At 47.2% G+C, this 57,671-nt stretch carries 47 protein-coding genes (1 of these 47 cut by a window edge); 16 read left to right on the top strand and 31 right to left on the bottom strand.

Annotated elements, in window-relative coordinates:
* The 4 genes from galE to mglB all read right to left on the bottom strand — a co-directional run.
* Positions 1-772, bottom strand: partial view of a UDP-glucose 4-epimerase GalE gene (galE, locus tag C4S60_RS04655; RefSeq protein WP_103879166.1) — the 5' portion only. 248 nt of this gene lie to the left of the window's left edge; the window shows 772 of its 1,020 coding nt (coding positions 1-772); it begins with the start codon at positions 770-772; the stop codon falls past the left edge of the window.
* Positions 773-1,066: 294 nt separating this feature from the next.
* Positions 1,067-2,074, bottom strand: a complete 1,008-nt coding sequence (gene mglC, locus C4S60_RS04650; RefSeq protein ID WP_006071930.1) for a galactose/methyl galactoside ABC transporter permease MglC — start codon at positions 2,072-2,074, stop codon at positions 1,067-1,069.
* Between the two features lie 10 nt (positions 2,075-2,084).
* Positions 2,085-3,593, bottom strand: coding sequence for a galactose/methyl galactoside ABC transporter ATP-binding protein MglA (mglA, locus tag C4S60_RS04645; protein ID WP_103879165.1), 1,509 nt, complete (start codon positions 3,591-3,593; stop codon positions 2,085-2,087).
* A 134-nt stretch (positions 3,594-3,727) separates the two neighbouring features.
* Positions 3,728-4,702 carry a galactose/glucose ABC transporter substrate-binding protein MglB gene (gene mglB / locus C4S60_RS04640; protein ID WP_103879164.1) on the bottom strand — a complete coding sequence of 325 codons (975 nt, stop codon included), beginning with the start codon at positions 4,700-4,702 and terminating at the stop codon, positions 3,728-3,730.
* Between the two features lie 443 nt (positions 4,703-5,145).
* Between mglB and C4S60_RS04635 the strand changes: the two genes are divergently transcribed.
* Positions 5,146-6,489: an MATE family efflux transporter gene (locus C4S60_RS04635; protein WP_103879163.1), complete on the top strand. Its 1,344-nt coding sequence runs from the start codon at positions 5,146-5,148 to the stop codon at positions 6,487-6,489.
* Between the two features lie 54 nt (positions 6,490-6,543).
* Here C4S60_RS04635 and C4S60_RS04630 read toward each other — a convergent pair whose 3' ends face one another.
* The 6 genes from C4S60_RS04630 to C4S60_RS04605 all read right to left on the bottom strand — a co-directional run bounded on the left by C4S60_RS04630 (position 6,544) and on the right by C4S60_RS04605 (position 15,101).
* Positions 6,544-7,629 (bottom strand): ABC transporter ATP-binding protein, encoded by a 1,086-nt coding sequence (locus tag C4S60_RS04630; protein WP_103879162.1) that lies wholly within the window; start codon positions 7,627-7,629, stop codon positions 6,544-6,546.
* Positions 7,630-7,726: 97 nt separating this feature from the next.
* Complete coding sequence (locus tag C4S60_RS04625; protein WP_103879161.1) at positions 7,727-10,825, bottom strand: beta-galactosidase; 3,099 nt, start codon at positions 10,823-10,825, stop codon at positions 7,727-7,729.
* A 13-nt stretch (positions 10,826-10,838) separates the two neighbouring features.
* Complete coding sequence (locus C4S60_RS04620) at positions 10,839-11,654, bottom strand: carbohydrate ABC transporter permease (protein ID WP_103879160.1); 816 nt, start codon at positions 11,652-11,654, stop codon at positions 10,839-10,841.
* Positions 11,654-12,571 carry a carbohydrate ABC transporter permease gene (locus tag C4S60_RS04615; RefSeq protein WP_103879159.1) on the bottom strand — a complete coding sequence of 306 codons (918 nt, stop codon included), beginning with the start codon at positions 12,569-12,571 and terminating at the stop codon, positions 11,654-11,656. The genes C4S60_RS04620 and C4S60_RS04615 overlap by 1 nt, the downstream gene beginning before the upstream one ends.
* Positions 12,572-12,643: 72 nt before the next feature.
* Positions 12,644-13,903, bottom strand: coding sequence for an ABC transporter substrate-binding protein (locus C4S60_RS04610; RefSeq protein WP_103879158.1), 1,260 nt, complete (start codon positions 13,901-13,903; stop codon positions 12,644-12,646).
* Positions 13,904-14,156: 253 nt separating this feature from the next.
* On the bottom strand, positions 14,157-15,101 hold the full coding sequence (locus C4S60_RS04605) for a LysR family transcriptional regulator (RefSeq protein WP_103879157.1): 945 nt from the start codon (positions 15,099-15,101) through the stop codon (positions 14,157-14,159).
* Positions 15,102-15,249: 148 nt separating this feature from the next.
* On the opposite strand from C4S60_RS04605, the gene chrA reads away from it, so the two are divergent.
* The 3 genes from chrA to C4S60_RS04590 all read left to right on the top strand — a co-directional run bounded on the left by chrA (position 15,250) and on the right by C4S60_RS04590 (position 19,603).
* Positions 15,250-16,407, top strand: coding sequence for a chromate efflux transporter (gene chrA, locus C4S60_RS04600; RefSeq protein ID WP_103879279.1), 1,158 nt, complete (start codon positions 15,250-15,252; stop codon positions 16,405-16,407).
* A 160-nt stretch (positions 16,408-16,567) separates the two neighbouring features.
* Positions 16,568-17,701, top strand: a complete 1,134-nt coding sequence (locus C4S60_RS04595; RefSeq protein WP_103879156.1) for an HD domain-containing phosphohydrolase — start codon at positions 16,568-16,570, stop codon at positions 17,699-17,701.
* Between the two features lie 216 nt (positions 17,702-17,917).
* Positions 17,918-19,603 (top strand): AMP-binding protein, encoded by a 1,686-nt coding sequence (locus C4S60_RS04590; RefSeq protein ID WP_103879155.1) that lies wholly within the window; start codon positions 17,918-17,920, stop codon positions 19,601-19,603.
* Positions 19,604-19,647: 44 nt separating this feature from the next.
* On the opposite strand, the gene C4S60_RS04585 is transcribed toward C4S60_RS04590, so the two are convergent.
* Complete coding sequence (locus C4S60_RS04585; protein WP_103879154.1) at positions 19,648-19,863, bottom strand: DUF1127 domain-containing protein; 216 nt, start codon at positions 19,861-19,863, stop codon at positions 19,648-19,650.
* Positions 19,864-19,954: 91 nt separating this feature from the next.
* Between C4S60_RS04585 and C4S60_RS04580 the strand changes: the two genes are divergently transcribed.
* The gene (locus C4S60_RS04580) at positions 19,955-20,902 is read left to right on the top strand and encodes a LysR substrate-binding domain-containing protein (protein WP_103879153.1); all 948 of its coding nucleotides are present in this window, start codon (positions 19,955-19,957) and stop codon (positions 20,900-20,902) included.
* A gap of 55 nt (positions 20,903-20,957) precedes the next feature.
* Here the strand turns inward: C4S60_RS04580 and fusA are convergent, their stop codons facing one another.
* Positions 20,958-23,039: an elongation factor G gene (gene fusA / locus C4S60_RS04575; protein WP_103879152.1), complete on the bottom strand. Its 2,082-nt coding sequence runs from the start codon at positions 23,037-23,039 to the stop codon at positions 20,958-20,960.
* 292 nt (positions 23,040-23,331) lie between these two features.
* Entirely contained in the window at positions 23,332-24,711 is a 1,380-nt protein-coding gene (gene radA, locus C4S60_RS04570; protein WP_103879151.1) for a DNA repair protein RadA, read from the bottom strand.
* 262 nt (positions 24,712-24,973) lie between these two features.
* Here radA and C4S60_RS04565 point away from each other — a divergent pair, with 262 nt between their 5' ends.
* Complete coding sequence (locus C4S60_RS04565; protein ID WP_103879150.1) at positions 24,974-27,319, top strand: PilZ domain-containing protein; 2,346 nt, start codon at positions 24,974-24,976, stop codon at positions 27,317-27,319.
* 61 nt (positions 27,320-27,380) lie between these two features.
* On the opposite strand, the gene serB is transcribed toward C4S60_RS04565, so the two are convergent.
* Positions 27,381-28,349 (bottom strand): phosphoserine phosphatase, encoded by a 969-nt coding sequence (gene serB, locus C4S60_RS04560; RefSeq protein ID WP_103879149.1) that lies wholly within the window; start codon positions 28,347-28,349, stop codon positions 27,381-27,383.
* Positions 28,350-28,457: 108 nt separating this feature from the next.
* Here serB and C4S60_RS04555 point away from each other — a divergent pair, with 108 nt between their 5' ends.
* On the top strand, positions 28,458-29,057 hold the full coding sequence (locus C4S60_RS04555) for a YtjB family periplasmic protein (RefSeq protein ID WP_103879148.1): 600 nt from the start codon (positions 28,458-28,460) through the stop codon (positions 29,055-29,057).
* A gap of 85 nt (positions 29,058-29,142) precedes the next feature.
* On the opposite strand, the gene deoD is transcribed toward C4S60_RS04555, so the two are convergent.
* The 7 genes from deoD to C4S60_RS23850 form a co-directional block, all read right to left on the bottom strand.
* Positions 29,143-29,862 carry a purine-nucleoside phosphorylase gene (gene deoD, locus C4S60_RS04550; RefSeq protein ID WP_103879147.1) on the bottom strand — a complete coding sequence of 240 codons (720 nt, stop codon included), beginning with the start codon at positions 29,860-29,862 and terminating at the stop codon, positions 29,143-29,145.
* Positions 29,863-29,966: 104 nt separating this feature from the next.
* Positions 29,967-31,187 carry a phosphopentomutase gene (locus tag C4S60_RS04545; protein WP_103879146.1) on the bottom strand — a complete coding sequence of 407 codons (1,221 nt, stop codon included), beginning with the start codon at positions 31,185-31,187 and terminating at the stop codon, positions 29,967-29,969.
* 15 nt (positions 31,188-31,202) lie between these two features.
* On the bottom strand, positions 31,203-32,537 hold the full coding sequence (gene deoA, locus C4S60_RS04540) for a thymidine phosphorylase (protein ID WP_103879145.1): 1,335 nt from the start codon (positions 32,535-32,537) through the stop codon (positions 31,203-31,205).
* A gap of 84 nt (positions 32,538-32,621) precedes the next feature.
* Complete coding sequence (gene deoC, locus C4S60_RS04535) at positions 32,622-33,398, bottom strand: deoxyribose-phosphate aldolase (protein WP_103879144.1); 777 nt, start codon at positions 33,396-33,398, stop codon at positions 32,622-32,624.
* Between the two features lie 448 nt (positions 33,399-33,846).
* On the bottom strand, positions 33,847-35,112 hold the full coding sequence (locus C4S60_RS04530; protein WP_103879143.1) for a NupC/NupG family nucleoside CNT transporter: 1,266 nt from the start codon (positions 35,110-35,112) through the stop codon (positions 33,847-33,849).
* Positions 35,113-35,310: 198 nt separating this feature from the next.
* On the bottom strand, positions 35,311-36,096 hold the full coding sequence (locus C4S60_RS04525; RefSeq protein ID WP_103879142.1) for a TatD family hydrolase: 786 nt from the start codon (positions 36,094-36,096) through the stop codon (positions 35,311-35,313).
* Positions 36,086-36,208 carry a DUF5363 family protein gene (locus tag C4S60_RS23850; RefSeq protein WP_160111331.1) on the bottom strand — a complete coding sequence of 41 codons (123 nt, stop codon included), beginning with the start codon at positions 36,206-36,208 and terminating at the stop codon, positions 36,086-36,088. Before C4S60_RS23850 ends, C4S60_RS04525 begins: the two co-directional genes overlap by 11 nt.
* 317 nt (positions 36,209-36,525) lie before the next feature.
* Between C4S60_RS23850 and C4S60_RS04520 the strand changes: the two genes are divergently transcribed.
* From C4S60_RS04520 to C4S60_RS04505, 4 genes are all read left to right on the top strand, one after another.
* Positions 36,526-37,521 carry a BMP family lipoprotein gene (locus C4S60_RS04520; protein ID WP_208623245.1) on the top strand — a complete coding sequence of 332 codons (996 nt, stop codon included), beginning with the start codon at positions 36,526-36,528 and terminating at the stop codon, positions 37,519-37,521.
* A gap of 114 nt (positions 37,522-37,635) precedes the next feature.
* Positions 37,636-39,216, top strand: coding sequence for an ABC transporter ATP-binding protein (locus C4S60_RS04515; protein ID WP_103879141.1), 1,581 nt, complete (start codon positions 37,636-37,638; stop codon positions 39,214-39,216).
* On the top strand, positions 39,213-40,343 hold the full coding sequence (locus C4S60_RS04510; protein ID WP_103879140.1) for an ABC transporter permease: 1,131 nt from the start codon (positions 39,213-39,215) through the stop codon (positions 40,341-40,343). The genes C4S60_RS04515 and C4S60_RS04510 overlap by 4 nt, the downstream gene beginning before the upstream one ends.
* Before the next feature lie 2 nt (positions 40,344-40,345).
* Complete coding sequence (locus C4S60_RS04505; RefSeq protein WP_103879139.1) at positions 40,346-41,311, top strand: ABC transporter permease; 966 nt, start codon at positions 40,346-40,348, stop codon at positions 41,309-41,311.
* A gap of 91 nt (positions 41,312-41,402) precedes the next feature.
* Here the strand turns inward: C4S60_RS04505 and prfC are convergent, their stop codons facing one another.
* Positions 41,403-42,992, bottom strand: a complete 1,590-nt coding sequence (gene prfC, locus C4S60_RS04500) for a peptide chain release factor 3 (protein WP_103879138.1) — start codon at positions 42,990-42,992, stop codon at positions 41,403-41,405.
* A 298-nt stretch (positions 42,993-43,290) separates the two neighbouring features.
* Between prfC and C4S60_RS04495 the strand changes: the two genes are divergently transcribed.
* A complete protein-coding gene (locus tag C4S60_RS04495; protein ID WP_103879137.1) occupies positions 43,291-44,472 on the top strand; it encodes an MFS transporter in 1,182 nt (393 codons plus the stop codon).
* Between the two features lie 54 nt (positions 44,473-44,526).
* Here C4S60_RS04495 and C4S60_RS04490 read toward each other — a convergent pair whose 3' ends face one another.
* The gene (locus C4S60_RS04490) at positions 44,527-45,651 is read right to left on the bottom strand and encodes a BamA/TamA family outer membrane protein (protein WP_103879136.1); all 1,125 of its coding nucleotides are present in this window, start codon (positions 45,649-45,651) and stop codon (positions 44,527-44,529) included.
* A gap of 316 nt (positions 45,652-45,967) precedes the next feature.
* Between C4S60_RS04490 and C4S60_RS04485 the strand changes: the two genes are divergently transcribed.
* Positions 45,968-47,581, top strand: a complete 1,614-nt coding sequence (locus C4S60_RS04485; protein WP_103879135.1) for a transmembrane adenylate cyclase — start codon at positions 45,968-45,970, stop codon at positions 47,579-47,581.
* Positions 47,582-47,665: 84 nt separating this feature from the next.
* On the opposite strand, the gene C4S60_RS04480 is transcribed toward C4S60_RS04485, so the two are convergent.
* The 7 genes from C4S60_RS04480 to ubiT form a co-directional block, all read right to left on the bottom strand.
* On the bottom strand, positions 47,666-48,058 hold the full coding sequence (locus C4S60_RS04480; RefSeq protein WP_103879134.1) for a hypothetical protein: 393 nt from the start codon (positions 48,056-48,058) through the stop codon (positions 47,666-47,668).
* A 12-nt stretch (positions 48,059-48,070) separates the two neighbouring features.
* Entirely contained in the window at positions 48,071-48,838 is a 768-nt protein-coding gene (locus C4S60_RS04475; RefSeq protein ID WP_103879133.1) for an SDR family NAD(P)-dependent oxidoreductase, read from the bottom strand.
* Between the two features lie 177 nt (positions 48,839-49,015).
* Positions 49,016-49,807, bottom strand: a complete 792-nt coding sequence (locus C4S60_RS04470; protein WP_103879132.1) for a hypothetical protein — start codon at positions 49,805-49,807, stop codon at positions 49,016-49,018.
* A gap of 170 nt (positions 49,808-49,977) precedes the next feature.
* On the bottom strand, positions 49,978-50,442 hold the full coding sequence (gene rimI / locus C4S60_RS04465) for a ribosomal protein S18-alanine N-acetyltransferase (protein WP_103879131.1): 465 nt from the start codon (positions 50,440-50,442) through the stop codon (positions 49,978-49,980).
* Entirely contained in the window at positions 50,435-50,869 is a 435-nt protein-coding gene (locus C4S60_RS04460; RefSeq protein ID WP_103879130.1) for a DNA polymerase III subunit psi, read from the bottom strand. The genes rimI and C4S60_RS04460 overlap by 8 nt, the downstream gene beginning before the upstream one ends.
* Before the next feature lie 138 nt (positions 50,870-51,007).
* Complete coding sequence (locus tag C4S60_RS04455) at positions 51,008-51,523, bottom strand: GNAT family N-acetyltransferase (RefSeq protein ID WP_103879129.1); 516 nt, start codon at positions 51,521-51,523, stop codon at positions 51,008-51,010.
* Positions 51,513-52,034 (bottom strand): ubiquinone anaerobic biosynthesis accessory factor UbiT, encoded by a 522-nt coding sequence (gene ubiT, locus C4S60_RS04450; protein ID WP_103879128.1) that lies wholly within the window; start codon positions 52,032-52,034, stop codon positions 51,513-51,515. Before ubiT ends, C4S60_RS04455 begins: the two co-directional genes overlap by 11 nt.
* A gap of 179 nt (positions 52,035-52,213) precedes the next feature.
* Here ubiT and C4S60_RS04445 point away from each other — a divergent pair, with 179 nt between their 5' ends.
* From C4S60_RS04445 to C4S60_RS04435, 3 genes are all read left to right on the top strand, one after another.
* Positions 52,214-54,250 carry a sensor domain-containing protein gene (locus tag C4S60_RS04445; protein ID WP_103879127.1) on the top strand — a complete coding sequence of 679 codons (2,037 nt, stop codon included), beginning with the start codon at positions 52,214-52,216 and terminating at the stop codon, positions 54,248-54,250.
* A gap of 125 nt (positions 54,251-54,375) precedes the next feature.
* Positions 54,376-55,389, top strand: coding sequence for a ubiquinone anaerobic biosynthesis protein UbiU (ubiU, locus tag C4S60_RS04440; RefSeq protein ID WP_103879126.1), 1,014 nt, complete (start codon positions 54,376-54,378; stop codon positions 55,387-55,389).
* A 13-nt stretch (positions 55,390-55,402) separates the two neighbouring features.
* The gene (locus tag C4S60_RS04435; protein ID WP_103879125.1) at positions 55,403-56,281 is read left to right on the top strand and encodes a U32 family peptidase; all 879 of its coding nucleotides are present in this window, start codon (positions 55,403-55,405) and stop codon (positions 56,279-56,281) included.
* Positions 56,282-56,326: 45 nt separating this feature from the next.
* Here the strand turns inward: C4S60_RS04435 and C4S60_RS04430 are convergent, their stop codons facing one another.
* Complete coding sequence (locus C4S60_RS04430) at positions 56,327-57,664, bottom strand: MATE family efflux transporter (protein WP_103879277.1); 1,338 nt, start codon at positions 57,662-57,664, stop codon at positions 56,327-56,329.
* Positions 57,665-57,671 lie beyond the last annotated feature (7 nt).

Raw genomic sequence — 57,671 nt, 5'->3', positions numbered from 1 at the left:
TATGCAAACCAGCTTTCGCCCCCACCGCTTGCAGCGCGGCAATATGACCATCGGCTAAGTCCATCACATGGATATAATCACGAACGCCCGTCCCATCAGCCGTTGGGTAATCATTACCAAACACCGCTAGCTTTTCACGACGTCCGACCGCCACCTGGGCAATGAATGGCATCAAATTATTCGGGATGCCCTGCGGGTCTTCACCCATGGTACCGGAAGGATGGGCACCGACCGGGTTGAAATAGCGCAGCAACGTAATGCTCCATTCGTCATCAGAGGTAAACAGGTCGCTGAGGCAACGTTCCACCATAAACTTACTGGTACCATAAGGATTAGTAGTGTTGCCTACTGGAGACGTTTCGGTAATTGGTACCACTTCAGGATCACCGTAGACGGTCGCCGATGAACTAAAGATAAGGCTCTTCACTCCGGCTTTTCGCATCGCTCTTGCCAGTACCAGAGTACCGTTCACGTTGTTGTCATAGTACTCGATAGGTTTCGCCACCGACTCACCCACGGCTTTTAGTCCCGCAAAGTGGATAACCGATTGAATGTCGTTCTCGCTAAAGATTCGGTCAAGCAAACCTTCATCACGAATATCACCTTGATAGAACACAGGCGCTTTGCCAGTCAGAGCTTCAATGCGCTCGATGACCGCTTGCTTTGCATTGCACAGATTATCGATGATGATTGGTTCGATACCACTTTCTAGCATCTGAACACAGGTATGGCTGCCTATGTAGCCCATTCCACCTGTCACTAGTACTTTCACATTCCACTCCTACGTTTAACTCAGGTTGTTGAACGAGTTATTACGCGAATACGCGCTTGATCTTCAAACTAAAGAAATTGTAGCAACAGTACGCAAGATCGTTCTGTGATCGAGTGCAAAAAGTGTAAACGTTTACACTGGTTTCAATAAAAATACAGCTATTGATAGCGTCACCCAGGATATGAACATCTCCAGTTAAGGACCCTAAACCCATAAACTAAAGTTAAACGGTTACACTTATTTAGCCAATAGCTGCGAAACGAAAAAAAGGCGCCCTTAGGACGCCTTTTCGATTTACTTCTTGTTTGCGTACTTCATAGAGTCTAGCGCAACCGCAAAGATAATGATGGAACCTTTAATGATGTACTGCCAGTATGGGCTGACGCCAATATAGGTCATGCCGTAGTTGATAACGGTGAATATAAGCACACCGGTCACCACCCCGGCAATGCTACCAACACCACCAGCAAAGGAGACGCCACCTACCACACAGGCCGCAATGGCATCAAGCTCGTAAAGGAAACCAAGGTTGTTGGTGGCACTACCAATACGACCCGCTTCTAACATACCGCCGAAGGCATAGAAAACACCGGATAGCGCGTACACTTTCAATAGTGTCATTGGCACGTTAACACCGGATACTTTGGCCGCTTCCGGGTTACCACCTACTGCGAAGATGTTTTTACCAAATACTGTCTTATTCCAAAGAATCCACATAAAGATGATGGCGATGATGGCGTAGAAGGTTATATAGGAGAACCTGAAGTCACCCATCCTTATAAAGCCCTGCGTGAACACAGAGAAGCGCTCATCGAAGCCTGCAATCGGTGATGCCCCCACAGAGTCGTAATAAAGAGAGTTGATACCATAAACGATGATCATCGTACCCAGTGTCGCGATAAATGGCGTTACTTTTAGGTAAGCAACGATGATACCGTTCACCAGACCGATGATTGCACCGATCGCACAAACTACAAGGATGACCGCTACAATTGGCACCTCACCGATGCTGGGGAAAACCTTATTGACGTTGTCGACGGATTGCAGCAAGGTTGCCGAGACCACTGCAGCTAAACCAACCTGACGACCAGCGGAAAGGTCAGTACCCTGAGTAACAATCAAACCCGCGACACCCAGTGCGATGATGACACGTACCGAAGACTGAGTCAGAATATTACTGAAGTTACGTAAACTTAAGAAAGACGGCTCTTGAATGACGATGACCGCCAATAAGATAAATAGTACCGCATAAATGGCACCCTCTTTGAGGTGCTTTAGCGCAAATGTTTTTACTGAGTCCATAATAATTTTCCTAGAGGTAACGAGAGGCCAGCTCTAAAATTTCGTTCTGCGTTGTATTTTTCGTCTCAACGACACCCGCCGCGCGACCATTACTCATCACTAGAATTCGGTCGGTGATACCGAGCAGTTCTGGCATTTCGGAAGAGATAATGATGATGCCCTTGTTCTTCTTCGCCAGCTCCAGAATAAGCTGATAGATTTCGAACTTGGCACCGACATCAATACCCCGGGTTGGTTCATCCAGCATGAGAATTTCCGGTTGGGTCAGCAGCCAGCGCCCGATGATGACCTTTTGCTGGTTGCCTCCAGAAAGGGAGCCAATCGCTGTCTCATGGGTAGGCGTTTTCACACTCATGGAATCGATAACCCACTGAGTGTCGCTCTTCATTTTCTTGTTGCTGAGTAAACCCGATGCGGTCTTGTACTGCTCTACATTGGCCACCAGCGAGTTGAATGTGATGTCCAGATTGCCGTAAATACCGGTTGAACGTCGCTCCTCAGTCACCAGAGCAAAACCGTTATTGATGGCTTCATGAGCATCCCGATTGCGCATCTCTTTTCCGTTGAGAATGATGCTGCCTTCACTTCGCTCTCGAACGCCAAAAATGGTTTCAACGATATCGGTCCGTTTGGAGCCCACCAGACCGGCCACTCCAAGGATTTCGCCAGCTTTGAGTTCAAACGACACATCCTGAATCGAGGGTTGGTTAAGTGCGGTGAGATTTTTGACCTCAAGAATCGTTTCTTTCGGTACATTGCTTTTTTCTGGGAAACGCTGCGTCAGTTCACGACCAACCATCATGGCAATGATGGAGTCCATCGTCAGACCTTCCAACGGTCTGGTATCAACCCACTGGCCATCACGCAAAATGGTAATATCATCACAAATGGCGAAGATCTCTTCCATCTTGTGCGAGATATACACTACGCCACAGCCCTTATCTTTCAGCTTCTTGATGATGGTGAATAGGTGGTTGACTTCTTTTTCAGTAAGAGAGGATGTGGGCTCATCCATAATGACGATCTTGGCATCGTAAGAGAAAGCTTTGGCGATCTCGAGCATCTGCATTTGTGAAACCGATAGAGTATTCACTTTGACACGCGGATCAATGTTGATATCGAGCTCTTTGAAGATCTCTTTGGTATCACGATACATTTTATCGTGATCGACGAATAGACCTTTTTTGGGATAACGACCAAGCCAGATGTTGTCCATAACCGTGCATTGCAGCACCTGGTTGAGCTCTTGGTGAACCATTGAAACCCCGGACTCCAAGGCTTCTTTTGATGATTGAAAGTCGACATGCTTTCCTAAAAAAACAATGTCGCCCTCATCTTTCTCATATATTCCGAATAGGCATTTCAGTAACGTCGACTTACCCGCCCCATTCTCACCCATTAATGCATGAATAGAGTGCGGTCGAACTTTAAGATTTACCTTGTCTAATGCCTTAACCCCTGGGAAAGACTTACTCACCCCTGTCATTTCTAACAGAAATTCATGCTGTTGATTTTCCATGGCATCACTTATTAATTATCTGGTAGTAGGTAAAAAACAGACAAAACAATCCCTTACCAATTGTTATGATTGGTAGCGAGGTGTTTGATAAGGGAGTTGAGGGAGAAGCGCTTGCTCCTCCCCGGATTGCTAGATTACTCTAGAGTTGACTTATCCACGCCAACGTAAGGAACACGTACAACTTTGTTGTTCAGTTCCCACTGAGTGCCTTCAGTTGCCTCTTTACCATTTGCTAGGTTACGCGCAAGTTCGAAGGTCGCTTTCGCTTGAGAGTCGGCGTCATTCAGTACCGTACCCGCCATTTCACCAGACTTGATAAGCGCTAGTGCTTCCGCTAGAGCATCAACACCGAATACTGGGATATCAGCCCCTGCTCCTTTCAGAGCTTCTACTGCACCCATTGCCATGCCGTCGTTGTTAGCAATAACCACTTCAATCTTGCTGCCGTTAGGGCCAGACAACCATGCGTCCATCTTATCTTTCGCCATCGCTGTATCCCACATGCCTGTATCCATGTGTAGCTCTTCAGTTTTGATGCCGTTCTCATTGATGGTTTTCACAGAGTAAGTCGTACGTGCTTCTGCATCTGGGTGGCCTGGTTCACCTTTCAGAAGAACATAAGACAGCACGCCGTCACCGTTCTTGTCCCAAGTTGGGTTCGCTTTCCATTGCTGAGCAATTAAGTCACCCTGGATGATGCCAGACTCTTTCGAGTCGGTACCTACGTAATATGCTTTGTCGTAACTGGCCAGCGCTTTGGCACTTGGTTCTTTGTTATAGAAAACAATTGGCACATCATCCATTTTTGCTTTCTGGATGATAGTTGGTGCCGCAGCAGGGTCAACCAGGTTAATGGCCAGTGCTTGTACACCACGTGCAAGCATAACGTCCACCTGGTCGTTCTGCATAGATTGGCTGTTCTGAGAATCGTTCATCAGGATACGAGTATCACTGTCTTGACCTGCTTCTTTTTCAATCGCCTGACGTACGACAGACATGAAGTTATCGTCATACTTGTAGATAGTGAAACCTACGGTTGTGCCCGCAACTGCTTGAGTTCCGAAGCCCATGCCAGCACATAGCGCAGCTAGAAGAGTTAACTTTTTCATTGAACAAGTCCTATTTGTTTATTTTATTGTGTTGTTTGTGTAGGGAGTAAAAACGTTATTGTTTGGCTAAATTGCACTCAAAGTGAAAACGTTTAACCGGAAGTATAGTGATAAAACGAACAATTAATGTGAGGAAGTTAAAATTTTTTACAAATGTAACGATTAATGTAACTAACTGTTTAATTTGTTTGAATCACTTAACACATCATATAAAAAAAGCCGTTCCAAACGTTTCGTAGTGTAACAGCGAGATCGCTATCTCTTTTTTCTTCTGGCATTTACGACGAAAATACCTGCTACACCAACTATAAAATGAAAACGTTTACAACAAGTTTCATTGTGTCAAAATAGCCTTACTCCAACTATTGTTATTGCGTTTACTCTGTTTAGGAGTAAACTTGCCGCCCTTTTAACCTGCTCATTTAATAACTAGGCGTAATCAAATGTCTGAGAATGCTTCAGCGCTCAACAAACGAATGAACATCGTAGCGTTGACTTGGCCAATCTTTGTCGAAGTTTTGCTAAGAACCGCCCTCAATACCACGGATGTGTTCATGCTCAGTGGCTACTCCGACCTTGCGGTCTCTGCGGTGGGTGTCATCACGCAAATTTCTTTTTTCCTGATTGTTGTTTCCATGATGGTCAGCAGTGGTACAGGTATTCTTATTGCTCAATATAATGGCGCGTCAAAGTTCGAAGAATCCGCACAAACCGGCGTCGCGAGCATTTTACTGGCCATCGCCGTCGGTAGTGCGCTCAGCTTGTCTCTATTTTTGGGTGCCGAGCACTTTATTGCGCTATTTGGCTTAGAAGATCAGGTCGCTGCTTTTGGCTATGAATATCTGATTATCAGCGGTTCGATGACCTTTAACGTCACTATCGGTATCGTACTGACCACCATTTTGCGTAGCCATGGTTACTCTCGCTCCCCTATGGTGATCAATTTAATCGCTGGCGTGATTAATATTGCCGGAAACTATGTCGCGCTCTATCAGCCTTTCGGCCTGCCGGTATTTGGTGTCAGCGGTGTAGCCACAGCGACCGTTGTCAGCCAGGTGATTGGCACTCTGATGATGATTCGGGTAGTGCGTTCAAAGCGTATCGAGCTGCCATTCCAACAATGGCGGAACATTCCTGGGGCGCTGTATAAGAAAATCATGAAGATAGGTGCTATGAACGCCGGAGAGATTCTCTCTTACAACATGGCACAAATGACAATCGTATATTTCGTGGTGCAGATGGGAACATCCTCGCTTGCCGCTTATACTTACGCACAAAATATCACTCGCGTGTCGTTTGCATTTGCATTAGCTCTGGGGCAAGCAGGACAAATTCAAGCCAGCTACTTTATCGGTAAAGGCTGGATCGACGACATCTTAAGCCGAGTTCAGAAATACTATTTAGTGGGCCTAATCGCATCGACCGGTATTGTTGTACTGCTGTTCCTGTTCCGTTTCCCATTGATTGACCTGTTCACGCAAGATAGCGAAATTGTTGTTTTAGTAGCACTGCTTATTGGTGGCTCTATTTTTGTTGAGTCAGGGCGGGTATCTAACCTGATCTTCATTGCAGCACTGAAAGGCGCTGGTGATATTAAGTTCCCGGTAAAAATGGGCATTCTCAGCATGTGGGGAGTGGCAGTACTGTTTGCCTATTTACTTGGCATCCATTGGGGCTACGGCGTAATAGGCGCATGGATTGCTATTGGCATGGATGAGTGGGTTCGCGGTATCGTAATGATTCGACGCTGGCGCTCTAAAGTGTGGACACGCTTCGCCTTGACATAGCGGATGGAAAGTAGCGGATAGAAAAATGGGCTAGCGATTGCTAGCCCATTTTTATTAGATGTTAGAAATGCAAAGTGAATCTAAGAAGATATGGCAATCTTCTACATTGAAACTCAGATCCAACTCATCACCGCGGGTCACTTCAAAGTCACCAGACACATGCACTCGGTAGTTATCAAATCCCCCCACCACGCCAAATAAATAGGTGCTGTTCCCCAAGCGCTCTACCGCTCGGGTTGAAAAATGCAGTTTCTGCTCGCCACTACCATCGAGGGCAATGTGCTCAGGGCGCAAACCAAATGTAACCTTGTCCCCCTCTCTCACTTTGCTGGTGTCCACATTCACTGTGATCGACTGATCATCAGGAAGCCTCATTGTGATGTTACCCTCTCCGACCTGTGTGACATGAGCTGGCAACATGTTCATCTTTGGAGAACCAATAAACCCGGCGACAAACTCGTTCGCTGGCTTGTTGTAGAGCTCTAATGGCGAGCCCACTTGCTCAACACGACCGTCACGCAACACAACAATTTTGTCCGCCAATGTCATCGCTTCAACCTGATCGTGAGTCACGTAAATCATGGTCGTATCAAGTTCACGGTGCAGGCTGGCGATTTGCAAGCGCATATCAACACGCAATTCCGCATCCAGATTGGATAGTGGTTCATCAAACAGGAATACTTTCGGGTCACGAACAATCGCACGACCAATAGCCACACGCTGACGTTGACCACCAGACATGTCTTTCGGTTTGCGATCCATTAGATGATCAAGCTGTAGTGCTTTCGCGGCGCGGTCGACACGTTGCTTAATTTCCTCTTTTGGGAAACCGTTCATCTTCATCCCAAAACCCATGTTCTCTTCCACTGTCAAGTGGGGGTACAGCGCGTAGGACTGGAATACCATCGCAATACCACGTTCAGCCGGGTCAACGTGATTGACCACCTTATTGTCTATCTCCAGAACACCGTCGGTAATTTCTTCCAGACCGGCGACAAGACGCAGTAAGGTAGACTTACCGCAGCCCGAAGGGCCAACAAAAACCACAAACTCACCTTTCTTGATGTCCAGATCGACACCGTGAATAACGGTCGCATCACCGTATCGTTTTACCACATTGGAAAGTTTAATATCTGCCATGTTCTATCCTTAATTCTTGTGTCACTCGCCCAATGACCGGCACCGGGCGAATGCTATAATTCGTTCTCTGGTAGGGTTCATCTGTCGCTTATCGCAATTATGCCGACATGCGAAGCGTCACTTGATAACGGTATTGCTCAGCCAGCAGCTTGAACTCCTCATGAACACTCGGTGTCCATGAATCATCTCCGCCGACCCCCATATGAAATCCATCTACGCGCACAAAGAGCTGACCACTGTCCACCAGTTCATTAGTGTGACGCGCCGTCTTCAGGGTTTCTGTGGTATAACGGCTAACCGACAAGTGATAGTGACCGTCGATGCTCAACGCACCTATCTGACTTTGTGTAACATCGCTGCGCAGTCCGCTGTCGGATGGGAAAATATAAGGCGTATGCATCTCATCGATGGTAGCTTCATAGCGGCCAATGTGAGCAGCCAGTTTTCTGTCACTGTAGTTTTCAAATGGACCCCGGCCATACCAACTCACAGTGTCGATATCGTTAGCAAGCGCTAACTCCATACCCACACGGGGCAGTGACGGCAAGCCTTTCGCCGCATCAACCATAACATCCACTTTCACTTCCCCATCTTTGTAGATGTGGTATGTCCATAGTGTTTCAAACACCAACTGACCTTCAAAGGTGTGTGCGTAACGGGATTCAACCTGATAGTGGTGACGGCGGGCGAAATGGTCAAAACCAATGCATTCTGCATTCAGAGATGGCAGACCTGCCGCATCCCAGCGAGCCAGCCACGTGCTAGGGTCAACTCGGTCTGCCTCACTGGTGCCTATGTCATTATCCAGTGGTGCTCGATAGAAGTTGTCCTTTGGTGGCTGCAGTAAGGTTTCTTTTTCTGCGACCAACCAAGAGCTCATGTAACCAGTCGCGCTATCGAATCTCAGAGTTTGTGACCCTGCGGTAAGGATAAGTGCGTCGCCTTTAATTCTGACTTCTGGCACACCAGAGTCATTGCTCACTACTGGTGCCAGACCGAACTTCGCGGGCAAAGTCATTTGTTCTGCTGACACGATATGTCCAGCTTCAGACCATGTGGTTGCTGAGGTTTTTACTATCTCGACATTAAGATGGTAATCGCAGCCCAACTTGGTTTCTGGTAATGCTTCGGCTAACTGAATGTCAAGATGACCTTCAGGAGAGATCATTAACTCCGTCGAACCTTGTGCAATAGCAAATCCATCCTCTGTAATGGTCCAGTTCAATACTTCATCGCTTGGGGAGGTGAATAGGTACTCACTTTCCACTCGAATCACGACAGGCCCAGTAGAGCGAAGGGTTATTTGATGGAATTGCTGCGCCTTTTTCGCTTCAAACAAAGTAGGATGCACAGTGCGGTCAGGGAAAATGAGACCGTTGATACAGAATTGTCTGTCATTGATATCATCACCAAAATCACCGCCATATGCCCAATATTGGGTACCGTTTTCATCGGTCTTAGTCAAACCTTGGTCTACCCAGTCCCAAATGAAGCCACCTTGTAAGCGTGGATACTCACGGAATACATCCCAGTATTTGTCGAAACTACCTAAACTGTTCCCCATCGCGTGTGCGTATTCGCAAAGGATAAGCGGACGCTCTTCGCCCGGCATTCCAAGCCATTTTTTGATGGCAAGTTTAGGCGTTACCGTTGGGTCGATATGGTGACGCTGATCGCTATCTACACGGGCATACATTGGCACGATAATATCGGTTGCAGCTGTATCGGAACCGCCACCTTCATATTGCACCGGACGTGATGGGTCACGAAGTTTAGTCCATTGGTACATCGCATGGTGGTTGTTACCAATGCCTGACTCATTACCTAAAGACCAAATGATAATGGATGGATGGTTTTTATCGCGCTCAACCAAACGAGTCATACGACGCATATACGCGTTCATCCATGTGACATCATCTGACAGACGACACATTGGGAACTGACCGTGCGTTTCGATGTTTGCCTCATCAACGAGGTACAAACCGTATTCATCACATAACTCATACCAAAGTGGGTCATTCGGATAATGTGCGGTACGCACCGCATTGAAGTTGTATTGTTTCAGCAGTTTGATGTCTTCAATCATGCCTTCACGAGTCATGGTGTGACCCATTTCTGGATGATGCTCGTGACGGTTAACCCCGCGTACCAAAAGTGCCTTACCGTTCACTTTCAATTGACCATCAGTGATCTCAACGCTGCGGAAGCCAACATTGTACGCTTCACAATCCACCAACTGACCGTCTTCGTCATTGAGAGAAACCACTAGACGATAGAGATTCGGCTCTTCAGCACTCCATTTTTTCGGGTTTTCAATAACAACCTGGTGCTCGGCGATTTCTTGCCAAGGGCCTTTCTCATCGATGATGCGTTGGCCACACAGTGCAGACTTGCGTCCAAAGATGCTATTACCTAACTCATCAAACAATTCGATATTGACGCTAAATGGCGACTGCTTCTCAGTAAGCTTGGTGGTAACTTTTAGTACTGCATCGCGGTAGCACGCATCCAGTTCAGTGTTGATTTGTACATCAGCAATGGCCGTTGCTGGCTTAGTGCGTAGAGTGACATTACGGAAAATCCCACTCAACCACCACATATCTTGATCTTCAAGATAAGAGCCGTCAGACCAACGCAGAACCATCACTGACAGTTGGTTTTCGCCTTCAACAACAACGTCAGTTAAGTCAAATTCAGCCGCTAGCCGGCTGTCTTGGGAGTAACCAATCCACACTCCGTTACACCAGATATGAAACGCCGAGTTAACGCCATCAAAAGTCACGGTATGACGCTCATCGGCTTTGATGCTGTCGAGTGAGAAGGACACGCGATATAAACCCGTAGGGTTATCTTGCGGCACGATTGGTGGCGTGTCAGCAAACGGATACTTAACATTGGTATAGATAGGTTTGTCGAAACCTTGCAATTGCCAGTTGCTTGGCACTTGGATCGCGTCCCACTGACTATCGTCAAACGCTTTTTCTACACACGATGCTTCAACCTGCTCCGGTTGAGAGAACAACTTAAATTTCCATTCACCGTTTAGCGAGCGCATATTCTCAGACGGTAGGTTCTCTTTTGCTGCAACTTCACTGTGAAACGCATTCAGCGGCGCATGCGCGTCCAGAACGTTATGATGCGTTACATGCTGGTTTTCCCACTCTCGTGCGGAAAGGACTTGGTCGAAAGATCTCATTCTAAACATCTCACTATTTCACAGAGCCAGTCATACCGGCGACAAATTGTTTCTGCATCAAAAAGAACACGGCCAGGGTTGGTATAGTCGCGACCACAGTCCCCACCATGATGATGCCAAAATCAGGGAAGTAGGCTGACGACAATGATGACAGCACTAAGTTTATTGTTTTTAATTCAGCCGATTGCAGCACAATCAAAGGCCACAAAAACGCATTCCATGATGTCATAAATACAATGATGAAGGCCGCCGCATAGGTCGTTTTCATTACGGGCATATAGACGAATAAATAGATTTTCCAATCCCTAACCCCATCAACACGTGCCGCATCAATCAACTCAGATGGAAACGCTTTTGTGCATTGACGGAAATAGAACACAATAAACACCGATGCAATGGTCGGCAGCATCACAGCCAGGTGTGTATCTAGCAGACCTGCTTTCGCCATTAAGGTGAACAATGGGATCATCAATGCAGCAAACGGAATCATCATGGTTAACAGCATAGCACTGTATACTCGGTCACGAACTTTGCTTTTATAGACTTCAAACCCATAACCCGCCATGGATGAAATAAGCAAGGTAAATAGTGTACTGATGATGGCTATCTTAGATGTGTTATAAAAGATCAACCATAGGTCAATTTGTTCATTTAATTTCGCCAGGTTAATCAATAATTGATCACCAAACGTGAATTTACCCGTGTTCACTTGTGTCGTCGTATTGGTACTGGACACAATCATCCAATAAAAAGGAAACAGTGAAACAAGTGAAAACATAGATAGGAATGCGTACATTAAGCTGCGCATTGCTTTATTTTTATTATTCATTATTTATCCCTCGCAATTCTAAATTGAAGCATAGCCAGAATAGCTGCAAAGAATACGATGACGTACGATACCGTCGCGGCATAACCAAAGTTTGGAACAAACTTAAACGACAAATCATAAATATACATTGATAGAGTCAGTGTTTCGTTCGCCGGACCACCCGCGGTAATGTTGACCACTTCATCGAATAACTGCAAGGTACCAATCGTTGACATCACAGTGGTAAATAGAATAACGGGTTTAAGCAGTGGTACCGTAATGAAGAAGAACTGTTTGATAGGACTCACACCTTCAATACGAGCGGCTTCATAGATCGACTTGTCGATGTTCTGCATTGCTGACAAGAAAAAGATCATATTGTAACCCGTCCAGCGCCAGGTAATCGCGATGATGATGGTCACCTTGGCCCAAAATGGGTCGGCCATCCAAGGGATTGGATCGCTTACAATGCCTGTCCACATCAGGAAAGAGTTCACAATGCCTTCATACGCAAACATACTCTTAAACAGAATAGAGTAAGCCACCAAGGAAGTAACACATGGTAGGAAGATCGCCAGTCGGAATAAGCTTCTGAACTTAAGATTTGGTGAGTTTAAACAAGACGATAATGCCAGAGACAGCAAAATCATAATCGGCACTTGAATAATAAGGAATATGAAAGTGTTAGACAGTGCTTTTAAAAATACCGGATCGTTAAATAAACGCGTTACGTTACCAAACCCAACGAACTCCATAATAACGCCACGCCCGGAGTGCATGGCCATCCAAAGGGAGTTAACAATGGGATAAATCATAAACAGAGAGACTAATATTACCGCCGGTAATACAAATCCCCAGCCATTAATATCATAAAAACGCTGAAAGCTGTTTTTATTATTTTTGGAAGTTGACTTAATCGTCTTGACTAATTCACTCATAATGACACCGACAAAGAGAAGAAAAGGCCCCCACCCTGACTCGCAGCAGAAATGGGGGCAAAAGAAAAACTATTATTGAATCTGATACTTCAGCTGTTGTTCAACACTTTCCAGCACTTTGTTGATCGGTGCACCTTGCATAATCGACGGCATTTGCGCTGCAATGGCCGCATCAACTTCATAGGTGTACATACCATAGTTTACGGCTGGAATTTCTGCTGCCCATTTGTTGAAGTCAGAGTAGATCTTCTGCTTATTGAAATAGCTGTCTTCATATTGATAAGCCTCGGTGTTACCAGCTGGTAAGTACGAGCCTACAGCACCCTGCTGTTGAAGAATTTGGTTATAGAAATCTTTATCCTTACCAAATGTCTCGTTCAGGAAGTCGATAGCCGTTGCTTTCTCTTTAGACGCATTCAGTACATACCAGCTTGAACCGCCTAGGTTAGAACTGTTAACCGACCCTTCCAGATCCAGGCGAGGTGTCGGCGCAATGGCCCATTTACCTTCCTGACCTTCACCCGCTTTTACAGACGCTGTAATCCAAACACCTGTGGTAATAGAAGCCACAGCGCCGCTGTTGACCGCACCAACCCACTCAGACCAGCCGATAGTTGGACGGGCAATCTCGGTACGATGCAAATCACGGAAAATCTTGATGCCTTCTTCCAGTGCTTTGTTATTCGCAATATTGAGGCTGCCATCTTCATTAAAGTACCAGCTACCTGCGCCTTGAATCATCACACGTAACAGACCCAAATCAGATGGGTTGTTACCCAACATAGAGACGCCCGTTTTCTCTTTTACCTGTTTACCAATTTCTATGAAACGATCCCAGGTGATGTTTTCCATGTCCTTAGCGCTGAAACCTGCTTTTTCGAGAATATCAGTACGGTAGTAAAGGCCTGATACACCCGTATCAAATGGTAGGCCGTATACTTCGTCGCCGACGGTCATTACATTCACTTTATAAGGTGCGAACTGCTGATAATCTACAGCATTAGTCATTGGAGCAAATGAGCCAGGATACGACTGCAAATACTTCTGAGCGTTATAGTCTTCAATCAATACTACGTCAGGCAGTGCAGAAGTGATGCCGGATGCCAGCATAGTGTGTAGCTTCTGTTCAATATCCGCTTTCGCAAAGTCCACTACCTTCACGTTAACATCTTCATGCTTGGCTTCATATTTAGCCGCTGCTTCTTGCATGATGGCAACGTTGAAGTTCGGATCCCATGCCCATACCGTAATGTCTTTGGCGAACGCGGTTTGACTGAAACAAGCTAAGCCTACTGCTGAGGCCACTAATCCTTTAACCATTTGCTTCTTCATAACTATTATTCTCATTTTGTGTAGGGGTTTTTGCTTCCATTTGGAAACGTTTACACGAGAAACTTAGCATTAATTTTTGGGAAATAAAGAGGGGAAAGCGTTGTTTTTGATCAAATATTGCTAGAAATTACTGACGTTGTGGGGTCGATCACTTTATTAACAGCCTTATTATCCGTACATATGAATATGCAACAAAACTGACTAACCGGATACGTTATCATGCGAAATGGCCACTTTAGTGTAATCCTTACCACTAAAGTATACTTTTGCCTAATGAGATTGAAATCGCGTCATAAATGGTATCCTTTAGCCAGTGAATCTTGTCACTCACACTGGCCTGCTGCTTCCAAATCATCGCAATATCAAAATCTGCGACGGGTACAGGCGGAGGCACCGATCTCAGGGTACTTTGCATCAGACTAATGTGTGCCATTTTCTCCGGCACAATGGCAAACATTGCCCGACCGGAAACCAACCGACCAATAGTCAGGAAGTTTCTCGAAACCGCTTTGACCTGTCGGCTTAGCCCAATCGCTTCCAGATGCTTGTCCACATTGCTGACAAACACGCCTTCCGGACTGACTAAACAGTGTGGCAATGAGGTAAAAGTCCCTACATCCAGTGAATCAAGTTGTACGACCGAATGATCGTATATACAGACGTGTTTCTCTGTGTACAGTGTCTGCGCCGCAAACTGAGGAGCCAGATCGGGAATGCTACCAATAAGGATATCGAGGTTATCTTGTTCACTAACGGATTGATAGTTATGGCGATTCACATTAATGAAATTCACTCTTGTGTTTGGCGCCTGTGCCAGAATGGCATCATAAATGGTTGGAGCAAAAATAAACTCCGCATAATCCGTCAAACCAATATTGCAGGTACCTGCATAATCACAGGCCTGAAACTGATCGCTGGGCAATACTTTAAACTCAACCAAGTTCAATATTTGTTCTATGGTTGGGAACAGTTCAGAGGCACGGTCCGTCGGCACCATCCGATGTCCCTTGCGTTCAAACAAACGATCGCCACACAGAACTCTGAGCTTTGACAGACTGTGACTCATGGCAGACTGGCTAACAAAGCATTTTTGCGCCGCTATAGAAACACTGCGAGTTTGGTACAGCTGGTAGAATATCACCAGCAGGTTGAGGTCAACTCGCTTCCAGTCCAGCCCACCTTGTCCCATTTGATTCATACTAACTATCTAATCTATTAATTTGAATCATTGTAATACACATCTTACTATCTGCGCTAATCCAAAAAGTCATTTCAATCTCATAGGTATCGTGGTGTCTACATTAAGTAAAGAACCTACTTTCAGGGCTTCTCCTGAGTCCGCCTCCCTGCTCACAATCTTTAAGATCTTTTTTGCCCTTGGCTGGGTGAGTTTCGGAGGACCGGCAGCCCACATTGGCTATTTCCGCAGCGCGTTTGTTCAAAAAAGGCAATGGCTAACGGACGAACAATACGCTCAGATCGTGGCTCTGAGTCAGTTTCTTCCTGGGCCGGGGTCCAGTCAGGTTGGTTTTGCTGTCGGCTATCAGCGTGCAGGGATACGCGGGGGCATTATGGCCTTTTTGGGATTCACTCTTCCTTCTGTCTTACTAATGCTATTGTTGGCCATGGTCAGCAGTCAACTGACGGACACGAGCTACTTTCAAAATGTGGTCCATGGACTGAAATTGCTGGCTGTGCTGGTCGTTGCCGATGCGACCTGGGGGATGTATAAAAACTTCTGCAATAGTAAGCTAACAGCGTCGTTATGCATTTTCACCGCCGTTACCTTGCTGATAATACAAACCATCTCCGCACAGATACTGGTGCTACTGCTCGCTGCGTTTGTAGGTGCTCGCTGGTTAGCACCTGAATCACACCCAACCTCACCAACAAAGCCCTCTTTCTCAACGCGCCCCCTGATTGTTTTCTTGTTGTTGCTTATCGCGCTGCCTTTATTGTCGCCACTGTCTGAGTCGGTGGCTCTATTTGCCGATTTCTATCAGGCTGGTAGTCTGGTCTTTGGGGGCGGTCACGTTGTACTGCCTTTACTACAGAATATTGTTGGTGAGCAGATCTCTCAAGATGCATTCTTAACCGGCTATGCAGCTGCACAGGCTGTACCAGGCCCTATGTTCACCTTCGCCACCTATATTGGCTATGAACTTTTGCCTTCCGCTCCCGTGGCAGGCGCAATGATCGCAACGCTGGGGGTATTTGCGCCCGGATTCCTGTTGCTTGTCGGGGTGTTAAATAACTGGCAACAGCTCGCCAGTATCCCTTTAGTATCTGGTGCCCTAACAGGTGTCAATGCTGCGGTGGTTGGTCTACTGCTTGCCGCGCTTTATCAACCAGTATTTCTAAGCGCTGTGTTTACTGGCTTGGATCTGGCCTGGGTGCTGTTTGGCGCCCTACTCATGAAGTATTTCAAGCTGCCTATTGTCTGGATGGTGATTTTCTTTATGACCGCGGGCTTGCTTAACCCACTGATACTAAATTTAATCTAAATCAAAACACGTTTGGATTCTGAGCTGTTTTACTCGTCAGTTTTCAATCTTAGTCATACACTGATTATTAGGGGGAATTGCCCCCTTTAGTGTGAACATCAAAAACCGAAAGGGCTTTTTATAGATATTGCAGTGAATCAGTAGACATAGGGGGTGATATATGACAACGGAAAACTCTGGCATCAGGCACCAGCAGAATACACATGAAGGCTCTATGAACGACGAGCTCCAACGAGCACATCATGCCATCAACCTTTATGCCCCCGAAATTGTCCGAGTTTCACTGGCACTGTTTGATAGCCAGCACTGCCGCCTGACCACTTATGCCCATAGTACTCTTGAAGGGCAACCCCTCCTGCACTATAGCGCCCCAATTGCCGCTAACTCGAAACTTGGTCAACACATCTGCAGGAGAAAGCCTAGGGTTATCAATGATATTCCTTCGACGGTCACAGACTCATCAACTCACTCTCATTGGCTACTGGAACAGGGATATCTGGCTTCACTCACCATTCCGGTTCTTGATCATGAACAATTCACCGGCTTGTTATTCCTCGATGCTAACCAACCGCAGTACTTTGACTCCGCTACCGTAGCGGAACTCTCTGCCTGCACTCATCAATTGGGCCAGGTCATTAACGAACAGCAAGCAGGCATTCAAGCCATGTCTCAGATGGGATACTCGGTACGCAGTACCCATTTTGAACATCCTGAGGAGAGTCTGGACCACGCATATCGCGTCGGCCAGTATGCTCGCTTAATCGCCCTGGAAGTGTCCGAGCTTTATCAGTTGAATGACGAGACCATTAGCCATATCGTTCACTTTGCAGAGCTGCACGACATTGGCAAATACTCTTCTCTTAGCACCCGGACGAACTCTCCCTGGTTACAGGATTGGAGCAATAATCTGGTACTGATTGGCCAGATCCAACAAGGATTGAACTTGGTAAATCAATTGGCCAGTCAGGTACATCACCAGCAATACGCCTACATGGATTTGCTCAAAGACATCATTCAATACCATCATGAGTATCTCGACGGTTCCGGGGCACCTAATGGCCTCAGCCATGGTGATATCCCGGTCGCCGCGCGTATTGTTACTGTTGCTAACATTTTTGATGCACTTACCAGTAACCGTCATTACAGTGAAGCCTGGTCTCTCACTCATGCACTTTTGGAGCTCGAAAAGATGGTTGCTCTGGGTAAGCTTGATGGTAATTGCGTGCACGCATTACGCTGCCAGCAAGACGCCGTTGGGATTATTATGCAATCTCATCACATTCCCTGGCATTGAGTGGTCTGACATAAGCCTCGAAAATTGAAGGCAAAATCAAACGTGCACTTGGAGTTTTTGCTCCAATTATGTGCTTGAGCCCACACTTATCAGCCATTAGCATCTTGCAGTACCTCTTTTATATGACTACCATTGTAGTGTTAACAACGCATTAACATAACAACAACTATAACTATAACTATAACTTATCGTTCTACACGAAAACGGAGTTCAGGAATGATACTGCCTAACGAAAGCACTCTCTCTAGCTGTACCCTACCGCCGCCCAATGAGATGATCCTAAAATGGGCGCAAGAAAAACCGAATGAAGTTTATCTGAAACAGATAATTAACCGTGAATTTGTCGAATTCACCTACGCAGAAGTCGCAGACAAAGCTCTGCGACTCGTCACTGCTCTACGTGGTTTAGGCGTAGCACCTGGTGATAAAGTCGCCTTGATCTCAAAAAACTGTGCTGAGTGGTTTATCTGTGATCTGGCCATGATGATGGGTGATTATGTGAGCGTGCCTATTTTCCCGACTGCTGGCGCAGATACTATTGAGTACTGCATTACTCACAGCGAGAGTAAAGTGCTCATTGCTGGCAAGCTGGATGATGCGAAAGCGACCACCGAAGTGATGACGGGGCTAAGCGATCTGATCACTATCTCTTTGCCATATGACTCAGCACCAGAATGCCAACACAGCTTCACCGATCTGGTCGCCTCCAACGCACCAAGTGAAGAGCGTCCTTTGCACTACGACGACAAACTCATGTCTTTGGTCTATACCTCAGGCACATCGGGATTGCCTAAAGGCGCTATGCTGACTTATGGCGCGTTTACCTGGTCTGTTCAACGCCTCATTGACCATATCGGCATTGAAGCAAATGACCGCCTGTTCTCGTACCTGCCTCTGGCACACATTACTGAGCGTGTCTATATCTTTGGCTCATCGGTGCTTGGTGGCGTTCAGACCGCCTTCCCAGAATCTCTGGATACGTTCATAGAAGACGTCAAAATGCAGCGACCAACACTGTTTATCTCAGTGCCACGGTTATGGACACTGTTCCAGCAAAGAATTCAGGATAAGCTGCCGCAGAAAAAACTCAATATTCTGCTTAAAATCCCGTTTATCAATACGTTAATTAAAAAGAAACTGGCTGACGGATTGGGACTTGATCAGGCACGCGTACTCGGTTGTGGCTCTGCTCCTGTATCACCAGCATTACTCGACTGGTATCACAGTGTGGGTCTGAACATTACCGAAGCTTGGGGGATGACGGAGTCCTTTGCATACAGTACTCTCAATTACCCATTCAAAGCAGACAAAATAGGCTCTGTAGGTAATGCCGGCCCGGGTATTGAGCTCAAGATTGCGGAAGACGATGAGATCATGGTTCGTAGCCAAGGGCTATTCTCAGGCTACTACAAAAACGACATTGCAACCCAAGAGTCCTTCGACAGTGAAGGTTGGCTCCACACCGGAGATATCGGTTTTATTGATGACGACGGTTACCTGACCATTCAGGGTCGCAAAAAAGACACCTTCAAAACGGCGAAAGGTAAGTTTGTTGCCCCTGTGCCGATCGAGAAAAAACTGGCTGAATATAGTCGTGTTGAGATGATGTGCTTGATTGGATTAGGACTTCCAGCCCCTATCCTGCTCGTTGTACCACAAGACTTCCCTAACTTTGATCCGAAGCGTTATGCGCGCACAGCAGAGCGTGTGGTTAAGCGTATGAATCAAGAGTTGGAGTCGCATGAGCAAATCAAGGGCGTTCTAATGGTCAAAGAGCCATGGAGCATCGAAAACGGTTTGTTAACACCAACGCTGAAAATCAAACGGCATCTACTGGAACAAAAATACCATGAAGTGGGCCAAAACTGGCCGAAAGACCAACTGGTAGTTTGGGAACAATAATCGAACTCAGGCTCGAATAATAAAGGCGACGAAGGTCGCCTTTTTTATTGCCGGTTCCAAAAATTGCGTTGGCTCTCCTCGCGCGCTTCTGCCCTCGTAACACCAATATCGTCCAAAAGGTGATCTGATAGCTCAGCCAGCGCTTTTCGACTACGATAGTTTTGATGCCATTGCCGAACAACGATTAAGAACTTCTTACCTATAGATTGATGTTCGCAGCTTAACTTTTTGCATTCTGATAGTTTGAGTATTGTATCCATTTGCCTTCCTCCGTTCTTTTCGTATAATTTTTGTTCACAACCTTAAAAACGACAAACGATCTATTTTGGCTATGGGTTAAGGAAAACTTAAGTGAAGGAAAGACTACCTCCGTTACAGGGACTGTATTACTTCTATCAGGCGGCAAAGCAAGGAAGTTTCAAAAGTGCAGCGAACTTGTTATTTGTGTCTGCGGCAGCGGTCAGCCAGCAGATTCGCCAACTGGAGGAACACCTTGGCTGCGAGCTGTTTTATCGGCAGCACCGAAGAGTCGAACTGACGCCAGAAGGACGGGCACTCTACAAAGAGCTCAGTCAGGGATTTGAACACATTTCCCGCGGTGTACAGAGCATCAACAATGATGCGAACCCAAATCGACTCTCCATTTCGACCCTGCCTTCTTTTGCTCAACACTGGCTTGTCCCCAGAATTCAGAGCTTTCGAGATCAACATCCAGAGATCGCTCTGTTGCTCGAACCAAACAACAAGCTGGTGAGATTTAAAGATGAAGCGGTCGATATCTGCATTCGGTATGGCGAAGGACAGTACGAAGACGTCAAAAGCGAACTGTTGATGGAAGACATTATCTATCCGGTTTGCCATCCTTTGTATCAACAACAACATGGTATCTATAGCGTTCATGACCTGCATAAAGCCGATTTGATCGAAGATACCTGGCCCGACATGGATTGGAGTATATGGTTAAAACATGTTGGCGCACCTATTGGCAACCGAACCCTGCAGTACAACGGCTCACACTTTGTTGTTGAAGGTGCTTTATCCGTTCAAGGGGTTGGGCTTATCAAGCACAGTCTTGCGTATCGGTATATTAAAGAAGGAACCTTGGTACGTATTGGGAACTATGCGCTGAAACCTCAGTTTGCTTACTACCTATGTGCCCCATCCCACTATTTTAGCCGCCCCAAGATTCAGACTTTTTCGACCTGGTTAAAAAGTGAAGTACAGGAATTTCAATCCTGCGATATGTCCCACCTCAACATCATTGAGACGGACTATGTCCTGCACCCTGTCCAAACGTAATCTATAAAAAAACCCGCCGAATGGCGGGTTTTTACTATCTGAAGTCAAAGACCAATTACTTGTTGTCTTCTTTCGCTTTAGCGATAACTTCTTCAGCAACGTTTGCTGGACATGGTGCGTAGTGTTCGAACTCCATAGAGAACTGACCACGACCTGAAGTGATAGTACGTAGGTGACCGATGTAGCCAAACATTTCTGATAGAGGAACGTTAGCTTTAATACGAACACCAGTAGTACCAGCTTGCTGGTCTTTGATCATACCACGACGACGGTTAAGGTCACCGATTACATCACCAACGTGATCTTCTGGAGTAAACACGTCAACGTGCATGATTGGCTCAAGAAGCTGTGCACCAGCTTTTGGCATAGACTGACGGAATGCACCTTTCGCTGCGATTTCGTAAGCGATTGCCGAAGAGTCAACTGCGTGGAATGAACCGTCGAATAGCTCAACTTCTACGTCTAGCGTAGGGAAGCCAGCTAGAACACCGTTGTCCATCATGCTCGCGAAGCCTTTCTCAACTGCTGGCCAGAATTCCTTAGGAACGTTACCACCAACAACTGAAGAAGAGAACGTGAAGCCAGAGTTCGCTTCGCCTGGTTTGATACGGTAGTCGATTTTCGCGAACTGACCAGAACCACCAGATTGCTTCTTGTGCGTGTAGCTATCTTCAACTGGTTGAGTGATAGTTTCACGGTAAGCTACCTGTGGAGCACCTACTTCTAGCTCAACACCGTAAGTACGCTTAAGGATGTCTACCTTGATGTCTAGGTGAAGTTCACCCATACCTTTCAGGATAGTTTCACCTGAATCTTCATCAGTCTCAACTTGGAAAGATGGATCTTCTGCAACCATCTTACCGATAGCGATACCCATCTTCTCAGTAGAACCTTTGTCCTTCGGAGAAACAGCAATAGAGATTACTGGTTCTGGGAAGATCATAGCTTCTAGAGTAACTTCGTGCTTAGGATCACATAGAGTGTGACCTGTTTGAACGTTCTTCATACCTACTACAGCGATGATGTCACCAGCTTGTGCTTCAGTAAGTTCGTTACGCTCGTCAGCCTGCATCTCACACATACGACCGATACGCTCAGTCTTACCAGTTGCAGAGTTAAGGATAGTGTCACCCTTCTTCATGCGGCCTGAGTAGATACGGATGAACGTTAGTGCACCGAAACGGTCGTCCATGATTTTGAACGCAAGTGCTTTTAGTGGCGCGTCAGCGTCAACTGTAGCAACTTCACCAGTTGGCTCACCAGTTTCTGGATCTGTTAGAGGCTGAGGATCAACTTCAGTTGGAGCTGGTAGGTAATCTACAACAGCGTCAAGAACTAGTTGAACACCCTTGTTCTTAAATGCAGAACCACAGAATGTTGGGAAGAACGCTAGGTCGCGAGTACCTTTACGGATACAACGCTTAAGGTCTTCGATAGAAGGCTCTTCACCTTCCATGTACGCTTCCATTAGGTCGTCGTCTTGCTCTACAGCAGTCTCAACTAGCTCTTCACGGTAAGCTTCTAGATCGTCAACCATGTCAGCTGGAACGTCTTGGATTTCGTAGTTTTCTGGAAGACCAGAATCATCCCAAACGTAAGCTTTACGGCTTAGTACGTCTACAACACCAACGAAATCGTCTTCACGACCGATAGGCAGAGTCATTACTAGTGGGTTAGCGCCAAGAACGTTCTTAACTTGGTCAACAACGTTGAAGAAGTCTGCACCCATACGGTCTAGTTTGTTAACGAAGATCAGACGAGATACTTCTGATTCGTTCGCGTAACGCCAGTTTGTTTCTGACTGAGGCTCAACACCACCAGAACCACAGAATACACCGATACCGCCGTCTAGTACTTTAAGTGAACGATATACTTCAACTGTGAAGTCAACGTGTCCCGGAGTATCGATAACGTTTAGGCGGTGGCCGTTCCACTCACAAGTTACCGCAGCAGACTGGATTGTGATACCACGCTCAGCTTCCTGCTCCATGAAGTCAGTTGTAGACTCACCGTCGTGTACTTCACCAGTTTTGTGGATTTTACCAGTAAGCTTAAGGATACGCTCAGTGGTGGTAGTTTTACCCGCATCAACGTGCGCGAAAATACCAATGTTTCTGTACTTTGATAAATCTGCCATTGTCTTACTCTGTTTATAAGGTATAAATTGCGCGCAGAGTATATCACAATCTGTAAAGACCGATACCTCTGCGTGCATGTGTATTAAAAAAAAGTTATCCGAACCCGACTCGATAACACGCCACCTTGGGAGAAATAGTCTCTCAAGGCTTATGTCATCAAGCTTCAACGGATTTGGGTGTTGTTACCAGATCGCAGTTAATTTTAGCTGCTCTTGGTGATTTTTCGATGTCATTTCGCAAAATCATACTTTTGTTGGCGGTATTCTACCTGAATTCAGGCAAAAACCACCATTAAAGTTCATCAAATGCTGAAATCGCTTCTGAAAGCTTCTTCACGCCATGGATTTGCATGCCTTCAATGCCGCCTTTTGGCATGTTCGCAGCCGGCACAATCGCTTTTTTGAAGCCGTGCTTAAATGCTTCCATTAAACGCTCTTGGCCACTCGGTACCGGACGAATCTCGCCAGCAAGACCCACTTCACCAAATACCACGACATCTTTTGGCAATGGGCGGTCACGGAAACTGGACAGCAGTGCCATAACCAAAGCAAGGTCAGCGCTGGTTTCAGTCACCTTCACGCCCCCCACCACATTGACGAACACATCTTGATCCGCCATTTGTAGACCGCCATGCTTATGTAGCACAGCCAAAAGGAGTGACAGACGATTTTGCTCCAGACCAACAGCCACTCGGCGCGGATTCGCTAATTGGCTGTAATCCACCAGCGCTTGGATCTCAACAAGCAACGGACGAGTCCCCTCCCAAACCACCATAACGGAGCTGCCTGATGTTTCTTCTTCCCCTCGCGACAAGAAAATGGCCGACGGGTTGCTGACTTCTTTTAAGCCCTGCCCTGTCATGGCAAACACACCCAGTTCATTTACTGCACCAAATCGGTTCTTGTGGCTGCGAAGCGTTCTAAAGCGGCTATCAGTACCACCATCGAGCAGCACGGAGCAGTCAATAATGTGCTCTAGCACTTTTGGACCGGCCAACGTACCGTCTTTCGTTACGTGCCCAACAATAAAGATCGCGACGTTATTTTGCTTGGCATAACGGGTCAATGCGGTTGCCGACTCCCTGACCTGAGCGACACTACCCGGTGAAGACTGAACATCAGCAACATGCATTACCTGAATCGAGTCAATAACCATAAGCTTCGGCTGCTCTTTTTCAGCAATCTGACAGATACGATCGACATTGGTCTCGGACAGCATTTTCAGATGGTGCTTAGGCAGCCCTAAGCGAGAGGCACGCATCGCCACCTGCTGAAGTGATTCTTCTCCAGTCACATACAGGGTCGGCATCTGAGACGACAACCAACACATTGCCTGAAGTAATAGCGTCGACTTACCCGCTCCCGGGTTACCACCGATAAGAATGGCGGCTCCGGGTACCACCCCACCGCCCAATACGCGATCGAGTTCCTTAAAACCACTGGTGAATCGAGGCACTTCCTGAAGGTCGATCTCTGACAAAGTTTGAATTATCGATTCGGTGGCACTGCCAGCGTACCCTGACAGTCGTTCGTTTCTCGCTACCTGAGGCGAAGCCGCCAAGCGCACTTCACTGATGGTATTCCAGCTCCCACATGCATTACACTGACCTTGCCAGCGGGGAAAGTCTGCACCACAGTCGTTGCAAACATACGCTCTTTTTGCTTTTGCCATAATTTAAGTCAACCTATCAGCATAATCTCGACACACTGCAATCCATTGCATTTTAAGTTGAGTAATGCGTTATTTTTTACTTCCGTTCAGAGATATATATTGTCAAGAGACGACAATAATCTAAAAATAGATCCTGCTACTACCTTAAATGTATCCGTTGATAACGCTAAGGTTTTCGGCAAGGTTGCCGATAAAATAGCATCACGCTGTAATATTTTTTTGATGACATTCATCATCTTCAAGGGACACTTTAACAAAACTCATGCAGCAACCTGAAATACTTTCCATTGCAGAACGATTAATTTCGGCGTATCACGCGGAAGATTTTGACCTTGTACTAAATCAGGTGACTGAGGGCGAATCCCCATCCACCAAATTGTTGGTCAAAATGGAACTGAATCGCCTTATGGCTCCCTGCCATAAGCGCATAGACCTGCGCGGCCGAGTTACCACAGACTGTCACGAATATCAACTAAACGGTTTGGCACACTGGCTGGATGATCGGGCGTTCGATGTCTACCACAAACTGACTAAAAAGTTTGGCGGTTACACTGAAGGCGTCTGGGAGTCTCTGGTTAATAGACGCACCATCAGTAGCCTTGGTAATGAGCAGCGCCATGCTCATCAGGACGATCTTTCCGATCCAAAAAGTCCTTATGCCGCAGACGCAATCAATCTTGGCTACGATCTGAAACGCAAGGAAAACCGACTCAAACTGGAATCTCAGGTTTCGATTGAACTGGAAAATGGCGACACCATTACTGGCATGAGCGTTGATTTGTCTAGTTCTGGAGGTAAATTCAAGGTTCCTGGTACCTTTGACTATGATCTTGGCCAAATTATCAGCGTTCATTTTGATGAACTGGCACAATCCACTCAGATAAAAGAGATCACTGAGCCCATTGAATATCGCGTCCTCGGTGTCGACGGGATCCATGGCGTTTCTCCCGTTAAGTATTTGCGTACCCTCAGGCTTACTCGCACCAATGCAGTAGAACTTGTGGTAGAAAAGCTCCTCAATACTGAGTCAAAAAAACTCCGCCACGACAATCAGGATCGCATAACACGTGCTCGCACTCGGGGCTTTGAGCATACCTACCTTAAACACGCCTGCAACCTGCCGCTGTTTTTTAGTGGCAACGAACTCAAAGTGGCGTTGTTAACCGAGAATAATCAGGACATCTGGCACTACTGGCACGATGAACGCAATCAGCAGTCATTAGGAGCCCTGTTCTCCGAGCAAAGAATGGAACTGTTGGTTAAAGCCGGAATTAAAGGCTGTAGCAACGTGCTCTATACCTTCACTCACGATCATCAGGGAATGAAGCTGTTTTATTCGATGATGATGCCCGAGGCCGACCGACAGGAGCGTCAACTTTTCTGGCACATTGGTGCAAGGCGCAAATCGTGGAAAGCATTTCGCCTGTCCGTATTCGAATTGTCGGATGAAGATGTTGATTCCATCTCCAGTAACTACAGTGATCTCGTGGCGTCGAGTGAAAAACTCACACATTTTGGTATCCTTCAGGAAATCAGTGATGCCTCGTCAGCCTGTGATTACCTGTTCACAGAAAAGCCACGATTACCAACCAGTGAACTCCATCGATTTCGACATCCAAGGAGAATCACCAGCCAACCGCGCGGTCTTTACTTCGATGCCCAGTCGCGCAGAAAAGAGCCCCGTTACCAGTTCAGTTCTCCGCTGTTTGTACAATGCGATGAAAGCACCATTATCCGTGGTAAGACAATCGATTTATCCAAGCGTGGCGCCAGTGTTGAGTTGAGCGAGCCATTGCCGCTCCATTCCGGCGCCACTGTGCATGTAGACTATCTTGAGTTGAAGCGCTACAACGATCGGTTACCTCTCAACCGGGTCCCTTACGAGGTGGTGAGACTGTCGCAAGATAGAAAAACCGTCCATTTGTCGATCCTTGAGTCAGGCAAAACAATTAAAACTATCGCCTTCTTTAACGGCATCATTGACAACAATCAGGACAAGTTGATTGTCAAACAGGAACTGCTGCCCAGCCCAGCTCTGCTAGAGTCTCTGCACAACGTATTGTTGGCTAAAATGGTCTCGACACCAATTTACATCGACAAACGCGGCACCTCCGTCAAGAGCCGGAATATCGGCGTTAATTTTCCCCTGGCAGGATACCTGCAGTTCTTTGAACGTATCGGGCATAATCAGAAGATTGCTCTTGAGCCTATATTTAAAGGACGCAGTAATACCCTGATAGCCGAGCCTATGAAGAAAAAACCGGGGGCGAAGCCGGTGTATCACGAATTGTACATTGGTGTACTGAAGTTGGGAGAGCGAATCCAGTCTATCCACAGCAAGCTGCGCGAAGACTTTGAATCAACCCAAAGTCGGATAAAATTCATCAAAGATGCGCTGAGTATGGGAGAACTCTATGTCCTGCGAGTCTCATCCGGGCCCGTTTATGATGCGCTGACCACCTTGATGAAAAAAGACATCAATGAACTGCTGTCACTCAGCCTCAGTCACGCGCGCAATCTGGAAAATGAGATGACCTCCATTTGTGGCTACTGTGAGTTAATCGACATTACTGAAGAAGTGTTAATCCGCTTAGAACTCAACCACTAATATCAGAAAGGGACGCCAATGCGCCCCTTTCTGTATGTTACCTGTCAATCATTGGTGAAGCTCACCAACTGATCCGTTTCTGTTTGGCAAGCAGTCCTGAAAGCACACAGACAACACCACCCAATCCGGCATGATTAATGGCAACCTGAGCTTGTGCTTCTACTTTTGGTTTGGCATGGTACGCAATCCCGAGGCCAGCCGCTGACATCATCACCAAATCATTGGCTCCGTCGCCGACGGCAATCGTATTGTGAGGTTCAACGTCATAGTCTTCCGCCAATTCCAGCAGGATGTCAGCCTTGGTCTGCGCGCACACCACATCCCCAATGACTTTACCAACCAGTTTGCCATCTTTGATGTCCAGTACGTTGGAACGTGCATAATCCAGATTCAGCTTTTGCTTCAGGTGGTCAGAAAAATAGGTAAAACCACCAGAAGCAATGGCCGTTTTCCATCCAAAGGACTGAAATGTTTTAATCAGCTCTTGCAATTCTGGCATCAACGGCAGGTCTTTTCTGACTTCGCTGAGGATAGATTCATCCGCACCTTTTAGTGTGGCTACACGTTGGCGCAGACTCTGTTCGAAATCCAGCTCCCCTTGCATCGCACGTTCGGTTACCTCGGCCACTTGCTCACCAACACCTGCCAGTTTGGCAATCTCGTCAATACATTCAATCTGAATCGCCGTTGAGTCCATATCCAGAACAATAACACCCGGTTTATTCAAATCTGGTACATCGCATAGCGCGGCACAGTCAACTCTAAGCTCATTGAGAATCTGTTTATGGTCCGCAGTCAAGCGTCCTTCCATCAACGCGACTTCATAGGGTCCCACTTGCCAGACATCAAGGATCCGGCTCGTTTCACCCACGTAGAAATCCATATCATTGAACAGATCGGGTGAGAGGTAAGGGGCATATAAAATCCAACTGGCCTTACTTTTCTCCAGTTGATGAGACTGTAACGTCTCTGGGAAACGTTCCTTTAACGGGATACGTTTGGTAATCGCTAACGGCTTAACAGCGTCCATGGCTTTTCCTTCCTTATAAATCGCTACCAAGACGTTAACCTATTGCAATTTGGTTGTGCAAGTATCAATATGAACCAATCAGTCATTTCTTAGTACTTTTATACTTATATGGACGGTTCGCTGTTTTCATTTCGAAACTTTTTACGATTTGTCGCCCTCTGCCTGATTGGCGCTATGGTGTTCTTTATTACCACCAACAGCGTTGTGATCAGTAAGGGGAACGAGCGAATTCAAGCCAATCAGCTCGAAGTATTGACCAAAGTCCTCATTTCTCAGGCCTCTCTGTCTGCGAGACAGATGTTGATAGACCAGGATCAGGAGCGCCTTGGTGCGCTGACGAATCAACTGGCCACTGAACGCCTGGTGCTGGATGCGACCGTTTACGACTCAGAAGGGGTCAAAGTCGCGGCCAGTAATGATGCGAAGTCAGTGCGTGAGGTACTGGGTTTAGATACCCCGCTGTCTACGGCCAGTATTGGGCGACAGCAGTTGGTTGAGCCGATCATTAACGACAACACCATTATTGGTTTTGTTCGTATTACTTTCGAAACGGGGAAAGTCACGGCCATCTCGGACCATCACTACCGCAAGAGTGATCGTTTCATGTATATGATGATCCTGATGAGCTTTATTTCCGGAGTACTACTCATGGTGGTCATCAGACGGCACACCAAGAGCAAAGGTGAAAATCTGCTACTCAAGCAGTAACTTGCTCGGCAGCGCAGAAAGATCATAAAAAAGCCTCGCGAATGCGAGGCTTTTACGTCCTTATGACTGGCGGAAAGTGTAAAACTTATTCGGCATCACCAAGTAGTACAGAGTCCAGGGCAATTTCCATCATTTCATTGAACGTCGTAGCGCGCTCATCAGAGGTGGTTTGCTCACCAGTCTTAATGTGGTCAGAAACGGTGCAGATGGCCAACGCCTTTGCGCCGTACTCAGCTGCCACACCGTAGATACCAGCGGCTTCCATCTCAACGCCCACAATGCCATATTTGTCCATCACGTCGAACATTTCTGGATCGGGAGTATAGAACAACTCAGCAGAAAAGAGGTTACCCACTTTCACATCGATACCACGAGCTTTTGCTGCTTCTTCCGCATTCTTCACCATCTGGTAGTCAGCGATCGCTGCGAAATCGTGATTTTTAAAGCGAATACGGTTCACTTTAGAGTCTGTACATGCACCCATGCCAATCACTACATCGCGAACTTTAATATCTTCGTTCACGGCACCGCAGCTGCCGACACGGATAATTTTCTTAACACCGAAGTCTTTAATAAGTTCAGTGACGTAGATTGAGCATGAAGGAATACCCATGCCATGGCCCATGACAGAAATTCGACGCCCTTTATATGTACCGGTATAGCCGTACATATTACGAACGTCACACACTTGTACTGCATCATCCAAAAACGTGTCTGCGATGTATTTTGCGCGAAGTGGATCACCCGGCATCAATACTACGTCTGCAAAATCACCCATTTCCGCGTTAATGTGAGGAGTCGCCATCACTCTTTCCCTCTGTTGGTTTTTAAGTCCTGGGGTCTAGGTTCCAGGAACAAGCAAATTAAAACAAACGCCCGATCGTATCTTCGGGCGTTAAAACGATTAAATTATAGGAAGTTCTTTCCGTAATCCATTGAGGATGTACCAAAGTAACTTGCCAGGCTTTGACCAATATCAGCAAAGCTATCACGAAGGCCCAATGAGCCCGCAGGTACTTTGTCACCATACACGATGACAGGAATGTGCTCACGAGTATGGTCCGTACCTGGCCATGTTGGGTCACAGCCATGGTCAGCCGTCAGAATAAGCACATCATCTTCCTGCATCAGTTCGATCACTTCATGAATACGAGAATCGAAGTACTCCAAAGCGGCAGCGTAACCTGCAACATCGCGGCGGTGGCCGTAAGCGGAATCAAAGTCGACGAAGTTAGTGAATACGATAGTATTATTACCGGCTTCTTTAATTTGCTCTTTGGTCGCTTCAAACAAGGCTGGAATGCCCGTTGCTTTCACTTTTTTCGTGATACCACAGTTCGCATAAATATCCGCGATCTTACCGATAGATACAACCTGACCTTGTTTCTCCTCAACCAATTTCGACAGCACTGTTGGTGCTGGTGGTTCAACAGAAAGATCACGGCGGTTGCCCGTACGTTCGAACTGACCTTTGCCTGGTCCCACAAATGGACGCGCGATAACACGACCAATGTTGTAGTCTTCCAACTCTTCACGGGCAATTTGGCAAAGCTCTAACAAGCGGTCAAGTCCAAAGGTCTCTTCATGACAAGCGATCTGGAATACCGAATCGGCGGAGGTATAGAAAATAGGCTGACCTGTTTTCATATGCTCTTCACCCAGATCATCCAATACCTGTGTGCCCGATGCGTGACAGTTACCCAGAAAACCGTCTAAACCCGCTCGCTCCAGGATGCGGTCTGTCAGCTCTTTCGGGAAGCTGTTTTCTTTGTCGGTAAAATAGCCCCAATCAAACAGCACGGGTACACCTGCAATCTCCCAGTGACCTGAAGGTGTATCTTTACCCGAGGAAAGCTCAGCAGCATGACCATAAGCACCGATAATCTCAACATTATCAGATAACCCGTGAGCCAACGCACCGGTTGACTCCTTATGCGCCATTGCCAAGCCCAGCTTTGACAGATTTGGCAATTTCAGTTCACCGCTGCGCTGGTCGTTATCAGCAAGCCCTTTTGCGCATTGCTCTGCAATGTGTCCCATTGTGTCTGAGCCCACATCACCAAACTTGTCAGCATCGGCAGATGCGCCAATACCGAATGAATCTAATACTAAAATAAATGCACGTTTCATAATTTCTCCCCACGCTTATGCGAGATCTTCCGCGCGAATCTGGCGGTACACACAAGGCGTTTCTGTATAAGGTTGCTCACCCACTGTCACTGCTGCTTTCAGTGCGGTTGCGGCTTCTTGCCACTGCGCTTCGTTACGCGCGTGGATGACGGCCAATGGTTTGTCTGCGCTGGCGTGTTCACCCAATCGGATAAACTGGTCAAAACCGACCGCATAGTCGATTGCGTCTGTTGCAACTCGGCGACCACCACCCATGCCAACAACAGCCATACCGATCGCACGCGTATCCATTGCTGAAACAATGCCCTCGTTATCAGCGAATACAGGCTTAATAATTTCCGCTTTCTCTAGGTAATTATCGTAGTTTTCTACGAAGTCTGCCGGACCACCTAAGCCTTTAACCATTTTGCCAAAGCACGCTGCCGCTTTCCCGTTGTCCAGAACGTCATTAAGCATCGCTTCTGCCTGCTCTGAATTATCTGCCAGTTTGGCCAATACCAACATTTCGCTGCACAGCGCCATCGTCACGGTATACAGTCTTGGGTTGCGGTATTCTCCCGTCAAAAACTGAACCGCTTCACGCACTTCAACAGCATTACCCGCCGATGAGGCCAGCACCTGATTCATGTCGGTCAGAATTGCCGTTGTCTTAGTGCCAGCGCCATTCGCCACGGCAACAATTGAGTTTGCCAGTTCTTCTGATGCTTCGTAGGTTGGCATAAAGGCACCAGAACCCACCTTCACATCCATAACTAAAGACTCTAAGCCTGCCGCCAATTTCTTCGACAGAATGGATGCAGTGATAAGTGAAATGTTGTCAACCGTTGCGGTAATGTCACGCGTCGCGTAAACACGTTTATCCGCAGGAGCCAGATCGCCAGTCTGACCGATGATCGCCACGCCTGCGTCTTTTGTCACTTGTCCAAACACATCATTTGTCGGGGTAATGTTATAGCCCGGAATCGACTCCAGTTTGTCCAGTGTGCCGCCGGTATGGCCCAGGCCACGACCTGAGATCATGGGAACAAAGCCACCGCAGGCCGCAATCATCGGGCCAAGCATCAATGAGGTTACATCACCCACGCCACCGGTCGAATGCTTATCAACAATCGGACCACCAAAATTCATATGACCCCAGTCGATAACCATGCCGGAATCGCGCATGGCACAGGTCAGTGCAATACGTTCTGGCATAGTCATTTCATTGAAAAAGATCGTCATTGCAAAAGCGGCAATCTGACCTTCAGAGACGGTGTCATTGGCCACACCCTGAATAAAGAAGTTGATTTCTTCTGCGCTAAGCTCTTGGCCATCGCGTTTCTTACGAATAATTTCTTGAGGTAAATACACTAGTGCCTCCCCAGTCTAAGCTTGGGTTGTAGGGATAGAGGGAATAGTGGTGGCATGAAAGGCGCCACCACCCAAATCAACTGATTAGTAAGCAGATGGGTCTGCTGTTTCGTCAGTGACTTCTAATGTATTCAGTAGATTTGTCAGAAGGCTTGAAGCACCAAAACGGTAGTGCATGTTGTCTGCCCAGTCTGCACCTAGAATTTCATCAGCCATCGCCAGATAAGCGGCTGCATCTTCAGCAGTGCGTACGCCACCTGCTGGCTTGAAGCCAACTTTCTCGGCAACGCCCATATCACGAATCACTTCTAGCATCATGCGTGCGTATTCTGGAGTTGCGTTCACTGGCACTTTACCTGTCGATGTTTTGATAAAGTCCGCACCAGCTTTAATACAGATCTCTGATGCCTTCTTGATCAGTGCTTCCTCTTTAAGCTCACCGGTTTCGATGATCACTTTAAGAAGAATGTCGCCACACGCTTCTTTACATTGCTTAACTAGCTCGAAACCGACTTCTTCGTTGCCAGCCATCAGTGCGCGGTAAGGGAATACTACGTCCACTTCATCTGCACCGTATGCAACCGCCGCTTTGGTTTCAGCTACAGCAATGTCAATGTCGTCGTTACCGTGAGGAAAGTTAGTTACGGTAGCGATACGTACTTCTGGTGTACCTTGTTCGCGTAGTGTTTTCTTAGCGATAGGAATAAAGCGAGGGTAGATACAGATCGCCGCCGTGTTACCCACAGGCGATTTCGCGTCATGACACAGTGCGATCACTTTTTCATTCGTGTCGTCGTCATTTAGCGTGGTTAGATCCATAAGTTTAAGTGCACGTAGAGCTGCTGATTTTAAATCGCTCATTTCTATCTCCGGTCAAAATATTCAATTAATTACCTGACAAACACGTCAGCAATAAATGAACGGACTTGGTTCCTTGAAGACTCAGCGTAGCTGTCGTCACGACGGCTGCCAATTGCTATCCTTGTCACCGCACAGTACCTGCTCGTTATAATCACCTGATTCCTATCTGAGGTGAGAACTGGCTCTGGCTACATAATGCTTCGCGAAAACACGAAAGAATTACTTAGTAGCCTATACATTATAGGACTCTTCCTCAAAACGGTAGGGCTGATTAAAACGCAAACGGTTTGTATCTCAAAAAACTTCCATTCAGTCGCTGAATCGCTTGTCCCGCAACGATTCCCGTGGGGTTTTGTGGCTCCCCAAAACCAAAAAAGCCCCGCAGCAATTTCTTGCTACGGGGCGATTTAATATGGCGTCTATATACTAATAACCTTTACGCGGACAATTAAATGCCAGCTAGGCTTAGACAGAAGCCAGCAATCGTTGCTGCCATCAGGTTAGATAGCGTACCCGCGATTACTGCTTTCACACCCATGCGAGCGATATCACCGCGACGCTTAGGCGCAAGGCTACCCAGACCACCTAGTAGGATTGCGATAGAAGAAAGGTTCGCAAAACCACATAGAGCGAATGAGATGATTGCCTTAGTTTTCTCAGAAAGAACAACTGGTGCTGCTTCACCTAGGTATGGTGCGAAGTTTGCGTAAGCAACGAATTCGTTCGCTACTGTCTTCATACCGATGAACTCACCCGCGATAGTTGCTTCAGACCATGGCACACCTAGTAGGAATGCTAGTGGCGAGAAGACCCAACCAAGAATCATTTCTAGACGTAGGTCTGGCATACCAACCCAGCCACCGATGCCGCCAAGCATACCGTTCACTAGTGCGATAAGACCGATAAATGCGATAAGCATTGCGCCCACGTTCAGCGCTAGTTGAAGACCTGCTGATGCACCGCCCGCCGCAGCGTCGATAACGTTAGCTGGTTTGTCTTCACCTTCAGCGCCGATGTCGTGGATTTGCTCAATTGGCTCGTCCGTTTCTGGCTTGATGATCTTAGCGAATAGAAGACCACCCGGTGCAGCCATGAATGATGCAGCAACCAAGTACTCGATTGGCACGCCCATTGAAGCGTAACCTGCCAATACACCACCAGCGATAGAAGCCAGACCACCACACATTACAGCGAATAGCTCTGATTGAGTCATCTTAGGCACGAAAGGACGTACAACAAGTGGAGCCTCAGTTTGACCTACGAAGATGTTCGCTGCTGCAGACATAGATTCCGCGCGAGATGTACCCAGTGCTTTCTGAAGACCGCCACCAAGGATCTTGATAACCCACTGCATCACACCTAAGTAATAAAGTACCGAGATAAGAGCAGAGAAGAAGATCAGTGTAGGTAGTACGCGGAATGCGAAAATGAAACCGCCGCCGCCAAAGACTTCAAACATCTTGTCAGAAACAAGACCACCGAATAGGAAAGACGTACCGTCGTTACCGTAGTTAATTACGTTAGATACAGCGTCAGAAAAACTACGCAGGATCTCTTGACCCCAAGGTACATAAAGAACGAATGCACCAAGTGCAAATTGGATGGCAAAAGCACCAGCCACAGTTCTGATATTAATAGCTTTGCGGTTATCCGATAGAAGTACTGCGATAAGAATCAGTACAACCATACCAACCAGGCTCATAAACAGGCTCATAGTTTATGACTTCCTTATATTTAATAATTTGGCGTGTAACAAAATTTGTAGCTCAAAAGCGGGGCGATTATACAAAGCCACAGAAAAGAAAGTAGTACCCCCCTCACACTTTCGTATTCAACACATAAAAGATACACACATTTTTGTGAAGTGTATCACAAAGAGATCCTGCAATCGTTTTCGAATTTACAATTAAGATCAATTTATATCACAAAAATTAAACGTTGATTTGCTATTTTTCCATAGCTGTGACGTAACCGTTTGCTCATTTTCATTTCTCAGCACAATAAGCGAAGATAGAACCATATTCACCATTTTTGGTTCATTAATCTGCCCTTGATACCCACTTAGTGGCATATCGGGAGCATCCGTTTCTAAAACCAGACTTTCTAAAGGTAAAGCGGCGATAGTTGTGCGGGTTTTGCGCGCTCTTTCATACGTGATAACCCCGCCAATGCCAATTTTAAGTCCCAGCATGACGTAATCCATCGCTTGTTGATAGCTACCACTAAAGCCATGAATAACACCTCCATATAGAGGACGATGTTGTTTAAGAAGTGAAATCATGTCCTGGTGGGCCTTGCGACAATGAAGAATGACGGGAAGTTGGAACTGGTTGGCAATGCGGACTTGCTCAGCCAACAACATTTTCTGCTGTGACTCTTGCTCTCTGCCAAAATAAAAGTCGAGGCCACATTCACCAATCGCCACGCATTTTTTTGACGCCAGCGCCAGAGGAATCCGCTCCAAGAGTTGCTCGGCTCCTTGTTTGCAGTTTTCTTCGATAAAGAGGGGATGAAACCCTAGAGCGAAGTAGACGTCACTATGTTCATGAGCAAGCTGCTCAATTTCAGGCCAGTTGTTGACGTTGATCCCAGGAACGATCATCGCTCTAACCTCTGCTCGCTTTGCCTCCTTTAGCACCTGATGCAGATTTTTCTTTTTTGCCACCAGGTCGAGGTGGCAGTGGGTATCAATCATCATCACGTGGCTCTTTCTTATAAGGGACACAGCTGCGTTTATTTTCTGGCGTCAGTCCCATGGAAGCACACCATTCGTCGTATTTTTTAAGCCATCTTTTGAGCAGTTTTATCATCATAATTTACCTGTGCGAGATGTAATCGATTGCAATTAATGATATCGCAATGCCTTGCTATTCAAAGGGTAGCGCAATAGTTAGAGTTTTATCACTAAGTTGTGACTTACCCCTCAATGCTGAGATGCAAACTGTTTTTTTTCACATACGCAAACGATAAAATGTTGCCTATTGTTTGTAAACCACACAATTTGTCTCTATCGTCATTTTGGTGTCGTTTACAAGCGACCACTTTCTAGGCACATACTATGTGGATTAGCCTAGCCTATCGAATCGTCAATGATACCCCATCATTCGACACTACAAGGGAATTGATCGTGAAAAAAACTATTCTAAAAATGTCTGCGCTCGCAGTAGCCGTAACTTCATTTGGCGCGTTCGCAGCAAAACCAGCAGTGGTTTACGATACAGCAGGTAAATTCGACAAGTCGTTCAACGAAGCCGTATTCCAAAACGGTGTAAAAGTCTTCAATGCTGACAAAGGCATTAAAGTGCGTGAATTTGAACCGCAAAACGAAGCTCAGCGTGAACAGGGTCTGCGTCGTCTAGCAAGTCGTGGTTTTACGCCAATCGTAGCAGTAGGCTTTAACATGGCTTCAGCCGTTGAAAAAGTGGCTACCGAGTTCCCTGACATTCAATTCACTATCATCGACATGGTTGTTGATAAGCCAAACGTTCAATCAATCGTCTTTAAAGAGCACGAAGGTTCTTTCTTGGTGGGTGCACTGGCAGCAAAAGCATCTGAAACGGCGAAAGTTGGCTTTGTTGGTGGTATGGATATTCCACTGATCCGTAAGTTCGAGTGTGGCTACCGTCAAGGTGCTAAATACGCAAACCCACAAGTCGAAACATTCCAGAACATGACAGGTTCTACACCAGCGGCGTTCGCCGATCCAGCGAAAGGCTCTGAGCTTGCTAAGTCTCAGTTCTCAAAAGGTGTTGACGTTGTTTATGCGGCAGCTGGTGGCACAGGTATGGGTGTTTATCAGGCTGCGAAAGATGCAGGCAAATATGCCATCGGTGTTGACTCTAACCAAAACCACCTACAGCCAGGCACTATGCTGACCTCTATGGTTAAAAAAGTCGGCGTTGCCGCTTACAACACCTGGGATGAAGCAGAGAAAGGCACTTGGCAAGCAGGCATCAAAGTTCTTGGTCTTAAAGAAGGTGCTGTTGAGTGGGCATACGACGATCACAACAAAGACCTGATCACAGCTGAAATGAAGTCATACTTGGACGGCCTGCAAGCGGACATCATCGCTGGCAATATCCAGGTACATGACTACATGTCTGACAACACCTGTAACTTCTAAGCACTCCTCGCTCAGAATGAAGACCTGGTTTATTCGATTAATATCAATAACCTAGGTAAAAATAACAACGCCGCTGCCTAAAAACAGCGGCGTATAATTATAAGGCAGTATCAAGTGACAAATGGACATTCTATTGCCATCGAACTGAAACAGATCGACAAACGCTTTGGTGCAGTACACGCAAACCGAGCCATCGACCTTTCCGTTCCTAAAGGCACGATTCACGGCATCATTGGTGAGAATGGTGCCGGCAAGTCCACTCTTATGAGTATTATTTACGGATTTTATCATGCCGATGCGGGTGAAATGACCGTAAACGGCGCACCATACAAGCCAGCTAACTCTCAAGAAGCCATTAAGGCCGGCATTGGTATGGTCCACCAACACTTTATGTTGGTTGAAACATTTACCGTATTAGAGAACATTGTTCTCGGTGCAGAAGACGGGTGGAAGCTACAAGAAAGCTTGGGCAAGGCCCGCAAAAAATTGAAGTCATTGGCAGAAGACTATGGTCTGGAAGTGCCACTGGACGCCGTTGTGGGTGAACTCCCCGTTGGCCTTCAACAACGCGTCGAGATACTAAAAGCACTGTATCGCGGGGCAAAGATCCTCATTCTTGATGAGCCAACAGGGGTACTCACCCCACAAGAAGCCGATCATTTATTCCGTATTTTGGATAAGCTCAGAGCCCAGGGCACCACAGTAATGATCATCACGCACAAACTGCGTGAAGTACTCGCTATTACAGACAACATTTCAGTCATGCGTCAGGGTACGATGGTTGAGCATGTGGTGACGGCAAATACCAATAAAGAAGAGTTGGCTGAGCTGATGGTGGGTCGTAAAGTTCGCCTTAAAGTCGACAAGTCCGCTTCAACGCCTAAGAAAGAATTGATCAAAGTCGAAAACCTCCAGTATTTCGACGATGCCGGTGTTGAACGCGTCAAAAGCGTTAACTTTGGTGTAAGGCAAGGTGAAGTCGTTGGTATTGCCGGGGTATCAGGGAACGGTCAGTCTGAAATTCTAGGACTACTCTCAGGTATTCTTCAACCTCATTCCGGCCGCATCGAACTAAACGGTAGTCATATCGATAAACACCACCCACTGGATCCACAGCAAGTACGTGCGATTGGTGTGGGTCACATTCCTGAAGACCGCCACAAGCAGGGGTTGATCAACAAATTTGAAGCTCAGGAAGCTTACATATTGGGTTATCACCACTTACCTCAATACAACAAAGGGCTACTGCAGGACAAGCAAGCCATTAAAGAAAGTTGTCAGGCGAGCATGGACAAATGGGACGTGCGTCCTAATGATACTACTCTTAAGACTGCTAACTTTTCGGGGGGAAATCAGCAAAAGCTAGTGATTGCCCGCGAGATGGAGCAAAACCCGGACGTACTGCTCGTCGGTCAACCAACCCGTGGCGTCGATATTGGTGCGATTGAATACATCCACCAGCAAATCATTGCAGCACGTGATGAAGATAAAGCCGTGCTCTTAGTATCAGTTGAACTGGATGAAATCCTCAGTCTTTCTGACCGTATTCTGGTGGTCTTTGATGGCTCTATCGTAGGTGAAGTCTCCATCGAAGATGCCGATGAGAAAACACTAGGTCTGATGATGGCGAATATTATGCCAGATCACCTTAAAGCTTCGAATAAGCAGGCTGAGCAGCAAGGAGAAAGCGCATGAGCCAAGCAAGAGTACCAGCTTGGGTAACGGTGGCACTACTACCCGCAATTAATGTTCTGGTTGCGTTTCTGGTGTCTGCCCTGCTGTTTATGTACATCGATATTAACCCTATTGATGCCGCGAAAGTGATGTGGACCGGTGCGTTTGGTTACGCTGAAGGTTTCGGCTACACCATGTATTACGCCACTGGCTTTATTTTTACCGGACTGGCTGTTGCCGTGGCCTTCCACGCAGGTTTGTTCAATATCGGTGGTGAAGGTCAGGCCTACATCGGCGGTTTGGGGGTCGGTCTCGTCTGTCTGACCTTAGGTGAATATGCGCCTTGGTATATCGTGTTTCCTGTCGCCATTATCGCTGGTGGACTATTTGGGGCTGCGTGGGCGTTTATTCCGGCTTACCTGCAGGCAAAACGCGGTTCACACATCGTAATCACCACTATCATGTTCAACTTTATCGCCTCTTCATTGATGGCGTACCTGCTAGTAGACATTCTTAAGCCAGAAAACACCATGGCAACAGAAAGTCGCGTATTTGCAGTATCGAGCTGGCTGCCTAAAATGCATGAAATGCTTGCCGTCGTAGGTATTGAGATGGCACCTAGCCCGATGAACCTCAGCTTTATCTTTGCACTGCTGTGTTGTTTGTTTGTCTGGCTCTTTATGTGGCACTCCCGCTGGGGCTACGAGATTCGTTCGGTCGGTTCAAACCCTTCAGCGGCCAGCTATGCGGGCATCAAATACGTTAAGATCATTATTCTGACGATGTTAATTTCCGGTATGTTGGCTGGCTTCTTTGGCCTTAACGTTCTGCAAGGTGAACTGCACCAAATCAAACTCAACTTTGTTGAAGGATTTGGATTTACCGGTATTGCGGTTGCCCTTATGGGCCGTAATCATCCTGTTGGTGTATTGCTGGCAAGTTTACTGTTTGGTTTCCTTTACCAGGGTGGCGCTGAGTTGAGTTTTGAGTACGGTGTCGACCGTAACATCGTGGTGGTGTTGCAGGGTTTGGTGATTCTGTTCTCTGGCGCACTCGAGCATATGTTCCGTCCGTCACTGGAAAAAACATACCTCAAGCTTTTTGGTAAAAACAACCATAAGCAACAAGCAGAGAAAGGAGTCGCTTGATTATGTTTGAAACGATTATTCTCATGCTTGATGCCACCCTACGTGTGGCGACACCGCTGATTCTGGCCTCTCTGGCTGGCATGTTTTGTGAACGCTCAGGTATTGTTAACATCGCTCTGGAAGGCAAACTGCTTGCTGCTGCATTTGCTGGTGCAGCGACTGCTCACATAACGGGCTCAGCATGGCTAGGTCTGTTTGCTGGTGTTGGCGTTTCTGTACTGCTGGCACTGCTGCATGGCTTTGCCTGTATTACCCACCGCGGAGATCAGGTAGTCAGTGGTATGGCTATCAACATCCTTGCAGCTGGTTTGACAATCACATTGGGCCGCCACTGGTTCCAGCAAGGTGGTCAGACTCCGGCTCTGTCAGGGGACGCACGTTTTGCGCCGATCACCTTCCCTGGTGCCGACGCTGTTGCGGATATTCCTGTCCTTGGGCATATCTATTCAGAGCTCATCAGCGGACACTCGATTCTGGTCTATCTGGTGGTATTCATCGTGCCAGCCTGTTGGTACCTACTATTCCGAACCCGCTTTGGCTTGCGCCTGCGAGCGGTAGGTGAGTCACCTTCTGCAGTCGACACTGCCGGTATCTCGGTTGTAGGGATGCGTTATGCAGCAGTGGCTATCTGTGGTGTTCTGGTGGGGATTGGTGGTGTTTACCTGTCGGTTGCACAAACAGCACAATTCATTCCGAATATGAGTGCCGGTAAAGGCTATATGGCACTGGCTGCCCTTATCTTTGGTAAATGGCGTCCATTTACCGCTATGGGTGCCTGTTTGCTGTTTGGCTTCTTAGACGCACTGGCTATTCGTATGCAAGGCGTCACCATTGGCGATTTCCCGATCCCAGTACAGGCGATTGAAGCAATACCTTATGTACTAACCGTATTCCTATTGGCAGGCTTCATTGGAAAAGCCATCGCACCGAAAGCCATCGGTGTGCCTTACGCAAAAGAGCGCGAGTAGCACTAACGATGTCTGCCCCCTCCTCTACCGGAGATAAAAAAAACCGCTCATTAGAGCGGTTTTTTATTTTCCGTGTTGCTGTACTTAGCGATTAGTGCTCACGCGTTGCACGGAACTGAATATCCGGAAAACGCTCTTTCGCTAAGTTCAAGTTGACCATAGTTGGTGCGACATAACTTAGGTTATCGCCGCCGTCCAGAGCAAGGTTCTGCTGGTTCTTACGCTTGAACTCTTCCAGTTTTTTGTCGTCGTCGCACTCAATCCAGCGAGCCGTTGCGACATTTACGCTTTCATAAATCGCTTCTACGTTGTACTCGGACTTAAGACGAGCCACAACCACATCAAACTGAAGCACACCGACCGCACCCACGATCAGATCGTTATTCTGTAGTGGGCGGAATACCTGTACCGCACCTTCTTCAGAAAGCTGAACCAGACCCTTAAGTAGCTGTTTCTGTTTCAATGGATCTTTTAGGCGAATACGACGGAACAATTCTGGTGCGAAGTTCGGAATACCAGAGAACTTCAGTGATTCACCTTGAGTAAAAGTATCACCAATCTGAATCGTACCATGGTTATGAAGACCGATGATGTCTCCTGCATACGCGTTTTCTGCACGCGCACGGTCACCCGCCATAAAGGTTACCGCATCAGAAATACTGACGTTTTTACCAGTACGTACATGGTTCATCTTCATGCCTTGCTTGTAGGTACCCGATACGATGCGCATAAAAGCAATACGGTCACGGTGTTTCGGATCCATGTTTGCCTGGATCTTGAATACGAAACCAGAGAATTTCTCTTCTGTTGCTTCAACGTCACGCTCATTAGCCTGGCGCGTTTGCGGTGCTGGTGCCCATTTAGTCAGGCCATCTAGCATGTGGTCAACACCAAAGTTACCCAGTGCGGTACCAAAATAAACCGGCGTCAGTTCACCTTTAAGGAATGACTCCAGGTCAAACTCAGGGCAAGCGCCCATCACAAGCTCAAGCTCTTCTCGTACGCTCTCAGCAAGATCTTCACCGACTGCGGCATCAAGGTCTGGGTTATCTAGTCCTTTGATAATACGCACTTCTTGGATCTCGTGGCCATGGCCTGATTCATACAAAATGGTCTCGTCACGGTGAATGTGATACACACCCTTAAACTCTTTACCACAGCCAATTGGCCAAGAGATTGGCGCACACATCATGCCAAGTTCGCTTTCTACTTCATCTAGCACTTCCATTGGATCACGAACATCACGGTCCAATTTATTCATGAAGGTCACGATCGGCGTATCGCGAAGGCGAGTAACTTCCATCAGTTTACGTGTACGATCCTCGACACCTTTTGCTGCATCGATCACCATCAGACACGAGTCAACAGCGGTCAAAGTACGATAGGTATCTTCCGAGAAGTCTTCGTGTCCAGGAGTATCCAGCAGGTTAACCAAGCAGTCATTGTATGGGAACTGCATCACAGAGGTTGTTACCGAGATACCACGTTCTTTTTCCATTTCCATCCAGTCCGACTTAGCGTGCTGCGCACTGCCGCGGCCTTTTACTGTACCTGCTTTCTGAATCGCGTTTCCGAATAACAGAACTTTTTCAGTAATGGTGGTTTTACCCGCATCCGGGTGAGAGATGATCGCAAACGTTCTACGCTTAGACACTTGTTGCTGAAATTGAGGATTTGACATGAATCTCGATCTTCTTGGTTTGTAGAATAGCCCGCCAATGACGAACGTATTGGCCGCTATTCGAAGGCGTCGAAAAAATAATGGGCGCTATTTTCACCGATCTCGCGTGGTTTCTCAATCAATAGTTTTGTTCCATGATTTTTGCCCAAGTAACATACTGCTCCCCTCGGGTAACTACGGGTTATACACTTTTGCAACTCATTTCGGGCTCTTACACTGAGTACATTGATGAGCTGCGATAGATAAACCCTGTGATGACAGCGCTTACCTATCTCTTCTTTTTTACAGGTAATTATCTATGACAATTTTCCGACCGTGGTATTTAGCGCAAATGTCGATTGGCGTCGTGCAGTGGGTAGGGATCGCGCTGATGCTGACCCCTCTGATCATCGAACGCACGGGCAGCGGAGCTCTGATGGGAGCCGTAATGTCAGTAATTGGGCTATTTGGTGTCGCAGCGCCGCTCATTGGCTGGTTAGCGGACCGTTTCTCTATACATCGTCAACTGCAGAAAGTAGCTCTACTGTCGCACCTTCTGTCACTGATATTACTCTACTTCGCCACTACGCAAGCCTACCTATATCTTCTGGTCGGCCTGGCAATTGGTGTTGGTACCGTTACTCAGTTGGTGCTCAACCCCGCTTTTGTCCTCAATGCACTGCCTGCAGAAGGACAAAGCCGCGGCTTGAGCCGTCTGTTCCAGTTGCAATTTATCGGCATTGTCATCGCAGGCACACTGATTGGTATCGTAAGTCTGCTCGGTTGGAGTCACGAACACCAGTTGTTGGTACTTATGGCGCTGGTTGTAGTGTCAATTCTGGCGGTTTTTATTGCCCCGCCTCCGCCAATTCAACTCCATGTCCAGACCATGGAAGATGTGGCCGATGAAAGTATCGAGCCCCAAAAGACCCGCACTACCCTAATCGCATTTACGCTGTTTTTGGTGACCGTGTTTATCTCGATGTTTACGTCCAGTAACTTGATGGAGACCGGCCCTATCATCATAAAAGAAGTCTTTGGGGTTGATTTAGGGCACTCTGCGTTTGGTCTGGCAGCCTCTGCTTTGCTTACCATTGTGCTATTGGAGCCTGCGGGGCGATGTGCTGAAAAATTCGGATCTTATGCCGTTTGGATAGCGGCTCTGGTGAGCTATGCAGTCACCGCGATTGGCTTGTGGCTTGCGGTCGGAACCACGATATCGGGAATCGTCCCTATCTTACTGATCATGTTGTTGATGCAAGCAATCTCCTGGTTCGATATGGCCATTCCCGCCATTGCTGACGGCTTAAGCCCTAGCTCGCCGGCATTGACTCAAGGCTTGTTACTGTTTGCGATGGCCGGTGGGTTTGGAGTCGGTACATTCATCGCTGGACAGTTAATCGAAACCGACGGTTTTGTTGCCGTGATCGATTACTGCGCTGCCAGCATCATAGTGACCCTCATTCTGGCCGGGCTGATGCTATTAATGAGACGACGTTAATTCTACTCGCCAGTTAGCCGCTTGAATGCTGGCTAACTGGCTCATATTCGCAGACTATAGCTGCCAGGCATGTCCGATTGTAATATAAAAAGCCCACTCTTCTGGCCCTTTTGCGGCATCGACTCCGGCCCGCATGTTCAACTGACGCGCTACCAGATAGCGGAACCCGCCACCCACGACACTTTTATAGTCGGTATCAGAAAAGCTTTGTCCGTCATCAAGCGTTTTACCCGTTCCGGTAAAACCGACAATCGACCAACGTGGTGTTATATCATAGCGTGCTTCTAGTTCCACCAGCGCCATCTCGTCTCCCTGATAACGCATTGCCGGAATGCCGCGCATATTGATGAACGGTCTGGCGTAGTATGGTGCATCATTGCTGACCGTTTGATAGTCTCCTCGCAGACCTATGATCAGATCCGTCCTCACAGGTGCAAAGTAATTGGCCTGAAATCGCCCTTTCTGGTAATCCACATCGCCACCGAACGCGGTGTTATGAAAATCCATACTCAGCTTCGCTTTAAGACCATCATTGGGGGTAAAGATGGTATCCCGACTGTCATAGGTCACTTTAAGCTCGACGCCTGCATCATTGAGATCGAAATTAATGGGGTCAAGAGGAATGATGTCGTTACCCAGTTCAAACGTACTCTGTGACGATAATATGGAGTACTTCGCTCCAACAAACCAGTCACTTCCGGCAATGCGATAATCAATATCTTGCATGAAGTACAACCCATCGATATTGAAATCAAAAGGTATATCACCTTCGTAGAATTTCAGATTAAATGAGCCGTAGAATAACCCGCCCTGGTAGCGCCAGGTATCTTCCATCCAGGAACCAAAGTGAAACGCACCGGTCAACCAGGAGCCGTTCTCAGTCGCCGCGGCCGCTACGGCGGTCAAACTGGGCGGCAGACCCACCACTTCATCTGGGTTTTCCTGACGTAGCTGCTTTCTCTTGTCGGACTCATGGAAAAACACCAATGCCGCGCCACCACCGACACCAACAGCAGGGTCGGTAATAATGATTGGGACTGGCATAAAGCCGACCGCATTATCTAACACCCACTGGCTGGCATCGAACATGCCATCTTGTGGATCAATAAACTGCTCCATGGCAGATACAGAAGATGTTGCTGCCAAACCGCATAACAACCAAATTGGTAGCTTCTTCATATTTTCTTCCTTGATTTAAACTGCCAACCTAAACTGTCCTCAGGCAAGCAGAAGTACACGTTATGTTTATTAACAATTATCCAACCAAATTCACATTAATTCAAAAGCTTCCCTTATAATAACTCAATAATCGATAGATGATTGGGTAAGACTCAGACTTGCCTTACAATTTTATAGAGTGTCACTTCGGAATATCTCAATTGATGCTACCCTTAGGCTAGGGATGTAAATAGTCGCAAATAGTGAACTCATTACTATTTTTAGCTGTCTTAAAGTGGCAAAATACGCGGATCCTACCAAGAGAGAGTGAACTACGGTGTCAGAACAAGCTCCATTAGATATTCGAATAGAAGAAAATCAAACCCGAGTGAAAGATCAGCTTAATCGCATTCTTTCCAGCAAAGCGTTTGACCAGAGCCCAAAAATGAAAGAACTGTTGTCTTTTGTGGTGGAGCAGACGTTGAAGGGAAATGGAGATCGTCTTAAACAATTTACCATTGCTACTGAGGTATTTGATCGTGATGCTGACTTTGATCATCAGGCAGATCCGATCGTCCGTATTCAGGCAGGCCGTGTAAGACGTACACTCGAAACTTACTATCTGACGGAAGGCGTTAATGACCCTATTGTGCTGTCTATCCCTAAAGGCCGCTATAGCCCGTTATTCACCCCCCAGGTTCCACAGGCGGTAAAACAAACCGCGACTCTGGCACAACTGGCTCGTGACAACCAGAAATCACTCAGCCCAACCATCACGGTTCTGCCGTTCCTTTCTCTATCGGAAGATGCAGAGAAACGCTTTTTTGCGGAAGGGTTTGGCGAGGAACTGGCAACAGAGCTGGCTCGATTCGACATGCTAAAAGTCGTATCCATGCATGCGCTGGGCGAAACCAGTATCGATCCCAGAACCTCAGCCGATGTCAAAGGTCTGGGTGAAAAACTGGGGGTCTCCTTTATTACTTCTGGCACAATGCAGGCACTGGGCAACAAAGTTCGCATCTACGCCAAACTCTATCGTACCGATTCCGGTGAGCAGGTATGGGCAGAGAAGTACACCTGTGATCTGGCCACAGAAGATCTGTTTTCTGTGCAAGATGACATTATTGCTGAAGTGGTAGCAGAGCTCGCTTCGAGTTTTGGTATTATCCACCGCGAAATTTATCAAAGCTGCAATCAGAAGAAGATTGAGCACCTGTCGACTTATGAAGCTACCCTGCGCTATCGCCACTATCTGATGACGCTGTCAGAAGACACCCATCAGCTGGCCACTCAGGCGCTGTTAAGTGCAGTGCAGAATGAACCCGATGTTGCGCTGCTGCATGCTATGCTTTCAGTGCTGTTTTTCGATGCCGAAATGCTGGGCATGAATCAAGTGGAAGATGCGGTTGAAAAAGCGTTAAATTACGCCAGACGCGCAGTCGAACTTGAGCCGACCAACCAGGAATCGCAAATTGCTATGCTGATGGCCTATCAGGTCAAAGGCGATGTGAGCGGTATTCTGGAAACTGTAGATAAAGTACTGGAGATCAACCCGAATGCCGCCTACCAAATTGGGTTGTCCGGTTGGGCACTGTGTATGGCTGGCGAGTTTGAGCGTGGCTTGCAGCTGATTCAGGACTCTAAATCCCTAAATCCATTCAGACCACCTTGGTTCTCTATCGCCTCCATAGTGCATAAGATCATGCAAGATGACTTTGATGGTGCAGAGAAATCCATCAACAAATTGTCATTGCGCCGCCTGTTCTGGATTCCGATGCTTAAATCGATCATTCAGGTTTACAAAGGTGAATTCAAACAAGCACAGGCCAGCTATAAAGAGATGCTGCAACTCAGGCCAGATTTTGAGGGCAATGAGGCCCGATATATTGGAGCCTATATTTCCAGCCCTGAGATCAAGAACAAATTACTGGATGCTTTATCCCGTTTATAACGCATTACAATCGAGTAAAAGTAAAAAAGAGAGCCGCCACGTGCTCTCTTTTTACGTTAGGATATCAGGCAATTGCAGTTAAGATTAATCGTAGAGCGCCTCTTCATACAGCTCGTCCTCTAAGATCTCCTCTTCCAGGATCTCTTCCTCCACGTACTCTTCTGCGATGTATTCTTCCGCGATGTACTCTTCAGCAATGATTTCATCTTCAACCATTACGTCTGTGGCAACTTCGCAAGCACCTTCATAATACGCACCATCAACTGCACCGCCAACGGCACCTGCACCGCCGCCGATTAAAGCCCCTGTTTTGGCGCCTTCACTGCCATCCACAATACCGCCAACCACGGCACCTGTGATAGCACCATCAACGGCGCCCACAACCGCACCTTCAGCAGTCTGGTCACAATAGTACGCATGGCTGCTAAAACTCACCAACACCATCATTGATAGGCATACACGAATAAAATTTGTCATAAAAACTCCTGATTACTGAGCGAGCTGGTTGTAAGCATCGATACTCATTCCGGCGTTAAAACCGCCATCGACGCCAATAGATTGACCGTTCACAAAACTGCTGTCTTCTGATGCTAAAAAATGAACGACTGCTGCCACTTCCTCCGGCTGAGCAATACGTCCGAGTGGGATCGCTTTTTGCTCCATCCTTAGTTGCGGCTCACCCCCAGCGGCGTGGGCTCTGGGGGTATCCACTGATGTGGGACAAACGGCATTGACACGAATTCTCTTCGCACCTAACTCTAGCGCCGCCGTTTTGGTGATCCCCAACACCGCCCACTTCGATGCGGCAAGCGCGCCAAGATAAGGCACGCCCTGAGTACCTGCGGCAGACGCAATATTGATGATGCTACTGCCCTTAGGCATATAGGGAACCGCATGTTTGATGGCCAGCGCGGTACCCAGTGCATTCACTGAGTAATTGTCATCGTATTCCGCTTTCTTCGACTCCATGATGGTGCTGTAGCCATTGGTTGAACCTGCACAGTTAATCAGTACATCGATACGACCATAACGTTCGAACGTGATCGCCATGAGCTCACTCAGCGAGTAGTCATCAGTAACGTCGGCATGGATGTATAATGCATCTAATTTCTGAAGTTCAGTCTCCGTGGCATTCAAACCAGCGATGACCAACCTTGCCTCCGCCTGTAACAGACGATGGGCAATGGCATCTCCAATACCAGAGGTGCCACCAATGATAATGATGACTTTGTCCTTTAGCTGAAATGGCACTGCCATAGTGATGACCTCTTAAACAGTGATAAAAACAGGACGATAGCAGTCCGAAAGCAGACACTGTATCTCAGAGTTGATGCCGACTGGAGTTAGTAACTGGAAGCGATCCAGTAACATGAGGATGAAATGTGGACAGACTAAGGCTTCCCTGCCTTAGAGTTGAGAGGAATCGTTAAAATATCAGAAGAACCAGGTCGCACCAATGCGCACTTCACGGTTCCCATCAAGGTGCTTCATACGAGATTCACCACCCGCTTTAAAGAAGTGTTCAGAGTAAGTTACGTTACCCCAAATGCTGCCATCAGACGTCAGTGGCACACCACCTTCAAAGTTAAGCTCCAGCGACTGCTCATTTTTGCCAAAGGCGTTATTGTAGTTGGCATATTGAGGGTTAACCGTTACGTAATGACCTTGCTCAGACAAATAAAATGAGTTGAACCAGTTAGCCTGCCAGCCATTCTCTGTACGACCATTGTCATACTCATTTTTCATCACTGCCAGGTTAGGATAAGAGACCCAGTTCTCAAACGGGGTAATCACTTTCGCTACCGCACCGATAGCGGCAGTCTGTTCCGTTCCTGCATTTTTAGCCACCCAGTTCGAACCGTAACTGATGTAATCAAGCGAGAAACCAATCTCCGGAAGAATGTCTAAACCGGTAGCATGAACCTGGAAATAACGGGCACGAATTCGTGACAAACCAAAGTCTTTTGACTTGCCTTCCTGAGCATCCAGGTTAGTCTGGAAGTCGGTTTCAAACTGACCTAAATAACCGATGTCTTCCGTATATGAACCCGCCATATTTAACTGTAGGCGTGTCAGGCCGTCTTTACCCTTCGCTCCAGAATCTACCTTTAGATAGGTTTGTGGACGAGTCACATCAGCGGGATCGTTAACTTGCGCATCTTCTGCCTGAGCATGAAAGGATAACGCGCTGATCAGCGCCAGTGAAAGCGTAGATAGTCGCTTCATTTCTCTGTTCCCATAATTATCAATAACTAGGGACGGAGTATGAAGAAGTTATTGTCGAATCGAAGTAACTCTGGGTAATGTAACCTATTTGAGGAAGCAGGAGTTGAGGTTACCTTCATTACGAAATAATGATAGAAACGTCGCCTGCTTCGACCATCAAATCGCAGTACTCAGAATTCACCTGAAAAAAGAAAATAATGGCTCATGATCACCGCATCTTCTCTGCCTTGCGCCGCAGGGTAATAATCTCTGCGTCGATCCACTTCATTGAAACCTTGAGCCAAATAAAGGGAAATGGCGGCATGATTACTTGCTCTGACTTCTAACCAGGCACTTTCAGCGTTACGGCCTTCACACTGTTTCAAGAACTCACTGAGCAAGACGCGGCCATAACCTTTACCCTGATGCTCGGGGGCTACCGCAATGTTCAGCAATGACACCTCACCCACAATATTCTGCGCGTAAAAATATCCGACGACCTGCCCTGAGACCATTAATACATAATTAAACGCGCCACGCCCATTGAGATCAGCGATCATTGAAGGCTTCCATGGGTGTGAGTGAGCGAGTTGTTCAATAGACTGCACCGCACTGATGTGCTCATTGTCCATCACAGCAAAACAGAAATTAGCCATAAGCGCGGATCTGATTCCAGAGAGCTCGACGCTCCACGTCATTACCATCAATATCAACGAGAGGAGGTGAGATAAGTTTGTTAGGGACTCGCGATAAAGCCAGTGTCTGAGTCAATTGAGACAATCGCTGTTCAGCATGCTGATCACCAGCAAACCAAATCCAGTCAGGCACCTGTTCACCCGTCATCGATAGCAGAAGATCCGGGGTAATGTGCAAGGTGTCGGTCAGTTCAAGCTTCATCGCTTTGAGGATTTTTTGATAGAAGAGGACGCTATCTCCCTCAGGCTTTACCGGAGAGACAAAAAGCAACCGGCATTGCCCAGCCAACACCAACTTAGGCTGGTGAGATAAAGGAAGTCGTTCAGGGTGGGCGACATCCCAACTCTGAATTCCCATAATCTGAAGCTTAATACTGTCTTGAATCATGCGTTAGTGCCACTTACCTTTCTATCGATGCGAAGTGTAGCAGAGCTCCATTTGATAACCAAGACAGCAAAGCAGCAAAACCGGTCAGCCTGATAATTTCATAACCAGAGTCACCAGACATCTGAGACCGCCGGTCGGTTACAGCTGATTAAACTCCGCGCTGTACTCCACCAGCCCGGAAACTCCATCCAGTAAAGTTGCCAGTGATGCTTCTGTCAACGAGCGAACCTGAAACGCCCCTTCTGGTACCTCCCACTGGCACTCCAAGCCTACGGCACTTGCTGGCTCGAACTGGAACTTAGAATAAAAGGCAGGATCCCCTAACACAACACAGGCCGGGTAACCAAATTGTGGCAGGGTCAGAAACGCCTCTGTCAACAAGGCTCTGGCTACGCCACTACCTTGGTGCGACTTGGCTACAGCCAATGGCGCTAGCCCTTGCCAGGACAAGTCATTGCCATCGATAAGTACCGGTGAAAACAGTGCATGTCCCACCACCGCTCCATCGTCATCGCAAGCCACCAGGGACAAGGTCAACTGGCCATTTTCACGAAGTGCCATCACCAAATCGGCTTCAGCATCGGTTTCAAATACCGATTTCAGTAATCGGTCGATGACCAGAATATCAGCTGGCGCCTCAGTTCTAATAAGCATTATTCACCTCATTAGGTGTTGAAACAGGCTGCAAACCTTTTTGCACAAAGTCAGCCAGATGTGTCAGCGCTGACAACATCGGTTTTGGCAAAGCATCAAGATCGACGCTGTCCATCAGGTTCTTCACTTCTAAGCCTAGCTCAGTATCACCTTCAATACTCAGGCGACGTTGGAAGAACAAAGTATCCGGATCTTCTTTACGGCCGGCAATCAACACCAAATCGTTCAGGTTACCACTGAAGCTGACATCTTCTTGTTCAATCTTGTCAGAAACCACCAATTGCTCGTCCATGTAGGAAATGTACCAACTGAGGTTTAGATCACGAATATGAACTTTTAACCATTTTTCTTCAAGAAATTCAAAGTCCCCATCTTCAAGTGCTTCTTTAAAAACAGTTTTTAGCCCTTCTAGCAGTGCCATATTTTGAAATTTACTTGGGAGAAAATGGACTGGCGATCGCAAAATTAGTGCAGCATTTTTAACCAGTTGACTTCGAATCTTGTCTAACACGCGGTTTTTCCGTTAATTTGTACTTTAGAAAGCTCATAATACGGTATTAGTACAAAAAAAATCCTGTTGTGCATCAAATATTTTTTGCTTTCGCCTTTACCCTTTTCTAACTGATAAATCACAGTTATAGTGATGGAATTATTGATATAAGAGCGCACCGGTGAATTGGTAGTACATTGATGTCATCCAAACTTTTAAAGGAATATTTTGCGAAGTTAACATCCAATAGCCCATTCTTTTTCGCTATTCTGGATGACGAGCACCATTACTGCATGGTGAATGACCGCTATTGTGATGTGGCGGGGCTTACGCACAGTGATCTGGTGGGGATGAATGATCTGCAGATCCTTGGAGAGCGTTTCTATAATCAATTAAAGCCCTATTACGGACGTGCATTTCAGGGAGAGTCCATCGAGGCCGAGGTCACGCTGGATGAATCGGATGTTGAGTCCAGTTTGCACTTCAGTGTTTCCCCTATTGAGTTCGAAGGCGTCGTCGAGTACATCGTATTTCATGCCATAGACACATCTGAGAAACAAATCCTCACTCGCTCACTCGAAGAATCTGAGAGCAAGTTTCACAAACTGTCCCAACTCATCCCAGATGGCCTGATACTGGTCGAAGACGATTGTATTCTGTCAGCTAACCCGGCTGCGGCCAGATTATTTGGCTATACCAACCACAGCGATCTGCTTGGTGAATCACTCAACCGACTACTCAAAAACGAGAACGATAACAATCGGGTTCAGCTCGATTTATCAAGAGTTCACGACCACCCGCTACAATTTTTGACCAGTGAATATTGTGGAGCACAGCGTCGGCTGGCACTGCACATTGATGATGCGCACTTATTTGGAAACAGCGCGCACCTGGTCCTGCTGCAGGATATGGACGAAAAACCCAATCCGGTCGCGCAGAATAGCAGTGAAGATGTCAATATTGATACACTGACCAAACTTTACAACCGACTGGGCTTCACCCGCTGTCTGGATCACTTTATCCAAAGCAATACGCCATTGGTCATGTTGTACCTCGACATCGATAATTTTAAAAACATCAATGATTCACTCGGCCATCACATCGGAGACCGAGTGATTCAGGAGGTGTCGTCCCGTCTGAAACGCCAACTGCCACAACAAGCGGTGTTGGCTCACCTTGGTGGGGATGAGTTTGGCATTATTCTGCCTGAACCAGAAAATAGCCGCACCGTGGAAATCTTAGCGGAGAAAATCATCGGGCTGATCAACCAACCCTTTGACCTTCATCACTTTAGTAAGCGTCTGGCCTGCTCAATTGGCAGCGTAAACTACCCAAGTGATGGCAACGATGCTCGTATACTGCTGCAAAATGCGGATACCGCCATGTATGAAGCCAAATCCCGTGGCCGCAATAGACTGGTCAAATTCAACGACCAGATGAACAAAGAGGCGCGGATGCGCTTGTGGCTGGAGATCGAACTTCAAAAAGCCCTGCAGCAAAACGGGCTCGAAGTTTGGTATCAGCCTAAAGTTAATGCCCGAGATTTCAGCATCAATGGTGCGGAGGCTCTGGTGCGCTGGAAGCACCCAGTTGAGGGTTATATCAGTCCGGCCTCATTTATCCCCGTGGCAGAACAAGCAGGTTTAATTGAAAGCTTGGGTCGTGTGGTCATGCGCGATGTGTTCAACACAGTGAAACGCTGGAAACAGCAAGGGATCCTTCCCGGGCGAGTGGCCATCAACCTGTCCCCAGAGCAGTTTGGCAACCCTAAGTTGATCGATTATATGGAGCGTCTGTTACGCAGTACCAATCTGGATCCAAGTTGTATCACCTTTGAGCTGACTGAAAGCGCTGTCATGAGTAACAGTGAGCATACGCTGCAAATGCTGGATGCAATTAAACGATTAGGCTTCGCTTTGTCTATTGATGATTTCGGTACCGGTTACTCCTCTCTCTCATATTTGGCACACTTCCCCATCGATGAACTCAAAATTGACCGGGCGTTTATCATGGACATTGATACCCTGCCAAAGCAGCTTACGGTGATCGAGAACATCATTAATTTGGGCAAATCTCTGAATCTGTCAGTCGTCGCAGAGGGTGTCGAGACACGACATCAGGCAACACTGCTGTCCAATCTCAACTGTAACTCCATACAAGGCTTCCACTTCCACAGACCGCAACCTAAACACGAAATCGAAGCACTGTTTGCCCAGAACCGTCGCCACCGAAACTGATTTGTTACGGTTACCTCTTTGGTGTTAATTCCGTGTTTATTAAGGTAAACCTGCCTTACATCAAATTCGCCATTCACAATTATTCATAAAATGCGGACTACTGTCAGAATTATGGTAATGAGCATATGGAACTCTTATGCCCAGCAGGTAACCTACCTGCATTAAAAACCGCTATTGATTGCGGTGCTGACGCGGTATACATCGGATTCAAAGATGATACGAATGCCCGTCATTTCGCTGGTCTGAACTTCACGGGAAAGAAGCTAGAGCGCGCAGCCCAGTATGTTCACGATCGTAATAAAAAACTGCATATTGCACTGAACACGTTCGCCCACCCAGATGGATTTGAACGTTGGACCAACGCCGTCGACCAAGCGGCCGACTTGGGTGTAGACGCATTGATTGTTGCCGACATTGCTGTACTGGAGTATGCCGCCAACAAATATCCACACCTGGAACTGCACCTTTCTGTACAGGCTTCTGCCACAAACGTTGCAGCCGTAGACTTTTATCATAAGAACTTCAACGTAAAACGTGTTGTCCTGCCACGAGTTCTTTCGATTCACCAGGTCAAACAATTGTCTCGCAATATCACCTCGGACGTGGAACTTGAAGTGTTTGCCTTTGGCAGCTTGTGCATCATGTCAGAGGGGCGTTGCTACCTCTCTTCCTACTTGACGGGAGAATCACCCAATACCGTTGGGGCGTGCTCGCCAGCAAAATATGTGCGCTGGCAGGAAACCGAACAGGGTCTGGAGTCTCGCCTGAATAACATTCTGATCGACCGTTATGCCGCCGGTGAAAATGCTGGCTATCCGACCTTATGCAAAGGCCGTTTCGAAGCGGAAATTGACGGTGAGCGCAAACGCTACCATGCTCTTGAAGAGCCAACCAGTCTGAATACGCTCTCGATGCTACCCGAGTTGTTTGCTGCAAATGTCGCGTCAGTGAAGATTGAAGGACGCCAGAGAAGTCCTGCCTATGTGGAACAAGTTACCCGTACCTGGCGCGAGGCGATCGACATGTATCAACGCAACCCTGAGCAGTACCAAGTCAGACCGAGCTGGGATCAGGCACTAGCCAATGTTTCAGAAGGTACGCAAACCACGCTCGGTGCTTATCACCGTAAATGGCAGTAAGGAGTCGTTCAGAATGAAATACGCACTAGGTCCATTGTTGTACTTCTGGCCAAAACAAGATGTCGAGAGTTTTTACGAACAGGCTAAGTCTAGCTCGGCTGACATCATCTATCTTGGTGAAACGGTCTGCTCCAAGCGCCGAGAAATCAAGCCTGCCCATTGGTTTGAGATAGCCAAGGAACTGCACGCCGCAGGTAAACAGGTTGTGCTCTCAACGATGGCATTGCTTGAAGCACCGAGCGAAGTGAACATCATGAAGAAGTACATCGACAACGGTGACTTTGCCATCGAAGCCAACGATGTGTCTGCAATTCAGCTGGCCAGTGAACACAAAGTCCCATTTATTGTGGGCCCAGCGGTCAACACTTATAACGCTCACACCCTCAAGCTGTTCGTCAAACAAGGCATGATCCGCTGGTGTATGCCGGTGGAACTGTCTCGCGAATGGTTAACAAATGCCCTGTCTCAAGCACAGGATTTGGGGATCCGGGATAAGTTTGAAGTAGAAGTGTTCAGTCACGGTTACCTGCCCCTGGCCTACTCAGCACGCTGCTTCACCGCCCGCGCCGAAAACCGGGCTAAAGATGACTGTGAAACCTGCTGTATCAGATACCCAACCGGTCTTCAAGTTGAGAGCCAAGAAGGTCAATCGGTATTTAACCTTAACGGTATCCAAACGCAATCTGGCTATCAGTACAACCTGATCAACGATCTAAAATCAATGGATGGTTTGGTTGATGTGGTGCGCCTTAGCCCACTAGGACTGGATACGTTTGCCGAAGTTGATCGCTTCAGAGCCAATGAAGACGGTTCGAATCCAGTCACCGCACTGGACCGACAATGCAATGGCTACTGGCACCAAATCGCGGGACTCGACGTCAAGCAACTGTAGCCTCATACCAACAACAAGGCCTCTCAAAATGAGAGGCCTTGTTGTTTATGCGGTCGCCGCGTTGAACGGTACCTCGGTGAGTTTGCGGATATCACGCCAAATCATGGCGCCAACCACCAAACTTAACGCAATGTTCGATAATGGATAGGCTATCCAGATCCCGGTCACGCCCCACAATTTCGGCATCAGATACAAGAATGGCAGTTGAATCAACATATTACCTAGTGTGACGAACAGCGCCTTGCGACTATGACTTATCGCCTGATAGTAAGCAGCTGCCACCACAATAAAACCATCTAAAAACATCGAAAACAGATGGAGCTGAATCCCGTCGACGGTATGAGTTAACAACTGTGGATCGTCGGAATTGAAGATGGCGACCGTTTGATTGGGGAACAGATTGAGTAAAGCAACAAACAGCGCTCCCCCCAACACCGAACTCCACATGGCCACGTTAAGCAGTTTGCGCATGTTGTCCTGACGACGCGCTCCGTAGCTGTAGCTCAGTAAAGGCTGCATGGCATTGGCGATACCTTCGACAATCAGATAGTAAAAAGCCACAATATAGCCCAGAATCGCGTACGCGCCCACCAGCGTCACTGTGCCGTATTCCGCAAACAGCGCATTGTGCAGCGCGACCATAAACGAGCCATAAGCGTACATGAAAAAGCTCGCCAGGCCGATGGACAATATGCGGGGCAATAATCCGAACTGAAATTTAAAATCACACAGCCTCAGGCGCATTTTTGCCTTGCCTGAGAAAAAATACGCCACACCCAGAATGGTCACAACTGCTTGAGCAATACCGGTCGCCAATGCTGCGCCGGTCAATTCCCACCCCAACAACGCAATAAACCAGTAATCGAGTACAATATTGATCACTGCCCCTAAAACCATCAGCAGAGTGGCGGTGTTGGGGCTATCGTCATTGCGCAGTAAGAACGGCACCGCAATAGAACCCAGCGTAAACACGCCCGCTACAATCAATATTTCCAGATACTGCAGAGCCAGATCGTACATTCGCCCTTCGGCCCCCTGAATGCGCAAAAACAGCTCAGAATACTGCCAAAGAGTCACTGCAACCAATGGACTGAGCGCCGCCAAAGCCATAAAACCTGTCGCCAAGGTTTTTTTTGCCCCGGCAATATCGCCCTCACCTTGCTTAATTGACGATAAAGCACCGGTTCCAACACCCAGCATCATACCCAGACCGAGCACGACACTGATCACAGGCCAGGCAATATTGATGCCTGCTAAGCCATCGCCACCCATATATTGACCAATAAAAATCCCGTCAACGACCTGATATAAACCATTGACTAGCATGGCCGAAATGGTAGGTATGGCGTAACGCCAAAACTGTGTATAGATGGATTTCTCTATCATGATA

Source organism: Vibrio hangzhouensis (genome assembly GCF_900107935.1).
Classification (GTDB): Bacteria; Pseudomonadota; Gammaproteobacteria; order Enterobacterales; family Vibrionaceae; genus Vibrio; species Vibrio hangzhouensis.
This window is presented reverse-complemented; position numbering and strand designations above follow the sequence as displayed.

Excerpts from the sequence above, each read along its gene's own strand:
- C4S60_RS04590 (WP_103879155.1), top strand. The coding sequence starts at position 17,918 with ATGATACTGCCTAACGAAAGCACTCTCTCTAGCTGTACCCTACCGCCG.
- C4S60_RS04555 (WP_103879148.1), top strand. The coding sequence starts at position 28,458 with ATGGACGGTTCGCTGTTTTCATTTCGAAACTTTTTACGATTTGTCGCC.
- C4S60_RS04475 (WP_103879133.1), bottom strand. The coding sequence starts at position 48,838 with ATGGCAGTGCCATTTCAGCTAAAGGACAAAGTCATCATTATCATTGGT.
- C4S60_RS04630 (WP_103879162.1), bottom strand. The coding sequence starts at position 7,629 with ATGGCAGATATTAAACTTTCCAATGTGGTAAAACGATACGGTGATGCG.
- C4S60_RS04565 (WP_103879150.1), top strand. The coding sequence starts at position 24,974 with ATGCAGCAACCTGAAATACTTTCCATTGCAGAACGATTAATTTCGGCG.
- deoC (WP_103879144.1), bottom strand. The coding sequence starts at position 33,398 with ATGAGCGATTTAAAATCAGCAGCTCTACGTGCACTTAAACTTATGGAT.
- radA (WP_103879151.1), bottom strand. The coding sequence starts at position 24,711 with ATGGCAAAAGCAAAAAGAGCGTATGTTTGCAACGACTGTGGTGCAGAC.
- C4S60_RS04525 (WP_103879142.1), bottom strand. The coding sequence starts at position 36,096 with ATGATGATTGATACCCACTGCCACCTCGACCTGGTGGCAAAAAAGAAA.
- C4S60_RS04505 (WP_103879139.1), top strand. The coding sequence starts at position 40,346 with ATGTTTGAAACGATTATTCTCATGCTTGATGCCACCCTACGTGTGGCG.
- C4S60_RS04585 (WP_103879154.1), bottom strand. The coding sequence starts at position 19,863 with ATGGATACAATACTCAAACTATCAGAATGCAAAAAGTTAAGCTGCGAA.
- deoD (WP_103879147.1), bottom strand. The coding sequence starts at position 29,862 with ATGGCGACTCCTCACATTAACGCGGAAATGGGTGATTTTGCAGACGTA.
- C4S60_RS04635 (WP_103879163.1), top strand. The coding sequence starts at position 5,146 with ATGTCTGAGAATGCTTCAGCGCTCAACAAACGAATGAACATCGTAGCG.
- C4S60_RS04545 (WP_103879146.1), bottom strand. The coding sequence starts at position 31,187 with ATGAAACGTGCATTTATTTTAGTATTAGATTCATTCGGTATTGGCGCA.
- C4S60_RS04510 (WP_103879140.1), top strand. The coding sequence starts at position 39,213 with ATGAGCCAAGCAAGAGTACCAGCTTGGGTAACGGTGGCACTACTACCC.
- C4S60_RS04460 (WP_103879130.1), bottom strand. The coding sequence starts at position 50,869 with ATGATTCAAGACAGTATTAAGCTTCAGATTATGGGAATTCAGAGTTGG.
- prfC (WP_103879138.1), bottom strand. The coding sequence starts at position 42,992 with ATGTCAAATCCTCAATTTCAGCAACAAGTGTCTAAGCGTAGAACGTTT.
- C4S60_RS04625 (WP_103879161.1), bottom strand. The coding sequence starts at position 10,825 with ATGAGATCTTTCGACCAAGTCCTTTCCGCACGAGAGTGGGAAAACCAG.
- fusA (WP_103879152.1), bottom strand. The coding sequence starts at position 23,039 with ATGGCAGATTTATCAAAGTACAGAAACATTGGTATTTTCGCGCACGTT.
- C4S60_RS04615 (WP_103879159.1), bottom strand. The coding sequence starts at position 12,571 with ATGAGTGAATTAGTCAAGACGATTAAGTCAACTTCCAAAAATAATAAA.
- rimI (WP_103879131.1), bottom strand. The coding sequence starts at position 50,442 with ATGGCTAATTTCTGTTTTGCTGTGATGGACAATGAGCACATCAGTGCG.
- C4S60_RS04480 (WP_103879134.1), bottom strand. The coding sequence starts at position 48,058 with ATGACAAATTTTATTCGTGTATGCCTATCAATGATGGTGTTGGTGAGT.
- C4S60_RS04620 (WP_103879160.1), bottom strand. The coding sequence starts at position 11,654 with ATGAATAATAAAAATAAAGCAATGCGCAGCTTAATGTACGCATTCCTA.
- C4S60_RS04455 (WP_103879129.1), bottom strand. The coding sequence starts at position 51,523 with ATGCTTATTAGAACTGAGGCGCCAGCTGATATTCTGGTCATCGACCGA.
- mglA (WP_103879165.1), bottom strand. The coding sequence starts at position 3,593 with ATGGAAAATCAACAGCATGAATTTCTGTTAGAAATGACAGGGGTGAGT.
- C4S60_RS04605 (WP_103879157.1), bottom strand. The coding sequence starts at position 15,101 with ATGAATCAAATGGGACAAGGTGGGCTGGACTGGAAGCGAGTTGACCTC.
- serB (WP_103879149.1), bottom strand. The coding sequence starts at position 28,349 with ATGGACGCTGTTAAGCCGTTAGCGATTACCAAACGTATCCCGTTAAAG.
- C4S60_RS04495 (WP_103879137.1), top strand. The coding sequence starts at position 43,291 with ATGACAATTTTCCGACCGTGGTATTTAGCGCAAATGTCGATTGGCGTC.
- C4S60_RS04595 (WP_103879156.1), top strand. The coding sequence starts at position 16,568 with ATGACAACGGAAAACTCTGGCATCAGGCACCAGCAGAATACACATGAA.
- C4S60_RS23850 (WP_160111331.1), bottom strand. The coding sequence starts at position 36,208 with ATGATAAAACTGCTCAAAAGATGGCTTAAAAAATACGACGAATGGTGT.
- mglB (WP_103879164.1), bottom strand. The coding sequence starts at position 4,702 with ATGAAAAAGTTAACTCTTCTAGCTGCGCTATGTGCTGGCATGGGCTTC.
- C4S60_RS04610 (WP_103879158.1), bottom strand. The coding sequence starts at position 13,903 with ATGAAGAAGCAAATGGTTAAAGGATTAGTGGCCTCAGCAGTAGGCTTA.
- ubiU (WP_103879126.1), top strand. The coding sequence starts at position 54,376 with ATGGAACTCTTATGCCCAGCAGGTAACCTACCTGCATTAAAAACCGCT.
- C4S60_RS04435 (WP_103879125.1), top strand. The coding sequence starts at position 55,403 with ATGAAATACGCACTAGGTCCATTGTTGTACTTCTGGCCAAAACAAGAT.
- C4S60_RS04490 (WP_103879136.1), bottom strand. The coding sequence starts at position 45,651 with ATGAAGAAGCTACCAATTTGGTTGTTATGCGGTTTGGCAGCAACATCT.
- mglC (WP_006071930.1), bottom strand. The coding sequence starts at position 2,074 with ATGGACTCAGTAAAAACATTTGCGCTAAAGCACCTCAAAGAGGGTGCC.
- C4S60_RS04530 (WP_103879143.1), bottom strand. The coding sequence starts at position 35,112 with ATGAGCCTGTTTATGAGCCTGGTTGGTATGGTTGTACTGATTCTTATC.
- C4S60_RS04445 (WP_103879127.1), top strand. The coding sequence starts at position 52,214 with ATGTCATCCAAACTTTTAAAGGAATATTTTGCGAAGTTAACATCCAAT.
- C4S60_RS04470 (WP_103879132.1), bottom strand. The coding sequence starts at position 49,807 with ATGAAGCGACTATCTACGCTTTCACTGGCGCTGATCAGCGCGTTATCC.